Annotated in this window: 50 protein-coding genes; 23 read left to right on the top strand and 27 right to left on the bottom strand. The window is 68.8% G+C overall.

All coding sequences use genetic code 11. The features are described from left to right. Window positions 1-2,371: purple acid phosphatase family protein (locus tag B2869_RS01865; protein ID WP_292762018.1), on the bottom strand; the 2,371-nt coding region annotated here is incomplete at its 3' end. Between the two features lie 285 nt (window positions 2,372-2,656). On the opposite strand from B2869_RS01865, the gene B2869_RS01870 reads away from it, so the two are divergent. Next, complete coding sequence (locus tag B2869_RS01870; RefSeq protein ID WP_292762020.1) at window positions 2,657-4,084, top strand: CCA tRNA nucleotidyltransferase; 1,428 nt, start codon at window positions 2,657-2,659, stop codon at window positions 4,082-4,084. Window positions 4,085-4,090: 6 nt separating this feature from the next. Here the strand turns inward: B2869_RS01870 and B2869_RS01875 are convergent, their stop codons facing one another. From B2869_RS01875 to B2869_RS01885, 3 genes are read right to left on the bottom strand one after another with little or no spacing between them, the layout of a single operon-like run. Continuing rightward, window positions 4,091-4,483: a PIN domain-containing protein gene (locus B2869_RS01875; RefSeq protein WP_046399039.1), complete on the bottom strand. Its 393-nt coding sequence runs from the start codon at window positions 4,481-4,483 to the stop codon at window positions 4,091-4,093. Next, window positions 4,470-4,817, bottom strand: a complete 348-nt coding sequence (locus B2869_RS01880; RefSeq protein WP_292762024.1) for a FitA-like ribbon-helix-helix domain-containing protein — start codon at window positions 4,815-4,817, stop codon at window positions 4,470-4,472. The genes B2869_RS01875 and B2869_RS01880 overlap by 14 nt, the downstream gene beginning before the upstream one ends. A gap of 47 nt (window positions 4,818-4,864) precedes the next feature. Further along, on the bottom strand, window positions 4,865-5,434 hold the full coding sequence (locus B2869_RS01885) for a dihydrofolate reductase family protein (RefSeq protein ID WP_292762026.1): 570 nt from the start codon (window positions 5,432-5,434) through the stop codon (window positions 4,865-4,867). A 69-nt stretch (window positions 5,435-5,503) separates the two neighbouring features. Here B2869_RS01885 and B2869_RS01890 point away from each other — a divergent pair, with 69 nt between their 5' ends. The 4 genes from B2869_RS01890 (at window position 5,504) to B2869_RS01905 (ending at window position 9,604) form a co-directional block, all read left to right on the top strand. After that, entirely contained in the window at window positions 5,504-6,070 is a 567-nt protein-coding gene (locus tag B2869_RS01890) for a TetR/AcrR family transcriptional regulator (protein ID WP_292762028.1), read from the top strand. Between the two features lie 76 nt (window positions 6,071-6,146). After that, a complete protein-coding gene (locus tag B2869_RS01895) occupies window positions 6,147-7,475 on the top strand; it encodes a GAF domain-containing protein (protein WP_292762030.1) in 1,329 nt (442 codons plus the stop codon). Between the two features lie 109 nt (window positions 7,476-7,584). After that, window positions 7,585-9,135 carry an aldehyde dehydrogenase family protein gene (locus B2869_RS01900; protein WP_021201420.1) on the top strand — a complete coding sequence of 517 codons (1,551 nt, stop codon included), beginning with the start codon at window positions 7,585-7,587 and terminating at the stop codon, window positions 9,133-9,135. A gap of 67 nt (window positions 9,136-9,202) precedes the next feature. After that, window positions 9,203-9,604, top strand: a complete 402-nt coding sequence (locus tag B2869_RS01905; RefSeq protein WP_021201421.1) for a DUF779 domain-containing protein — start codon at window positions 9,203-9,205, stop codon at window positions 9,602-9,604. Between the two features lie 359 nt (window positions 9,605-9,963). Here the strand turns inward: B2869_RS01905 and B2869_RS01910 are convergent, their stop codons facing one another. The 7 genes from B2869_RS01910 to B2869_RS01940 form a co-directional block, all read right to left on the bottom strand. Then, the gene (locus B2869_RS01910; RefSeq protein ID WP_292762035.1) at window positions 9,964-10,719 is read right to left on the bottom strand and encodes an ABC transporter ATP-binding protein; all 756 of its coding nucleotides are present in this window, start codon (window positions 10,717-10,719) and stop codon (window positions 9,964-9,966) included. Next, a complete protein-coding gene (locus B2869_RS01915) occupies window positions 10,716-11,513 on the bottom strand; it encodes an ATP-binding cassette domain-containing protein (RefSeq protein ID WP_292762038.1) in 798 nt (265 codons plus the stop codon). The genes B2869_RS01910 and B2869_RS01915 overlap by 4 nt, the downstream gene beginning before the upstream one ends. Next, window positions 11,510-12,370, bottom strand: coding sequence for an ABC transporter permease (locus B2869_RS01920; protein WP_292762040.1), 861 nt, complete (start codon window positions 12,368-12,370; stop codon window positions 11,510-11,512). The genes B2869_RS01915 and B2869_RS01920 overlap by 4 nt, the downstream gene beginning before the upstream one ends. Further along, the gene (locus B2869_RS01925) at window positions 12,367-13,329 is read right to left on the bottom strand and encodes an ABC transporter permease (protein ID WP_021201426.1); all 963 of its coding nucleotides are present in this window, start codon (window positions 13,327-13,329) and stop codon (window positions 12,367-12,369) included. Before B2869_RS01925 ends, B2869_RS01920 begins: the two co-directional genes overlap by 4 nt. A 52-nt stretch (window positions 13,330-13,381) precedes the next feature. Continuing rightward, a complete protein-coding gene (locus B2869_RS01930) occupies window positions 13,382-14,878 on the bottom strand; it encodes an ABC transporter substrate-binding protein (protein WP_292762045.1) in 1,497 nt (498 codons plus the stop codon). Window positions 14,879-14,906: 28 nt separating this feature from the next. Next, window positions 14,907-15,602 carry a DUF1684 domain-containing protein gene (locus tag B2869_RS01935; RefSeq protein WP_136024375.1) on the bottom strand — a complete coding sequence of 232 codons (696 nt, stop codon included), beginning with the start codon at window positions 15,600-15,602 and terminating at the stop codon, window positions 14,907-14,909. Window positions 15,603-15,673: 71 nt separating this feature from the next. Beyond that, window positions 15,674-16,585, bottom strand: coding sequence for a LysR family transcriptional regulator (locus B2869_RS01940; protein WP_292762048.1), 912 nt, complete (start codon window positions 16,583-16,585; stop codon window positions 15,674-15,676). A 106-nt stretch (window positions 16,586-16,691) separates the two neighbouring features. On the opposite strand from B2869_RS01940, the gene B2869_RS01945 reads away from it, so the two are divergent. Continuing rightward, the gene (locus tag B2869_RS01945; protein WP_036271975.1) at window positions 16,692-18,053 is read left to right on the top strand and encodes an MFS transporter; all 1,362 of its coding nucleotides are present in this window, start codon (window positions 16,692-16,694) and stop codon (window positions 18,051-18,053) included. An 18-nt stretch (window positions 18,054-18,071) separates the two neighbouring features. Then, window positions 18,072-18,818 carry a 3-hydroxybutyrate dehydrogenase gene (locus tag B2869_RS01950; protein WP_029260791.1) on the top strand — a complete coding sequence of 249 codons (747 nt, stop codon included), beginning with the start codon at window positions 18,072-18,074 and terminating at the stop codon, window positions 18,816-18,818. 9 nt (window positions 18,819-18,827) lie between these two features. Here the strand turns inward: B2869_RS01950 and B2869_RS01955 are convergent, their stop codons facing one another. Together B2869_RS01955 and B2869_RS01960 are read right to left on the bottom strand one after the other, a co-directional pair. Further along, on the bottom strand, window positions 18,828-19,109 hold the full coding sequence (locus B2869_RS01955; RefSeq protein WP_021201433.1) for a DUF1905 domain-containing protein: 282 nt from the start codon (window positions 19,107-19,109) through the stop codon (window positions 18,828-18,830). Window positions 19,110-19,125: 16 nt separating this feature from the next. Beyond that, window positions 19,126-19,506 carry a DUF1761 domain-containing protein gene (locus B2869_RS01960; protein WP_292762058.1) on the bottom strand — a complete coding sequence of 127 codons (381 nt, stop codon included), beginning with the start codon at window positions 19,504-19,506 and terminating at the stop codon, window positions 19,126-19,128. Window positions 19,507-19,582: 76 nt separating this feature from the next. On the opposite strand from B2869_RS01960, the gene B2869_RS01965 reads away from it, so the two are divergent. Then, window positions 19,583-20,212 carry a TetR/AcrR family transcriptional regulator gene (locus tag B2869_RS01965; RefSeq protein ID WP_021201435.1) on the top strand — a complete coding sequence of 210 codons (630 nt, stop codon included), beginning with the start codon at window positions 19,583-19,585 and terminating at the stop codon, window positions 20,210-20,212. 293 nt (window positions 20,213-20,505) lie between these two features. Here the strand turns inward: B2869_RS01965 and B2869_RS01970 are convergent, their stop codons facing one another. Continuing rightward, window positions 20,506-21,606 carry a hypothetical protein gene (locus B2869_RS01970; RefSeq protein ID WP_292762060.1) on the bottom strand — a complete coding sequence of 367 codons (1,101 nt, stop codon included), beginning with the start codon at window positions 21,604-21,606 and terminating at the stop codon, window positions 20,506-20,508. Further along, a complete protein-coding gene (locus B2869_RS01975; RefSeq protein WP_292762063.1) occupies window positions 21,603-22,574 on the bottom strand; it encodes a hypothetical protein in 972 nt (323 codons plus the stop codon). Before B2869_RS01975 ends, B2869_RS01970 begins: the two co-directional genes overlap by 4 nt. 79 nt (window positions 22,575-22,653) lie before the next feature. Between B2869_RS01975 and B2869_RS01980 the strand changes: the two genes are divergently transcribed. From B2869_RS01980 to B2869_RS01990, 3 genes are all read left to right on the top strand, one after another. Continuing rightward, on the top strand, window positions 22,654-23,331 hold the full coding sequence (locus B2869_RS01980; protein ID WP_292762066.1) for a Pr6Pr family membrane protein: 678 nt from the start codon (window positions 22,654-22,656) through the stop codon (window positions 23,329-23,331). A gap of 85 nt (window positions 23,332-23,416) precedes the next feature. Then, the gene (locus B2869_RS01985) at window positions 23,417-24,430 is read left to right on the top strand and encodes a hypothetical protein (protein ID WP_292762068.1); all 1,014 of its coding nucleotides are present in this window, start codon (window positions 23,417-23,419) and stop codon (window positions 24,428-24,430) included. Then, a complete protein-coding gene (locus B2869_RS01990) occupies window positions 24,427-25,041 on the top strand; it encodes a GNAT family N-acetyltransferase (protein WP_292762070.1) in 615 nt (204 codons plus the stop codon). The genes B2869_RS01985 and B2869_RS01990 overlap by 4 nt, the downstream gene beginning before the upstream one ends. Window positions 25,042-25,116: 75 nt before the next feature. Here the strand turns inward: B2869_RS01990 and B2869_RS01995 are convergent, their stop codons facing one another. Further along, window positions 25,117-27,468 (bottom strand): arylsulfatase, encoded by a 2,352-nt coding sequence (locus B2869_RS01995; RefSeq protein WP_292762073.1) that lies wholly within the window; start codon window positions 27,466-27,468, stop codon window positions 25,117-25,119. Window positions 27,469-27,596: 128 nt separating this feature from the next. Here B2869_RS01995 and B2869_RS02000 point away from each other — a divergent pair, with 128 nt between their 5' ends. Continuing rightward, entirely contained in the window at window positions 27,597-27,953 is a 357-nt protein-coding gene (locus B2869_RS02000; RefSeq protein WP_231479929.1) for a hypothetical protein, read from the top strand. A gap of 24 nt (window positions 27,954-27,977) precedes the next feature. Here B2869_RS02000 and B2869_RS02005 read toward each other — a convergent pair whose 3' ends face one another. Next, window positions 27,978-28,565, bottom strand: a complete 588-nt coding sequence (locus B2869_RS02005; protein ID WP_029260782.1) for an Lrp/AsnC family transcriptional regulator — start codon at window positions 28,563-28,565, stop codon at window positions 27,978-27,980. Between the two features lie 150 nt (window positions 28,566-28,715). Here B2869_RS02005 and B2869_RS02010 point away from each other — a divergent pair, with 150 nt between their 5' ends. From B2869_RS02010 to B2869_RS02030, 5 genes are all read left to right on the top strand, one after another. Then, window positions 28,716-30,299 (top strand): ABC transporter substrate-binding protein, encoded by a 1,584-nt coding sequence (locus tag B2869_RS02010; protein WP_292762080.1) that lies wholly within the window; start codon window positions 28,716-28,718, stop codon window positions 30,297-30,299. Window positions 30,300-30,510: 211 nt separating this feature from the next. Then, entirely contained in the window at window positions 30,511-31,470 is a 960-nt protein-coding gene (locus tag B2869_RS02015) for an ABC transporter permease (RefSeq protein WP_292762083.1), read from the top strand. Beyond that, window positions 31,467-32,378: an ABC transporter permease gene (locus B2869_RS02020; RefSeq protein ID WP_021201446.1), complete on the top strand. Its 912-nt coding sequence runs from the start codon at window positions 31,467-31,469 to the stop codon at window positions 32,376-32,378. The genes B2869_RS02015 and B2869_RS02020 overlap by 4 nt, the downstream gene beginning before the upstream one ends. Continuing rightward, window positions 32,375-33,208 carry an ABC transporter ATP-binding protein gene (locus tag B2869_RS02025; protein WP_021201447.1) on the top strand — a complete coding sequence of 278 codons (834 nt, stop codon included), beginning with the start codon at window positions 32,375-32,377 and terminating at the stop codon, window positions 33,206-33,208. The genes B2869_RS02020 and B2869_RS02025 overlap by 4 nt, the downstream gene beginning before the upstream one ends. Further along, window positions 33,201-34,040 carry an ABC transporter ATP-binding protein gene (locus B2869_RS02030; protein ID WP_029268077.1) on the top strand — a complete coding sequence of 280 codons (840 nt, stop codon included), beginning with the start codon at window positions 33,201-33,203 and terminating at the stop codon, window positions 34,038-34,040. Before B2869_RS02025 ends, B2869_RS02030 begins: the two co-directional genes overlap by 8 nt. Before the next feature lie 113 nt (window positions 34,041-34,153). Here B2869_RS02030 and B2869_RS02035 read toward each other — a convergent pair whose 3' ends face one another. Beyond that, window positions 34,154-34,858 carry a hypothetical protein gene (locus B2869_RS02035; protein ID WP_292762088.1) on the bottom strand — a complete coding sequence of 235 codons (705 nt, stop codon included), beginning with the start codon at window positions 34,856-34,858 and terminating at the stop codon, window positions 34,154-34,156. A 255-nt stretch (window positions 34,859-35,113) separates the two neighbouring features. Here B2869_RS02035 and rpsF point away from each other — a divergent pair, with 255 nt between their 5' ends. From rpsF to rplI, 4 genes are read left to right on the top strand one after another with little or no spacing between them, the layout of a single operon-like run. Beyond that, complete coding sequence (gene rpsF, locus B2869_RS02040; RefSeq protein WP_021201450.1) at window positions 35,114-35,482, top strand: 30S ribosomal protein S6; 369 nt, start codon at window positions 35,114-35,116, stop codon at window positions 35,480-35,482. 5 nt (window positions 35,483-35,487) lie between these two features. Next, window positions 35,488-36,003 (top strand): single-stranded DNA-binding protein, encoded by a 516-nt coding sequence (locus tag B2869_RS02045; protein WP_021201451.1) that lies wholly within the window; start codon window positions 35,488-35,490, stop codon window positions 36,001-36,003. A gap of 56 nt (window positions 36,004-36,059) precedes the next feature. After that, the gene (gene rpsR, locus B2869_RS02050; RefSeq protein ID WP_017829850.1) at window positions 36,060-36,314 is read left to right on the top strand and encodes a 30S ribosomal protein S18; all 255 of its coding nucleotides are present in this window, start codon (window positions 36,060-36,062) and stop codon (window positions 36,312-36,314) included. Between the two features lie 11 nt (window positions 36,315-36,325). Further along, the gene (rplI, locus tag B2869_RS02055; protein WP_021201452.1) at window positions 36,326-36,778 is read left to right on the top strand and encodes a 50S ribosomal protein L9; all 453 of its coding nucleotides are present in this window, start codon (window positions 36,326-36,328) and stop codon (window positions 36,776-36,778) included. A gap of 71 nt (window positions 36,779-36,849) precedes the next feature. Here the strand turns inward: rplI and B2869_RS02060 are convergent, their stop codons facing one another. Continuing rightward, window positions 36,850-37,548: a helix-turn-helix transcriptional regulator gene (locus tag B2869_RS02060; protein ID WP_292762115.1), complete on the bottom strand. Its 699-nt coding sequence runs from the start codon at window positions 37,546-37,548 to the stop codon at window positions 36,850-36,852. Window positions 37,549-37,621: 73 nt separating this feature from the next. Between B2869_RS02060 and B2869_RS02065 the strand changes: the two genes are divergently transcribed. Beyond that, entirely contained in the window at window positions 37,622-38,362 is a 741-nt protein-coding gene (locus B2869_RS02065) for an alpha/beta fold hydrolase (RefSeq protein WP_292762118.1), read from the top strand. 141 nt (window positions 38,363-38,503) lie between these two features. Here the strand turns inward: B2869_RS02065 and B2869_RS02070 are convergent, their stop codons facing one another. Continuing rightward, window positions 38,504-42,190, bottom strand: coding sequence for an efflux RND transporter permease subunit (locus B2869_RS02070; RefSeq protein ID WP_292762121.1), 3,687 nt, complete (start codon window positions 42,188-42,190; stop codon window positions 38,504-38,506). A gap of 372 nt (window positions 42,191-42,562) precedes the next feature. On the opposite strand from B2869_RS02070, the gene B2869_RS02075 reads away from it, so the two are divergent. After that, complete coding sequence (locus tag B2869_RS02075) at window positions 42,563-43,294, top strand: GntR family transcriptional regulator (protein WP_021201456.1); 732 nt, start codon at window positions 42,563-42,565, stop codon at window positions 43,292-43,294. Between the two features lie 124 nt (window positions 43,295-43,418). Here B2869_RS02075 and kynU read toward each other — a convergent pair whose 3' ends face one another. From kynU to B2869_RS02110, 7 genes are read right to left on the bottom strand one after another with little or no spacing between them, the layout of a single operon-like run. Then, window positions 43,419-44,693, bottom strand: coding sequence for a kynureninase (gene kynU / locus B2869_RS02080; protein WP_292762124.1), 1,275 nt, complete (start codon window positions 44,691-44,693; stop codon window positions 43,419-43,421). Window positions 44,694-44,721: 28 nt separating this feature from the next. Further along, the gene (locus B2869_RS02085) at window positions 44,722-45,714 is read right to left on the bottom strand and encodes an amidohydrolase family protein (RefSeq protein WP_292762127.1); all 993 of its coding nucleotides are present in this window, start codon (window positions 45,712-45,714) and stop codon (window positions 44,722-44,724) included. Between the two features lie 6 nt (window positions 45,715-45,720). Continuing rightward, complete coding sequence (locus B2869_RS02090) at window positions 45,721-46,257, bottom strand: 3-hydroxyanthranilate 3,4-dioxygenase (protein ID WP_292762130.1); 537 nt, start codon at window positions 46,255-46,257, stop codon at window positions 45,721-45,723. Next, entirely contained in the window at window positions 46,254-46,748 is a 495-nt protein-coding gene (locus tag B2869_RS02095) for a RidA family protein (RefSeq protein WP_081860221.1), read from the bottom strand. The genes B2869_RS02090 and B2869_RS02095 overlap by 4 nt, the downstream gene beginning before the upstream one ends. After that, complete coding sequence (locus tag B2869_RS02100; RefSeq protein WP_292762135.1) at window positions 46,745-47,548, bottom strand: 2-keto-4-pentenoate hydratase; 804 nt, start codon at window positions 47,546-47,548, stop codon at window positions 46,745-46,747. Before B2869_RS02100 ends, B2869_RS02095 begins: the two co-directional genes overlap by 4 nt. Then, complete coding sequence (gene dmpG / locus B2869_RS02105; RefSeq protein ID WP_292762138.1) at window positions 47,545-48,576, bottom strand: 4-hydroxy-2-oxovalerate aldolase; 1,032 nt, start codon at window positions 48,574-48,576, stop codon at window positions 47,545-47,547. Before dmpG ends, B2869_RS02100 begins: the two co-directional genes overlap by 4 nt. After that, complete coding sequence (locus tag B2869_RS02110) at window positions 48,573-49,511, bottom strand: acetaldehyde dehydrogenase (acetylating) (protein ID WP_292762141.1); 939 nt, start codon at window positions 49,509-49,511, stop codon at window positions 48,573-48,575. Before B2869_RS02110 ends, dmpG begins: the two co-directional genes overlap by 4 nt. Window positions 49,512-49,676 lie beyond the last annotated feature (165 nt).

Genomic DNA, 49,676 nt, shown 5'->3' on the forward strand with positions numbered 1-49,676 from the left:
CACCGGCCGTGGCCGTGACGCTCAGGGCGGCAGTGACCTCGGTGCCGTCGGGCAGGATCACCGCGAGCGTGTGCGCGCCGGCCGGGGTGTTCGCCGGGATCGTGACCGTGCGCTGGAAGGATCCGTCCGCACCGGCGGTGGCCGTGCCCAGCTGCACCGGGTCGGAGCGCAGCTCGAGTCGCAGCTGCGCGCCCTCCGCGAAGCCGCTGCCCGATACCGTGACCGTGCCGCCGGCCTTCACGGATGCCGCGCCGAGCTCGACCTTGGCCGGAACCTCGGGCTCCGGCGTGACCGGAGGCGTGACGCCGGCCTCGGTGACCCACTTCTCCCCGGCATCCGACTTCGTCACGGTGAACGTGTCGTAGACGGCGCCGACGGGGAGTTCGGTCGTGGCGCCCGGCTGCTTCTCGGCGAGGTAGGACCGGTAGACCAGCTGGTTCTTCGAGACGTCGATGACCTGGTAGGTCGTCACGCCCTGCCCGCGCAGCACCTGGGTGGCGCCGTTGTTGGTCCAGACGTTCTTCTCGGGGGTCTCGAGGTCGTAGTGTTTCGCGCCCGAGTTCGACACGACGTAGACCGGGCCGGTGGTGAGGCCGGGGGTCTCGGTGGCATCGGTGTTCACGTAGCCGCGAGCGTAGGTGTGGTCGTGGCCCATGAGCACCAGGTCGATGTCGTTGCGCTGGAAGACCGGGAGCCACTCGGCGCGCAGCACCGGCTCGTCGCGACCCTCGGATGCCGAGAACACCGGCTGGTGGAACGTGACGACGTTCCACTTCGACGGGCTGTTCTGCAGCAGCAGGTCGAGCCAGGCGCCCTGGAAGCGGGTCCACAGCGTGCCGATCTGGGACGACGGGCACTCCGTGCCCGTGCAGGACGGGAGTCCGGCCGGGGTCAGGAAGGTCGTGTCGCGGGTGGCGTTCAGCGTGATGAAACGCACGCCCTGGTAGTCGGTGTAGTACGCGGTCTCGGCGGCGAACGAGCTCCAGTGGTCGAAGAACGCGCGGTACTGCTGCGCCACGGCGGAGTCGCCCTTGGCGAGGTCGGCCAGCTCGCCGATCGAGCTCGTCGACGGGTTGTTGCGCGGGTATTCGAACGCGGCCTTCCACGCCGTGAGCAGCTTGTCGCCCGAGTACTCGTGGTTGCCGGGGGCGGCCATCACGTTGGTGCGGACGGCCGAGTCCTTCATGCCCTTGAACCAGTTGACCCACTCGTTCTCGTTGCTCGACGTGTTGATGAGGTCACCCGCGTGCACCGAGCCGATCGACCGAGGCGCGGCGGCTTCCGCCTGCTTCACGACGCTCGGCCACGTGGTGTCGAGGCCGATCTGCGCGTCGCCGTAGTAGATGAACTGGAAGTCGGTCACGGACGGATCCGCGGTGCGGAAGGTGAACCAGTCGCTCCAGCTGCCCGGGAGGCCGACGCGATAGCGGTACTCGGTGGCGGCGGTGAGGCCGGTCACGGTGGCCGAGAAGTGCTTGTTCGGGTTGCCGTTCACGACACCCGCGTCATACGCGTCGACGGTGCGGGTCTCGCCGCCCGCGGACGGCGCGATCTCGACCTGTCCGACCGTGTGCGAGGCGTCGCCGGCGAGCCAGGAGAACGACTGCGAGACGGCAGGCTGCTCGGTCGGGGTGAGGATGACGCGGGTCGGCGCGGCGACGACCGGGGTGCCGGGAGCGGATGCCTTCACCAGCGTCAGCGACGACATGTCGAAGAAGATGTCGGAGCTGGTCTCCCGGTCCTGGAACAGCGAGACGGCGATCGTGTTGGTGCCGTCGTGCAGCAGGTCGCCTTCGGCGCTGAACGTGCTGGTGAGCGGGTCGCCGTTGCCGTCTCCCGCGTACTCGACGTTGGTGGTGTCGGTGATGCGGCCGTCGACGTAGCGGGCGACCTCTTCGCCGTTGATCCAGACGATGATCGCGTCGTCGTAGGTGATCGTGCTCTGCAGGGCGGCGACCTGCTCGGCGACGCCCGCTTCCAGCTCGAACGTCGTGCGGAAGAAGTAGGTGGGAACGGTCGGGGCTTTCGCGCCGTCGAGGTAGTGGTTCAGAAGGGTCTTCGGCGTCTGCGGCCCGACCGGTGCGAGTTTCCCGCCCTTCGCGCCGAACGAGCCGGTCGCGGTCTTCCATGCGCTGTCGTCATAGGCGGGCAGTGTCCAGTCGCGGAGCGCCGCCGGTGCGGGAGACGGGTCGGAGCCGTCGTCGAGGTAGTGCCAGGAGGTGTCGCCGGTGATCAGCGATCCCGTCGGCACCTCGGGGTCGGGTGCGGCGAGAGCCGCGGGGGCGACGACGGCGCCGCCGAGCAGGGCGAGGAGCGCGACGGACGTCAGTCCGCGACGCCGCCACCGCACCGCAGGGGTGGGGGAGGTCATGTCAGTCCTTCGAGGTGGGGTTTCCGTGCTCAGCCGCACGAGGCCCCTCCACCCCATCGAAGATGGATGACCGGCGTCTGACCCCGAAGGGAAGGGCGGGTGAACTCCGCGACCGACGCTCCTTCGGCCGAAACGGAGACCGACGTCGCGGGGACCGGCGTGTCGAGGGGTGGCGCGCCGGCGCGCGGGCGGATGGTCTGGGTTTCGCAGAACGGCTCGGAGACGAGGAAGGAGGAGCAGCAGACGGCCCCGGCACGAACGGCTCACCCCGGTACGCTGGAACCCATGCTCAATATGGCTGACGGCCTCGCCCGTCTCGGTGCGCTCGCCGAGAATCCGGTCGTCCGCACCCTTGCGACGGCGTTCGAGGAGGCCGGCTTCGATCTGGCCGTCGTCGGTGGTCCGGTGCGCGATGCGCTGCTCGGACGCGCGACCCATGACCTCGACTTCACGACCAACGCCTCGCCCGACGAGATCCTGACCATCGTCACGCCGATCTCGACCGCACAGTGGGACATCGGCCGGGCGTTCGGCACGATCGGCGCGCGCGTGCAGCGCGAACAGGTCGAGATCACGACGTATCGTGCCGACAGCTACGACGGCGTGACCCGCAAGCCCACGGTGGAGTTCGGCGACACGATCGACGGCGACCTCGTGCGCCGCGACTTCACCGTCAACTCCATGGCCCTGCAGGTGCCGTCGGTCAAGCTCGTCGACCCGACCGGTGGGGTGGAAGATCTGATCGCGGGTGTTCTGCGCACCCCGGCGGACCCCCGGATCTCGTTCGGCGACGACCCCCTGCGCATGCTGCGCGCCGCGCGCTTCAGCGCCCAGCTCGGCTTCCGCGTCGAAGAGGCCACGGCCGAGGCGATCGCCGAGCTCCGCGAGACGCTGAAGATCGTGAGTCCGGAGCGCATCCAGTCCGAGCTCGTGCGCCTCATGCAGACCGAAGACCCGGTGCGCGGGATCCGCGTGCTGGTCGACACCGGGCTGATCGACGAGTTCCTGCCCGAGGTCACCGAGCTGCGCCTCGAGGTCGACGAGCACCACCACCACAAGGACGTCTACGAGCACTCGCTCACCGTGCTCGCCCAGGCGATCGAGCTCGAGCACTCCCGGCACCCCGGCGCCGCGCCCGACGTGCCGCTGCGCATCGCGGCACTCCTGCACGACATCGGCAAGCCGCGCACCCGCAAGCTCGAGGCCGGGGGAGTGGTCACGTTCCACCACCACGATGTGGTCGGGGCGCGCATGGCGCGCAAGCGGCTGCAGGCGCTGCGCTTCGACACCGAGACCACGAACGCCGTCGCCACGCTCATCGAGCTGCACCTGCGCTTCTTCGGCTACGCCGAGGGCGCCTGGACGGATGCGGCCGTGCGTCGCTACGTGCGCGATGCCGGCGATCTGCTGGAGCGCCTGCACATCCTCACCCGCGCCGACGTGACCACGCGGAACAAGCGCAAGGCCGGTCGTCTCGCGAGCGCCTACGACGACATCGAGTCGCGCATCGCCGCACTCCGCGAGCAGGAGGAGCTCGACGCGATCCGTCCGGAGCTCGACGGCAACCGCATCCAGCAGGTGCTCGGCATCAGCCCCGGACGCGAGGTCGGCGAGGCGTACCGGTTCCTCCTCGACCTGCGCCTGGACGAGGGCGTGCTCGGCCCCGATGTCGCCGAGCAGCGGCTTCGGGAGTGGTGGGCCGCGCGCGGCTGACCTGTCTCAGCGCAGTTCGGGGACGATGATCTCGACGTCGCCGGACACGAGCTCGAAGTCCTTCGGGTTGAAGGTGAGGAGGGCGGCGCCGAGTGCGTAGGCGTGCCCGGCCAGCATGAGGTCCTTGCTCCGGGCATGTGCGGGACGGGTCAGGATCACCTCCGACGCAAGGCGGGCGTATCCCTCCGCGGCTGCCCGATCGAACGGGAGCCAGTCGGCTTCGAGGAGTGAGGAGAGGCGCATCAGTTCGTTGCGGCGGCTGCGGCGAAGAACCGGATCTGTCGCACGCTCGACTCCGAGCTGAAGTTCGGCGTAGACGATGGCGCTCAGAGCCACGTCGTCCGGGGGCAACTGCACGCTGTCGAGCTGGATCAGCACGTTCGTGTCAAGAAGAATCACGACTCTCCCACGGGTCCCGGAGCGGTTCGAGGAAGAAGTGATTCTGCCTGTCCGCCTCCAGCTCCGCCGCCCATTCCCGACGCATCCTGTCATGTTCCGGGGTCGACGGGTTCGCATCCACCCTCGCCATGATCTCGCTTGATGGGACCGACCACCGGCCCGGACGGGCCATCCGCTGCGCCAGGTCGGCTTCGAGCCCGCTCGCGCTGTTCTTTGCCAATCGCGTGAGCACGTCGCGCACCTCGGCCTCCATCGAGCGGGAGTTCTGTCGGGCACGCTCCTTCAGCGCGTCGACGACATCGTCGCTGAGATTCCGGATGGTCACGGTCGCCATATTCCGCCTCCTGACAGCAGAATGCTAGCAGGAAGATATCTCTCGCATCACCCCTCGCGCCGACGCTCCAGTTCGGTGAACACCACGCCGCTGTCGTAGGCAACGGTCTGCACGGCATCGAACCGCGCGGGGTGGTACGGACGCTCGCCGAACAGCGGGATGCCCGAGCCGAACAGCAGAGGCTGCCGCTTGAGGATGAGCCTGTCGATCTCGTCGGCGAGTGACGCGGCGAGAGCGCCGCCCCCGCAGAGCCAGATGGCGGCGCCGTCCTCCTGCTTCAGTCGCCGCACCACCGAGACGGGGTCTTCGGAAGTGACCTGCAGGTTCTCGGCCTCTGCGCTCTTCGTGCGACTGAACACGATCTGCCGAAGGTGCGCATAGGGGCTGGGCAGGCCGCCCACCCGGTAGGTGTTCCATCCCATCAGCACCGTGTCGAAGACGTCGCGGTTCTGTGCGATCCCGAGCGCTGCGGCCGCGGCGGTCGGGAGGGCGTCGGCGAAGCGCCGATTGATGCCGTCCATGTGGTCGCCCTCGACGAGGAACGCGTCGAACTCGCCGTTCGGGCCGGCGATGTAGCCGTCGAGGGTGACGGCGGCGTAGTACACGAGTTCTCGCATGATGCTCCAATCACTACGTTTGTCGCAGTTACAGTACAACAGGCGTAGTGATTGCGCTAGTCTTCTCCCATGGTCAAGAACGACGCCCGGCGGCGGGCGATCGCGGATGCGGGACTCACGGTGCTCGCACGTGAAGGGTCGAGAGGTCTCACGCACCGCGCGGTCGACGTCGCCGCGCGGGTTCCGACCGGCACCACATCGAACTACTTCCGCAGTCGGAACGCCCTGATCGAGGGACTCGTCGAGCGAATCGGAGAGCGACTCGCTCCTACGACTGAGGATCTCGAGCGCCGCGCGAACGTGCCACCCGGCCCCGCGCTGTTCGCCGACTACATCCGCGACATCGTGCGAAGGCTGACCGAGGATCGAGACGTGACGCTCGCCCTGTTCGAGCTGCGACTCGAAGGCGGCCGACGCCCCGAGGTCGCCGCCGTGCTGGGCGCCTGGCAACGTGCCGGCTTCGACGGCGACATCGCCTTCAACACCGCGGCAGGGCTCCCGGGCGGACGCCGCGAGATCGCGCTTTTCCACTACGCGATCGACGGACTGCTGCTCGACCGGCTCACCACGCCGATCGATCCGGACACCTCGACGGACGAGGTGATCGACGACCTCGTCGCCGGCCTCCTCCGTTGACGCGGTGAGGTGTTCCCTCGGGGCCGCGCTGCTCGTACACTGAGGCAACGCACGCTCTCGACGATCGGAGACCGCTGTGTCTGCGCCGTGGCAGGTATCCCGCGAGTCCCTCCCCCCGACATCGCGACTGCTCATCGAGCGTGCGCACGACGAGCTGCTCGCCGGCAATCTCGACGACCGGCGGCTGCAAGAGGTGCGCCCCCTCGTCCGCGAGTCGTGGGAGAGGTCGTGGCGCGGTCGGGTCGGACCCGAAGGCGCTCCTCCGCTCGAACTGGTCAGCGACGAGCTCGAGGCCTACCGCCTCGCTCACCCTCTCGCCTCGGTGATGGACATGATCCGTGCGCTGCTGCTGCCCGGCGAGGCGGAGGACACCGGAGTGATCATCGCCGTCGGCGACCAGGCCGGACGCCTGCTCTGGATCGAGGGGGATGATCAGCTGCGCTCGCTCACCGACGGCATGGGCTTCGTCGCCGGTGCGAACTGGTCCGAGGATGCCGTCGGCACGAGCGCCCCCGGAACCGCGCTCGCCCTCGGCCAGTCGGTGCAGATCCGCGGAGCGGAGCACTACAACCGCCTCGTGCATCCGTGGTCATGCACGGCTGCACCCGTCCGCGACCCCGAGACGCAGCGTGTGCTCGGAGTCATCGACATCACCGGAGGCCCCGAGGTGGTCTCTCTGCAGGCGCGACTGCTGGTCGATGCGACGGCCCGCGCGGTCGAGTCGGAGTTGATGGTGGCTCGTCTGCGCCGACGGAGCGAGGAGTCCCGGCCGCGAACCAGCGTGACGAAGGGACGGATGCCGGCGACCGCGCGCGCGACGCTGCATGTGCTCGGCCGGGATCGGGCCCGTCTGGAGACCGAGTCCGCACACGACGAGTCCATGATCGAGCTCAGCGCACGCCACGCGGCGATCCTGCTGATGCTGGCCGTGCACCGCCAGGGTCTCTCGGCCGAGCGCCTCTGCGAGCTCGTCTACGGCCCGGGCGTCTCGCCCGACACGCTCCGCCCGGAGATGGTTCGCCTGCGCAAGGTGCTCGAGCGCACGGCCCCCGATCTGGTGCCCGAGTCGCGCCCGTACCGCCTTCCCGTCGCCCTCGATACCGACGCACATGACGTGCTGTCACTGCTCGATCGCGGCGCGCACCGTGTGGCGCTCACCGCCTATCGGGGTCCGGTGCTCCCCGAGTCGACCTCGCCGGGCGTCGAGGAGTTCCGGGAGTCGGTGAGGGGAGCGCTCCGCGAAGCGATGCTGTCCGAGGCGAGTCTCGACGTGCTGCTCTCCTACGCAGAGATCCCCGAGGGGCAGGGAGATGCCGAGGCACTCCGTCTCGCGCTGGAGATGCTCCCCGCCCGGTCGCCGAAGCGCGCAGGGCTCGTCGCGAGGATCGAGCGCCTCGAAGCCTGACCGCGGCCCGCAACCGGGCGCAACGTTGCGCATCGGGGCGCAACCCCGGGCGACCTACCTTCGGAGAAGAGCCGCTGCACCGACGCGCGGCCCCGTCGAAGGAGACCCCATGAGCATCGTCGAAGAAGACGTGTCCCTCGCCTACGCGGCCCCGGGCCAGCCGGGCGCCCTCGCGAACTACCGGCCGCGCTACGGCCACTACATCGGCGGCGAGTTCGTCGAACCCGTGAAGGGCCAGTATTTCGAGAACGTCAGCCCCGTGAACGGCAAGGTCTTCACCGAGGTCGGTCGCGGCACGAGCGAAGACATCGACCGGGCCGTCGAGGTCGCGTGGCAGGCGTTCGCGACCTGGGGCAAGACCAGTCCTGCCGAGCGATCCGTGATCCTCAACAAGATCGCCGACCGGATCGAACAGCACCTCGAGGAGATCGCGGTCGCCGAGACCTGGGAGAACGGCAAGCCGGTGCGCGAGACCCTCGCCGCCGACATCCCGCTCGCCGTCGACCACTTCCGCTACTTCGCCGGCGTCCTGCGGGCGCAGGAAGGCGGCATCAGCCAGCTCGACGAGAACACCGTCGCGTACCACTTCCATGAACCGCTGGGTGTGGTCGGTCAGATCATCCCCTGGAACTTCCCGATCCTGATGGCGGTCTGGAAGCTGGCGCCCGCGCTCGCCGCGGGCAACTGCGTCGTGATCAAGCCCGCCGAGCAGACACCGGCATCCCTGCTGTTCCTGTTCGAGATCATCGGCGACCTGCTGCCGGCCGGCGTCGTGAACATCGTGAACGGGTTCGGTATCGAGGCGGGCGCTCCGCTCGCGCAGCACAAGCGCATCCGCAAGGTCGCCTTCACGGGCGAGACCACGACCGGTCGCCTCATCATGCAGTACGCCTCGCAGAACCTGATCCCGGTGACGCTGGAACTCGGAGGCAAGAGCCCCAACGTGTTCTTCGAAGACGTCGCGCGTTCGACCAGCGATCCGTTCTACGACAAGGCGCTCGAGGGCTTCACGATGTTCGCGCTGAATCAGGGCGAGGTCTGCACCTGCCCCTCGCGCGCACTCATCCAGCGGTCGATCTACGACGGCTTCCTCGCCGACGGGCTGGAACGGGTCGCGAAGGTCGTGCAGGGCAATCCGCTGGATCCGGCGACGATGATCGGCGCGCAGTCGTCGAACGATCAGCTGGAGAAGATCCTCAGCTACATCGACATCGGCAAGCAGGGCGGTGCGCGACTGCTCACCGGTGGCGAGCGGGTCGATCTCGGCGGCGATCTGAGCGAGGGCTTCTACGTCGCGCCGACCGTGTTCGAGGGCACCAATGACATGCGCATCTTCCAGGAGGAGATCTTCGGGCCCGTGCTGTCGGTCACCTCGTTCGACGGCTTCGACGACGCGATCTCGATCGCGAACGACACCCTCTACGGACTCGGTGCCGGCGTGTGGAGCCGCAGCGGGGACACGGCCTATCGTGCAGGGCGGGCGATCGAGGCCGGACGCGTCTGGACGAACACGTATCACCAGTACCCGGCGCATGCGGCGTTCGGCGGGTACAAGCAGTCGGGCGTCGGGCGCGAGAACCACAAGATGATGCTCGACCACTACCAGCAGACGAAGAACCTCCTCGTCTCGTACGCGGAAGGGCCGATGGGCTTCTTCTGAGCTCGATCCCCGGGCGGGCGCTGCTCCCTCAGCGTCCGCCCGGCTCCCTCCCCGGAAGGCGGCAGTCATGGTCAGCATCGGCACCTACCAGCGCGTGGACGTGACGGAGGCGGCGGCCGCACTCGTGCGTGAGCTGACCGCACAGCACGGGCCGCTCATGTTCCACCAGTCCGGCGGCTGCTGCGACGGCTCTTCACCCATGTGCTACCCGATCGGGATGTTCATCACGGGGCCGGGCGACGTGCTGCTCGGTGCCCTCGACGTCGGACTGCCGCAGACGGTGGAGGTGTTCATGTCGGAGTCGCAGTTCGAGTACTGGAAGTACACGCACCTGACCATCGACGTGGTGCCGGGGCGCGGTGCGGGTTTCTCGGTCGAAGGCCCGACCGGGATGCGATTCCTGATCCGGTCCCGGATGCTGAACGATGCGGAGCTGGAGTACTTCGGCTTGTCGACGCGAGCGGTGTGAACGGCGCGACGGAGGCTTCTGGTTACGATGAGCCGATGTGGTGGACGGACGAGCAGTGGTCGGAGCTCATCGATCCCGCGCGGTGTGGCATGTGCGCCGACGCTCACCTGGAGGAGAACGAACACAGCATCCTAAGGCGGTCGGCGCTGCGTTCACGCCCCGAAAGATCGACTACCTCGTGATGGGGCATCGCGCACCGCACCTGCACTGCCATGTGTTCCCGCAGCATCGAGACGATGACCCGCTTCGGAATGTGGATATCGGGGAGGGGCCTGTGTACCTGTCGGCGTCCGAATTGGGTGGTTCCGTCGCCGCTCTTCGCGAGACGTGGCGGGACTTCGCCTGACCCCGCCCGGTGCTCAGCGCGGCAGCCGCGGCACGGCATCGACCAAAGCCCGCGTGTACGGGTCCTGCGGGTCGTGCAGCACGGCCGGGGTGGCCCCCTGCTCGACCACGCGGCCGTTCTGCAGCACGAGCGTGCGATCACAGGCCGAGGCGATCGCGGTCAGATCGTGCGACACCATCACGAGCGACAGGCCGTTCTCGCGGCGCAGCCGGTCGAGCAGCTCGAGCACCTGAACGCGCGTCGTCACGTCGAGGGCGCTGACGGGTTCGTCGGCGAGCAGCACCCGGGGGCGTGAGACCACGGCGCGCGCGATCGCGATGCGCTGGCGCTGCCCACCGGAGAACTCGTGCGGATAGCGGCGCGCGGTGTCGGCGGGAAGCCCGACGGAGTCGAGCGCCTCGGCGATGCGGCGTTGGGCATCGGCGCCGGTTGCCAGACCCAGCGAACGGAGCGGTTCGCCGATGATCCGGTCGATGCGTTGGCGCGGGTCGAGAGACGAGTACGGGTCCTGGAACACCGGCTGCACGCTCGCGCGGAAGCGACGCATCTGCGCCCGGTCGCGCAGTGCGAGCGGGGCATCCTCGAACAGCACCTGTCCATCGCGCGGGGCGGCGAGTCCGAGCAGCAGTCGCAGGATCGTCGACTTGCCGGCACCCGATTCGCCGACCAGGCCGAGGGAGTCGCCCTCGTCGATGCGCAGCGACACGTCGTCGAGCACGCGACGGGACCCGTAGGCGAAGCCGGCACCGCGCAGTTCGAGCAGGCTCATGCGCCGACCTCCCCGGCGTCGAGGAAGGCGTCGAGTGCACGGGCGCTGTCGACCAACATCCGCGTGTAGGGCTCGGCGGGCTCCTGCAGCACCTGCGCGACCGTGCCTGCTTCGACCACGAGTCCGTCGCGCAGCACGACGATGCGATCGACCATGCGCGAGACGACGGCCAGATCGTGGCTGATGAACAGCAGCGCCATGCCTCGTTCATGGACCAGGCGTTCCATCAGCGCGAGCACGCCGTCCTGCACGGTCACGTCCAGCGCAGTCGTCGGCTCGTCGGCGATGAGCAGCTGCGGGCGTGCCGCCAGGGCGATGGCTATGGCCACCCGCTGACGCTGGCCACCCGAGAGCTCATGCGGGTAGGCGCGTGCGATGCGGGCGTCGGACAACGCGACCTCGTCGAGGGCAGCCGCTACCGCAGAACGCAGCTCCGCCCCGCGCAGCCCGAGATGGCGGCGCAGCGGTTCGGCGATCTGGCGGCCGACCTTCATCAGCGGGTCGAGCGCGGTGAGGGGCTCCTGGAACACGATCTGCGCGACGGGTCCGCGCAGCGGGCGGAGGTCGGCGTCTCGGGTGCCGATCACCTGGTGGCCGTCGAGCAGCACCGAGCCCGACGCGCTGAGGGCATCCGGCAGCAGCCCGGTCACGGCCAGGGAGGTCAGCGATTTGCCCGAGCCGGACTCACCGATCAGGCCCAGGCGCTCACCGGGCGCGAGGGAGAAGGAGACATCGCGCACGAGGGTGCCCGCGCCGGAGCGGACCGTGAGGCCGGAGACGTCGAGGATGCTCATCGGCTCCTCCTGCGGGTCGGGTCGGCCAGGTCACGCAGACCGTCGGCGAGGAAGTTCACGCCGAGCACGAGCGCGATGATCGCGACACCGGGAGCGATGGCGCCGACGGGAGCGGTGAGCACGGTGCCCTGCGCCTCCTGCAGCATCCGCCCCCACGATGCGTTGGGCGGCGGTGCTCCCAACCCGAGGTACGACAGGCTCGCCTCGGCCAGCACGGCTGCGCCGAACTGCAGCGCGAGGCTCACGGCGAGGGTAGGGGCGATGTTCGGAAGCACGTGCTGGAACACGATGCCGAGCACGCCGGTGCCGCTCGTGCGCGCGGCGGTGATGTACTGCTCCTGCAGCACGCGACGCGCGAGGATGCGCGTGAGGCGGGCGACGACCGCCGACATCGCGAGTCCGATCGCGAGCACCGCCGACCACAGCGACGCTCCCTGTACGGCGACGACCAGCATCGCGAGCAGGAGGACGGGGAACGCGATCACGACATCCAGTCCGGCGGAGAGGGTGTCGTCGACCCAGGGGCGCGCGAATGCGGCGAGAATCCCGACGACGGTGCCGAGGATCGCCGCGATCGCGACGGCGCAGGTGCCGACGATGAGGGCGATACGTGCGCCCCACATCAGCTGCGAGAACAGGTCGCGTCCGAGTCGGTCGGTGCCGAGCAGGTGCAGGGCGCTGGGCCCCTCGAGACGGCCGCCGCTGGTGTCGGCCAGCGGATAGGGGAGCCAGAACAGGGAGACCAGGGCGATCAGCACGATGATGCCGGTGAGGACGATCCCGATCAGCAGGGTCGCCTTCGGCCGCCGGCGCACGGGCACGGACGCGGTGATCAGCTGTTCGGCGACGCGGCTCATCGGTTCCCCGAGACGCTCGTGCGCAGGCGCGGGTCGATCAGGCGCTGCACGATGTCGGCGGCGAACCCGACCAGCAGCACGAACAGGGTGCTGACGACGAGGACGCCCTGGATGACCTGGAAGTCATGCTGCTCGATGGCCGACAGCAGCAGGCTGCCGAGTCCCGGAAGCGTGAAGACGCTCTCGACGACCACCGCGCCGAGAAGCGTCGTCGACAGTTCGATGCCGAGCACCGCGACGACGGGCACCGCGCCGTTGCGCACCCCATGCCGGAGCAGAGCCTCACCCATGCCGGAACCACCGGCGCGGGCGGTGCGCAGATAGTCGCTGCCGAGCACGTCGAGCGTCGCCGAGCGCACGTAGCGGCTCAGGGAGGCGCTCATGACGATCACGATGGTGAGGATGGGCAGCGCGAGCGAGCGCAGTGCATCCGCCGGATCTTCCCAGTCCTTGCGGGGGAATCCGCCGGACGGCAGAGCACCGAGGCCGAGCGCGAACACCCAGACGAGCACCACGCCGACCCAGAACACGGGGACCGCGACACCGAGCTGCGCGAAGCCCGAGAGGGCGATGCCGTACCAGCGGTCGGATTTCACGGCGGCGGTGATGCCGATGACGAGGGAGACGAGCAGCGCGATCGTGAAGGCGATGAGGGTGAGCGGGAGCGTCACGGCGAGACGGTCGGCGATGTCGGGCCCGACGGGGCGCGAGCTCAGGAATGATTCACCCAGATCGAAGCGGAGCACCTGGCTCGCCCACGTCGTGAACTGCTGCAGCAGCGGCTGGTCGGAGCCGACCTGAGCGCGCGCGGCATCGATCTGCTCCGGGGTGGCGTTCACCGAGAGCAGGGCGTTGGCCGGGTCGCCGGGAAGCAGGCGCAGCAGAACGAAGATCGCGACCATCGCGACGACGAGCGATACCGCGAGGAACGCGAGGCGGCGCAGGAGGTAGGCGAGCATGGCTTCTCAGGATGACGTGGGGGATGCCGACGCGCGGCATCCCCCACGAACGTCAGGACTTGACGATGTCGTAGGCGAAGAACTGCGAGTTCAGGCCGTTGACCGGGTATCCGCTGAGATCGCTGGAGGCGACCACGATCTGCGGGTACAGGTACAACCATACGCTCGCGGCATCCGCGGCGATCTTCTCGTTGACCTGCTTCAGCAGGGCCGTCTGCTCGTCGGTCGTTGCGGCCTGCTCGGCCTGGGCGACCCACTGCTGCACGTCGGTGTCGTTGTAGCCCCAGTAGAAGTCGGGGTTGCCGTACCAGACCACGTCGCGGTCGTTCACGTGCTCCTGCAGAGTGGCCTCGAAGTCCTGCTCCTTGAACACCTTCGTGTACCACTCGTCGGCGCTGATCGTGTTGATCTCGACCGTGATGCCGACCTGGGCGAGCTGCGACTGCAGGAACTCCGCCACGGCGGGGTGCGGGTCGTAGCTCGGGGTGTCGAGCGTGAACGTGAAGCCGTCGGCGTAGCCGGCTTGCGCGAGCAGATCCTTCGAGAGCTCGACGTCGTAGGGATTCACGGAGGTGAGGTCCTCGTACCAGGGGTCGGTCGGCGGCACCATCGACCCGATCAGCGTGCCGTAGTCGCCCCAGATCGACTCGAGGAGCTTCTTCGTGTCGATTGCGGAGTAGACCGCCTTGCGCACGAGCGTGTTGTCGAAGGGGGCGACGCGGTCGTTGAAGGCGAGCAGCTCCTTCGTGGTCGAGGTGCCCTCGCTCACGACGTAGTCGTCGGAGTCGAACTGCGTGAGCGAGTCGGGGTTCTGCACACTGGTGATGACGTCGATCTCACCCGTGAGGAGGGCGTTGTTCTCCGCCGTCGCGTCGGTGAAGTACGTGTAGACGACCTCGCCGTTCTTGGCAGGCTCGCCCCAGTAGTCGTCCCAGCGCTGGAGGGTGAGGGTCGAGCCCTTCTTCCACTCGTCCAGCGTGTACGGGCCGGTGCCGTCTTCGGACGACGTGATGTCGCCGGCCTCGTCGTTCACGATCCAGACGTAGCTGAGGTTGTACAGGAACGAGATCGAGCGCTCCGACAGTGTGAACACGACCGTCTTGTCATCGGGGGTGGCGATGTCGGCGATGGTCGTGAAGCTCGACTTGCGGGCGGACACGGAGTCTTCGGCGGTGACGGCCTCGATGCTCGACTTCACGTCGGCGGAGGTGAGCGGGTCGCCCGAGTGGAAGGTCACGTCGTCGCGCAGCGTGATCGTGTAGGTCAGGCCGTCGTCGGACACCTGGGCGTCTTCGGCGAGGAGCGGTTCGACCTCGCCGTCGTCCGTGAGCCGGTACAGGCCCTCGTAGACGTTGCCGGTCAGCGCCTCGGTCACACCCTGGCCACCGCCCTGCGTGTTGCTGAGGTTGGTGGGCTCGTACAGCGACCCGATGAGGATCGTGGCGTCTTCGCTCGCGGTGGCGTCGTTGCTCGTGCCCGACGCGCAGCCGGCCACGAGGGCGAGCGTGGCGACAGCGCCGAGCGCGCCGAGGATGCGGGTTCTTCTCATGAGTACTCCAGGGTGAGCGAGTGCGGCGTCACGCCGCGTAGATGTCGAAGCCGTCGCGGAACACGACGTTCTTCTCGCCTGCTCGGATAGGCAGGGGGAAGCGGTTGGATGCCGGCGGCAGCGGGCAGTTGTACTGGGCGCTGAATCCGCACGGCGGCACGAAGGCGCGGTTGAAGTCGAGGACGACGGAGCCCTCGTCGTCGCGCAGCTGCACGAACAGGAAGCGACCGGATCCGTAGGTCTCCGAGCCGTTCGTCTCGTCGCCGAACACGAGCAGCAGCGTGCCGCCGTCATCGAACGCGGCGAGGGTGTACTCCTGGCCGTCGAGCTCGAGGCGGATGTCGCCAGGGACGACCAGATCACGGGTGCCGCCGTTGTCGCGGATGTGCTCGAACGACACGCGTCGATCACCGGAGACCGGGGTGAAGTGTCCCTCGAGCACCCACGCCGGGTCGTAATCGTAGGTGTCGATGCGGTCGAAGGCGCGGATGGCGGGGGCGTCCGCATCCCAGACGCGCAGCCCGTGCTCCGCCTGACCCGTCTCGATGTTGGTGCGCTCGATCGGCGTCACGGTCACCGTGTCGGCCGCGGCGCGCTGTTCGGCATCGACATCGGGGCGCTCACCGGTCCAGCGGGTCTCGATCAGGGCGAGGTTGCCGGTCGGCGACGTGACGGCGGCGCGGCGCTCGGTCTGCCAGTGGGTGTGTTCTTCTCGTTCAGACATCGCTTTCAATTCTCTTGCATGCAGAAGGGGGCGGGGTCGGGTTCGTCACCCGGGGTCACACAGGGCGGTGCTCAGTCGCTCGCGCCGTCGAGCATCGTTCTCGACGCGCGCGTCTGCGCGCGCAGAGCTGCGGCAAGAGCGGAGACGGCGGGCAGGCGCAGCGACTCGGGACGAGCGACCAGGTAGTAGGGGAGCTTCTCGGCGAACACCGAGGGCAGCAGCCGCACGAGGTCGTGGTGGCGGTCTGCCGCGAAACAGGGGAGGAGGCCGATGCCGGCGCCTGCTCGCGTGGCCTCGACATGCACGAAGACGTTGGTGGAGGTCAGGCCGTCCTGCATGCGCGGCACGAGTCGGCGAGGCAGGTCGAGGGCATCGACCTGCAGCATCGAATCGACGAAGTACACCAGCTGGTGCTGCTCCAACTCGGCAGTGGTGCTCGGCGTTCCGACCCGATCGAGGTAGTCGCGGGATGCGTACATTCCCAGCGTGTAGGTGCCCAGCTTCACGGCGTGCGCACGACGCGTCTGCGGCACCCCCACCACGACCTCGAGATCGAGACCGGCGCGATGCTCGGCGGCGCGTCGGGTCGCCGCGACGATCTCGACCGTGAGTCTCGGATGGTCCCTGCGCAGCGCGGCGACCGCGGGGGCCGCGATGTAGGCGCTGAACCCGTCTGTCGCCGACATGCGGACGACACCGGAGATCGGGTCCGGTGGTTCGGTGCCGCCGTCGAGCTGCGACAGCGCCGCTTCGATCCGGCCTCCCGTCTCTGCGGCGGACCGGCCGAGGTCGGTCAACTCCCACCCCGTCGCCGACTGTGCGACCACGCGTCCGCCGAGCACGTCCTCGAGGGCGGCGATACGGCGGGCGACGGTCGTGTGATCGAGTCCCAGATGCGCGGCGGCACTCGTGTAGCGTCCGGTGCGCGCGACCGCGAGGAGCACGAGAAGGTCGTCGGCGCGAGGCCGCTTGACAACATCCATTCTGCAATTATGCACAGTCGATGTGCAGCACTGGGCGTTGTTGCAGATACCGCCGTGCTCGACACTGGGACGCGGGTGTCACCGGCGACACCCGAAGGAGACAGACATGACATCCTCAGTGAGCGCGGCCCCCACCGCCCCCTCCGCCCCGAACTCGAAGCTGAAGCGGGTCGTCGCGGCCTCCATGGCCGGCACGGTCGTGGAGTGGTACGAGTTCTTCCTCTACGCCACCGCGGCCAGCCTGGTGTTCGGCACCTACTTCTTCCCCGCAACCGGTTCTCCCCTCGACGGGATCATCGCGGCCTTCGTCACCTACGCGATCGGATTCATCGCGCGTCCGCTCGGCGGCATCGTCTTCGGGCAGATCGGCGACCGGTTCGGCCGCAAGCCCACCCTGCAGGCGACGATCATCATCGTCGGCGCAGCGACGTTCCTGATGGGGTGCCTCCCCGGGTTCCAGAGCATCGGCTACTGGGCGCCCGCCCTGCTGGTGGCGCTGCGCTTCCTCCAGGGCTTCGCCGTGGGCGGGGAGTGGGGCGGCGCCGTGCTGCTGGTCGCCGAGCAGAGTCCCGACCGTTCGCGTTCGTTCTGGTCGAGCTGGCCGCAGGCCGCCGTGCCCGTGGGCAACCTGCTCGCCACCCTCGTGCTGCTCGTGAGCTCATGGGTGATGAGCTCGGCCGCCTTCCTCGAATGGGGCTGGCGCATCGCCTTCTGGCTGTCGGCGGTGATCGTGCTGGTCGGCTTCTACATCCGCCGTCACGTCGAAGAGGCGCCGATCTTCCTCGAGGCCAAGGCGCAGGTCGAGGCGGAGAAGGCCACGTCGTACGGTGTCGTCGAGGTGCTGCGCCGCTATCCGAAGGGCATCCTGCAGGCGATGGGCATCCGCTTCGCCGAGAACATCGTCTACTACATCGTCGTCAGCTTCACGATCGTCTACCTGAAGACGGTGCACGAATACGACACGAGTCAGTTGCTGCTCGCGTTGCTCATCGCGCACGTCGTGCACTTCGCGATCATCCCGCAGCTGGGGCGTCTCGCCGACCGGTGGGGGCGTAAGCCCGTCTACCTCACCGGCGCGATCCTCAGCGCGACCTGGGCGTTCTTCGCCTTCCCGATGTTCGACACCCTCAACCCGGTCCTCATCGTGCTGGCCGTGACCATCGGGCTCTGCTTCCATGCCTTCATGTACGCCCCGCAGCCGGCGGTGATGGCGGAACTGTTCCCCACGCGGATGCGGTACTCGGGCGTCTCCCTCGGCTCCCAGGTCACCGCGATCCTCGCCGGCTCGCTCGCCCCGATCCTCGCGATCCAGTGGCTGCGCGACTTCGGATCCTGGTTGCCGATCGCGATCTACATCGTCATCGCCTGCGTCGTGACCGCCATCGCCGTGGTGTCGTTGCGCGAGACGAAGGGCATCTCGCTGCAGGCCATCGATGACGCCGATGCCGCCCGTGCGGCCGCGGCCTGACATGCGAAGGAGTACGACATGACCGATCTGCACGGACGCAGGGCGCTCGTCACGGGTGGGGCGAGCGGGATCGGGGCGGCCTGCGCCCGTGAGCTCGCTTCGGCGGGCGCCAGGGTCACGGTCGCCGATGTCGACCGTGCGTCCGCGGAGGCGCTCGCGGCGGAGATCGGCGGAGAGGCGTGGCACGTTGACCTCTCCGACCTCGGGGCGCTGGCCGATGCCCGCATCGACGTCGACATCCTCGTCAACAATGCGGGAGTGCAGCACGTGAGCCCGATCGAGGACTTCGCGCCGGAGCGGTTCTCCTTCATCCTGCGGCTCATGCTCGAGGCGCCGTTCCTGCTCATCCGGGCCGCCCTCCCCGGAATGTACGACCGGGGCTTCGGACGGGTGATCAACGTGTCGAGCGTGCACGGCTTGCGCGCCTCCGCCTACAAAGCGGCGTACGTCGCAGCGAAGCACGGCTTGGAGGGGCTGTCGAAGGTGACGGCGCTGGAGGGCGGGCCCCGAGGTGTGACGAGCAACTGTATCGACCCGGGTTACGTGCGCACGCCCCTCGTCGAGAAGCAGATCGCCGATCAGGCCCGCGTGCACGGGATCCCCGAGGAAGAGGTCCTCGCGACCGTGATGCTCACCGAGTCCGCCATCAAGAGGCTCGTCGAGCCGAGCGAGGTCGCCTCGCTCGCGCTGTGGCTCGCGGGTGACTCTGCGGGGATGGTCACCGGGGCGAGCTACACGATCGACGGCGGCTGGTCGGCCCGCTGAGGACGTGCTTCAGCCGTTGAGGCGCTCGGTGAGATGCACGGTCACCTCGTCGCCGTCGCCCTTTCCGATGCGCGTGCGGATGGGGGCGGCGACCGGGAGCTTGTGGGTGCCGTCGCCGAGCGCCATGAAGGCGCCGCGGAAGGGCTCGCCGTCGATGGTGCCCGCGACCTTGACGAGTCCTCGTGTGCCGAAGATGGTCGCGGAGTCATCCAGCTGCACGCAGGTCCAGGTGTCGCCTTCGCGAACCTTTCCGAGGGTGGCCGTGAATGTGATGTCGAGGGGGCTGCTCATGTGCCTCTCCTTTCGGTCAGACGAACGATCCGACGATCGCTCCGATGATGACGAGCTTGAGGATCCAGTCGAGCAGGTGCACGCCCGCTGCCGACAGCGCGGTGTTCTCGTGTACGACGCCGCCCATGAGCAGGACGAGAGGGAGTGTGCACAGCGCCAGTCCGAGGAGCGACCCGGAACCGGCGCCGTGCCAGCCGGCTGCGATCATCAGCCCGGCCACGAGGCAGGAGACGATGAGGCTGCGCAGGACCACCGATGCCATCTGTGCGGCGACGGGGAGGCCGGGTCGGGGAGTGCTCGTCCGAGAGATGAGCGCCGAGACCGGGGGCACGGCGTAGAGCAGAGCGCTCGCGATGAACGATGCCACCGTGGCGAGGACGATTGCCGGAACGATCATGTCGGCCTCCTTTAGTACTTGTTGGTACTCAAAGTATGCCCGACAGGGGAAACTGTCAAGTACTAAACTGAACGACATGACCGCGATGACTCGAACGCCTGGACGTCCGGCCGGTCGCACGGGCGAAGCGCTGCTCGATACCGCCCGTGATGTCTTCCTCGAGTTCGGATACGCGGGGGCATCGATGGACGAGGTCGCCAAGCGCGCCCGCATCTCGAAGGCGTCCCTCTATCGGGAGCATGCGTCGAAGTCGGCGCTGTATGCCGCCGTCGTCCGGCATTGGGCGCTCGCCGGCCGTGATGCCATGAGACCGGCTCTCGAAGCGGTGAGGGCGCATCCCGACCTGAGGGAGGGGCTCGTCGCACTCGGCGAGACGATGCGAGCCGGGATGCTGAGCGCGCCGGTGGTGGCGATGCGTCGTCTGGTCATCGCCGAGGCGGCCGCGCATCCGGAGGTCGCGAGGGACTACCTGGCGCAGAGCTGGGACGCGAATATCCGCAATCTCGCAGACGCGATGATCGATCTCTCCGACGCGCACGGCCTGACCGTCGACGACGCCGACGCACTCGCGAGCGAGTTCACTTGGCTGGTCGTGGGCGCACCTTTGAACGCCGGCCTCTTGGGTGTGGAGACAGGTGAGCCACCGGTGGCCAGAGCCGTCGATCTGTTCTTGGCGGGCTACCTCCCTCGCGAGGACCGCGGGTAAGCGCATTCGCCCGAATGGATGCAACGGGTTGCAACCTCGCCCGGTATACCATTTGGCCATACGCCCAGCAGCGTCAGTCCCCAGCTGACCGTGGGCGGGGCGGCTCAGCCGTCATGCGGAGGGAGAGTGGATCTCTTTTCGATCCCGAGGGGGGATGGGGTGGGAGCTCGGTCCCCAGCCGGCACCCACCCCCACACTCGGCCCTCCGCCTCTCTCAGCCCGTCGGCGCAGCCCCGCTCGTTCCGTCGGCTCTGTTCCGTCGGCCCCGGTTCCGTCGGCTCCGTGGAATGGGTTCAGTACAGTCGGCTGACGATCCAGAAGCCGATGACCGCGATCACGATGACGACCGGCACCCAGGTGCCGCCGCGCTTGAGGCGTCGGCCCTGCGGCGCGACGCCGGGAGGCGGGGTGAGCAGCCCGGCCGGGGGAGCGAACGGCAATGAGGGAGTCGGCGCCGGAGCCGAGGCGAGCGATCCGGTCTCGGCCACGAGCCGCTCATCGCGCCACCGCGTCCATTGATCGAACTTCGTCAGCAGGGCTCCGACGGTGCCGAAGAGCCAGGCCCAGGTGGCGGGATCGAGGGTCGAGACCTTCCGTTGCGTGTAGAGGAACAGCCAGTCGTCGACGATCTCCACGTCGAGCTCGGCGGCGTTGTCGATGAACCTCGCCATGATGTCTGGCGTGAAGAGATAGAGGGCATCGCGTTCGTACCCCTCAGGGCAGTAGAGCGTGAAGTGCCGATCGAAGTCGCCCTCGAGGGACAGGCGCTGGCTTCGCTGGAACGATGCCGGCAGGTTCGAGCCGAAGCCGTTGTTGCCCGTGGCGTCGAGCACGATGTTCGGCAGCGGCACGTCGAGCTTCACGGCCACGTATCCCCACCGGTAGGTCGTGGAGTTCTTTCCCGACTGCACCGTGTACTGGTAGTTGCCGAACTCGACGAAGCGCGGGCGGGTGCCGCGGATCAGATCGGTGGACTGCCGTGCGCGGCCGAGATGGAAGATCATGCCGGGCAGGGGTGGGTCGGCGACCTTCGGCTCGTAGGTCATTCCGTTCGCCTGGGCGAAGCTGTGCAGTCGATATCGCCGGGCCTGCGCGTTGCGCACGCCCGACCAGATCATCACTCCCACCGCGGCGAGGAGGAGCACGATCAGCGCGAGGGGGATCGCCGCGGAGGCAGGCGAGTCGCCGAAGGACGCCAGACTCAGGGTGACGCCGACGAGGAGCGGGAGCATCATGACCGCGAAGATCGCTGCCGCGACGATGCCGATGACCGTGGACGCCGTCACGCCGCCCGTCGGTCGCGAACGGAGTTCGGCGGCGAAGGCGCGCACCGCAGCGGGATCCACCGCATCGGTGAGCGGGCGGGCGTCGAAGGGCGGTTGCGGGGAGGTCACCGGTTCACCGCATCGGCGTCCCACGTGAGGGCGGCCCCCTCGGGAAGAGGGAGCGCCTCCAGCTGCTCGTCCGCGCAGAGCGCCTCGATCAGGGCAGACGAGCCGGCCACGATCGTCGAGTCGAAGTCGACCTCGCTCACCATCACCCAGGCACGATCCTCGGGCCAGAGGATGCTCGGGCTCTGGGCCGATGGCGGGAATCCGTGCTCCTCGGCGGGGACATCGCGCCACGGCACGTGCAGCACCCACTCCGGGTCGGCGAATGCGCGCGGCGGAGCGGAGAACAGCACGTGGTCGCGCCCCGGCAGATCGAGCCGAGGCCCCTCCGAGATCTCCCGCGAGAGGATGCCCTCTTGCCAGGTGGGCCGACGGAAGACGTTGTTGAACGGGTCGTGCGCGCTGCGCTCGAGCATCGCCTGATGGTTCGGATCGTCGGTGAAGGTCAGGAAGGAGCGGGAAGGCGTGACACCGAAGAAGCCCAGCAGCCCCCCTCGCCCCTCCCAGAGTGCGGCGAAACCGGAATCCGGAGTCCGCGTGTGGTCCGCGAGGTGAGCGGCGATGGTCGCCAGAAGGGTCGGATCGAGCTCACCCTCCATCGGGGCGGTGAACTCGCGACCGTCCGGGGCGATCCGCGTGCGCCAGTCGCCGTCGGGCGGGGTGCGCACGATCCGCTGCCATTGCGCGAGCGGATGCAGGACCGTGCCGAACGCCGCGGCGGTCTGCGCCCAGGAGACGGGCTCGTCGACGAACTCGGCCATGAGCGCGCGCTGCTCGGGCTCTGGCATGCGCACCAGCTCGTCAGCCGTCGGGATCGTCCGGCCGGGCAGCGACGACCGGGCGATGGCCGGATGGAAGACGCGCGCGTACGCAGGGAAACCACGGGGCACCACCCCGTGCATGGTCTCGTAGTCTGCGTCGAGCCGCTCGCGCAGCCACGCTCCCGGCGAGGGATCGGACATCCACTCCATGCCCCCACGCTACCCGGCACATCGCTGCGCGCAGGTCGGCGGACACCGGGTGTGCAGAGAGCGGCTCTAGGCTGACGGCGTGGAGACCGGGAGAGGGACCGTCGCACCGCGGTCCTCCGCCGCGCCGCGGCCCGCTCTCGCGTGGGAGCTCACCCGCATTCTGATCGGCATCGCGGTCGTCGGGATCCTCGTGTACGCCTATGCCCTGCGCATCGCCGTCGGAGACGTGAATCCGTTCGACTACTTCGGGTACTTCACGAATCAGACCAGTCTGATCGCGGCGGGCGTCCTGATCGGCACCGGATTCCTCGGTGTGAGCGGCCGACGGTCTCCGTCCTGGCTCACCCTGCTGCGCGGCCTCGTGACCGCGTACCTGATCATCGTCGGCGTGATCTACAACGTGCTCGTCCCGGGCACCGGTTCGGCGCCGCCCTGGGTGAGCGTCGTCCTGCACGTCGTCTTCCCCGTGGTCGTCGTGCTCGACTGGCTGCTGGTCGGCGATCACCCGCGCCTGCCGTGGCGCCTGCTGTGGTTGCTGTTGCCGTACCCCGTGATGTGGCTGATCGTGGTGCTCCTGCGTGGCGTGACGGACGGGTGGGTTCCGTACGGTTTCCTGCTCCCGGAGCGGGGCCCGCTGTCGCTGCTGCTCCACATCGTCGTCCTGCTCGCCGCCGTTCTGCTCGCCGGAGTCCTGGTCTGGTCCGCCAGCCGATTCCGCGGCGTGTGGAGCGCCGGTCGTCGCATCGACCGCACCTGATCCGACCCGGTGCTGTGCTGTCCCGGGCCGGGCACTACGGTAGGAACCGCGTCACGCGAGCCGATGGTGGTGGGGGAGAGTCCGAATGCTGAATCAGGCCGAAGCGGTGTCCGGCGAGAGGGTCTTCCGCAGGCACCCGCTCCGCTCGGCCGTCGGGGCGATCATGCTCTCGGTGGTGCTCTCTGCGGCGACGCTCTTCCTTCTGCCGAGGTTCCTGCCCGCCACCATGAAGATCTCGACCCGCGGCGTCGTGGTGCTCGTGGTCGCGATCGCGCTGACCATCGCCGTGTTCGCCGGCTTCTTCTGGTTCCGCAACATCCGGATCGTGGTGCGTCCCCAGGAGGTCGAGATCGGCAAGGCGGGCAGTCGTGAGACGTTCGCACGGGCGACGACCGCCTTCCGCGCGAAGATCACCGAGCACCGCACGAACGGACTCCCCAGCGGCACCACGCGTGCGTTGATCGTTCACAGCGGCGACCGGGAGATCACGATCGAGCTCCCCGGCTATTCGAGGCCGATGTTCAACGAGCTGATGGCGACGCTCAATCCGATCGCGCAGCCGGTGTTCGACGATCCCGTCGCCGCCGCGCGCGCCGGGGCCCAGCTGCCGACGCAGTTCGCGATCGACGGCGGGGGCGAGCGGCGCCTGGCGACGCGGATCACCATCGCCGCTGTCGGGCTGCTCGTCATCGCTATCGCTGTCGGGCTGCTCGTGGCGGTGCCCGGTTTCGTCGAGAGCGAGCTCTCGGCCCTCATCCTGCTCGCCCCGTTCGCGGCGCTCGCCGCCATCGGGTTCGGGATCGGGGCCGTGCAGCGACGACGCCTGGTGCGGTCGATTCCCGCCCACGTCTCCGTCGACGGTCAGGGCATCCGCATCGACGGCGTCGACACCCCCTACTCGCAGCTCACCCGCATCTGGCTGACTCCGCCCGCGTACCCGGTCAAGCGCCTCCGCCTCGAACGCGCCGGCGGCAAGGCCACGACGCACCTGCTCGCTTCCTCGCGCGTGGGCATCACCCCGGACTACGGCGATCTCCTCCTGGCGGTACGTGCCAGGACGGCGCATCTGCCCGGCCTGCTCTCCCTGGATCTCGAGTGACGGCGCCGGAGCAGGGGCCGGTGCCGGTGCCGGAGCCGGCGAGGTTCGCCCCCGAATACCCGATCCGCACGGAGCGGCTGCTCCTGCGCCCGATCGCCACCGCCGATGCCGTCGCGATGCACCTGTACAAGTCGGATCCGGATGCCGTGCGATACGTGCCGTATCCTCCGCTGGAGCTGGCCGACGTCGAACAGCGCATCGCCACCACCTGGTCGAACACGCGGTTCACGAAGGAGGGCGACGCTGTCTCCCTCGCCGTCGAGGAGCGTGCGTCCGGAGCCCTGGTCGGCGACGTGGTGCTGTTCTGGCGCAGCGAGAACGACCGATCCGGCGAAGTCGGATACATCTTCGACCCGCGGGCCACAGGCCGGGGCTACGCGACCGAGGCGGTCGATGCGCTCCTCGCCCTCGGTTTCGACGGCCTGGGCCTGCATCGCATCGTCGCGCGGCTCGACGAGCGCAACACGTCATCCGCACGGGTCGCCGAAAGGCTCGGCTTCCGACGCGAAGCGCGGTTCGTGGAGAGCGAGTGGTTCAAGGACGAGTGGACGACCCTGCTCGTCTACGCCCTCCTCGGCGACGAATGGCGCGGACGCCGTGGGCGGAGATAGCGGTCGGAGATAGCGGGCGGAGATGACCTGGGCGGCGTGCGATCACTGATCGCACGCCGCCCCGAAGCCCTCCCGCTACTGCTTGAGCATCGCGACGGCGAGCTTGTGCGAGTCGTCGATCAGATGGGAGTGGTCGTCGTCTCCGAGATCGATGCGCACCCACTCGAGCGTGCCGGTGAAGCCGTTGCCTGCTGCCGGATAGTCGGGCGAGACCGGCGAGGCCAGGTCGCAGCCGACATCCACGGTCTCGTCGAAAGTGAACTGGAACGGGATCGTCTTGTGCACGCGCCCTTCGCCGATCTTGTCGTCGCCCGCGTAGAGGGTGACGGTGCCGCCCTTGGCGAGTCCGCCGCCGTCATAGGCGAAGTGCGCCCGCAGCTCCTGCTCGCCGGCAGGGATCGGATCGTCGGAGCGGATGATGTCGACATCGATGCCGAGCAGGTTGTAGGCGAACGCGAGGCGGCCGTCCTTCGTGTAGAACGACCATCCGCCGTAGGCGCCGCCCTGCGCGATGAGCACGCCGTCGACTCCGGATTCGGGCACCGCGACGCGGGCGGTCACGGTCCACGACTTGTTCTTGATGTTGATGGTGGTGTTCTCGCTGAGGCGCTTCATGCCCGGGTAGAACTTCTGGGTGTCGCTCATCGAGAGCACCGGACGACCGGCGAGGTCGGGGTTGAACCGCTCGGCAGTGCGGATGTCGAGGGGAAGCACGTTGAAGCGCGCTGCCTGGATGAGGAAGAGCTGCTGCAGGTGGGCGAGCCGCTCCGGTTCCTGGTCGGCGAGGTCGTGGGACTGGGTCCAGTCCTCGTCGACGTTGTAGAGCTCCCATCGGTCGTCGTCGAGTCCGTGGTCCGATCCGAGCCACGGATCCTTGTGCTTCGCGACCGCCGTCCACCCCTTGTGATAGATCGCGCGGTTGCCGACCATCTCGAAGTACTGCGTGATGTGGCGCTCCTCGGCCTCCGCGTCCGCGAATGTGTAGTTCATCGGGGTCCCCTCGTAGGGGCGCTGCGTCACACCGTTCACGCTCGTCGGTTCGGGGATGCCCGCGGCTTCGAGCACCGTCGGGGCGACATCGATCACGTGCGAGAACTGGTTGCGGATGCCGCCCTTCTCCACGCCTCCGTTCGGCCAGCTGACGATCGTGCCGTTGCGGGTGCCGCCCCAGTGGCTGGCGACCTGCTTGGTCCACTGATACGGGGTGTCCATGGCGTGGGCCCAGCCCACCGCGTAGTGGTTGTACGAGCTCGGGGTGCCGATGTCGTCGATGTGGTCGGCCACATACTGCTCGGTCTCGACATCGTTCATGTGGTTGATCGTGAAGCCCTCGTTGGTCGTGCCGTGCATCGACCCCTCGGCGCTCGCGCCGTTGTCGCCGATGATCACGTAGACGAGCGTGTCGTCGAGGATGCCGAGCTCTTCATAGGCGTCGAGCAGGCGACCGACGTGATGGTCGGCGTAGGCGAGGAAGCCGGCGTACACCTCCATCTGTCGGGCCAGGGCGGGCTTGATCAGGTCGCTCATCTCGTCCCATGCGGGGATGCCGGGGCTGCGGTCGGTGAGCACGGCGTCGGCCGGGATGACACCGAGCTCGAGCTGACGGGCGAAGGTCTCCTTGCGGATCTCGTCCCATCCCTGATCGAACTGCCCCTTGTACTTGTCCGCCCACTCGGCGGGCACATGATGCGGGGCGTGCGTCGCGCCAGGGGCGAAGTAGGTGAACGACGGCACATCGGGGGCCAGCATCTTCTGCTCGCGCGTCCAGCCGATCGCCTTGTCGGTCATGTCGCCCATGAAGTGATAGCCCTGCTCGGGTGTGCCCCACGGCTCGACGGGCGTGGTGTTCTCGTAGATCGCCGGGTACCACTGGTTGGTCTCGCCGCCGATGAAGCCGTAGAAGTACTCGAAGCCGTTGCCCGGGGTGGGCCAGCCGTCGAACGGTCCGATCGCGCTCGCCTGCCACACCGGCACCTCGTGGCACTTGCCGAACTGGGCGGTGTTGTAGCCGTTGAGCTTGAGGGTCTCGGCCAGCGGCGCGCAGCTGTTGGGGCGCAGGGAGTTGTAGCCGGGGGCCGATGTCGCGATCTCGGTGATGCCGCCCATGCCGACGGTGTGGTGATTGCGTCCGCTGAGCAGAGCGGCACGGGTCGGCGAGCACAGGGCCGTGGTGTGGAAGCGGGTGTACTTGAGCCCTGCGGCGGCCACACGCTCGAAGTTCGGGGTGTGGATCGGACCGCCGAAGGCACTGGACGCGCCGAAGCCGACGTCGTCGATGAGCACCACCAGGACGTTCGGGGCATCTTTCGGCGGGCGCACGGGCGTGATCGGCGGGAAGGACGTGTCCGGGTCGGTCGCGTCGTAGGTGACCGTGCCCGTGTAGGCCAGATCGGGGATCGGAAGACTGGAACGCTGGGGTTCGGGCATACTGACTCCTACGGCTCTCGGCGAGCAGAGCAGCCCGCTTCGCGCTCAGCCTAAGCAGGCGGGTCCAGGGTGTCACCACCCGCGACGGGTGACTTTGCGGGTGAGTTTCGGCGGGCATAATCAAGGGTGTGACTGCGACTGCAACCCTTCCCTCCCTCGACGGCCGCCGATTCCGGATGGTGTCGTCCACGACCTCTGCGGTCGACCCGGAATCCCCGAGCATCTTCGAGTACTTCGAACGTGACGGCGCCATCTGGGGCGGGTACGAGGGCGACACGGTCACCTTCGGCAAGTTCGTCGGCACCCGCACAGGTGACACGATCTGGGTGTCGTTCGTGCACGTGCTCAAGGCCGACGGCACGGTCGTCACCGGCGATGGCGAGAGCGAGCTGGAGCTGACCGACGACGGTGGCATCCGTCTCGTGGAGCACTACGAGATGCACGGACTCCCGCAGCTCAGCGTGTGCGAGGAGATCTCCGCCTGAGGCCTGCGCCTGAGTGATGGCGCCTCAGCGCGGCGGGAGGGCGTCGCGACCGGGAGAGGCCGGCGTCCACCGCGTCATCCCGAGCGGGATCTCGGTGTCGCGCTTCGGCAGGTCCGCCGGCAGCAGGTAGGGGCGGCGGATCACCTCGTCGAGCACGACGACGCTCACGACCGTGCGCACCTCGGGCAGCTGGGCGATCACGCCGGTGGAGAACTCGTGCACTCCGCTGACGTCGACGGCGCGGATGAGCAGCATGGCGTCGTGCTCGCCGGTGGTGATGGCGCACCACTCGACGTCGGGCATCTCCAGCACGCGTTCGCGGAACGACGCCCAGGCCTGCGGCATCACCGTGACGAACACGAGCGCGCCGATGGAGAGCCCCGCCTTCGCCTGATCGACGCGGGCGCTGAAGCCCGTGATGACCCCGTCGTGCACGAGCGACTCGACCCGCGTGTACGCATTCGCGCGGGAGATCCCGACCTTGTCGGCGAGTGCCGCGATCGAGACACGACCGTTATCACGCAGGACTTCGAGGATTCTGTACGCCGTCTCGTCCAAAGGGGCAGCACTTCGTCCAGAATGCTTCGGATCTTCCGCATTCTTGCTGGACATATTGTTCCTCACATCCGAGGTTCTGGACAGAGCGTGTCGAGGTGACCCGCTCTTGCTGGACACATCGTCGCATATGATGCGAATCTGATCCACGGTCGTCCACATCGGTGGCGACTCACCCGAATGTACTCCTCGCCTCTGGAGGCCCTCATGTCGTCACGCCGTATCACGCCGGTCATCGCGCTCGGAGCCGTCGCGCTCCTCGCGCTCGCAGGTTGCTCGGGAGGGAACTCGGCGACGGGCGGCGGACAGTCCGGCTCCGACTCCCTCGTCATCGACACCGCGTTCTCGATCGAGACCACCGACCCGGGTCACACCTACGACCCGACCGGCAACATGATCGCGAAGGCCCTGTACGAGACCCTCGTCGACTTCGAGGGCTCTGACGTCTCGACCCCGGTGCCGGGCCTGGCATCGTGGGAGCAGAACGACGAGGCGACCGAGTTCACCTTCACGCTCGAAGGCGACCGTGTCTTCTCCGACGGATCGCCGATCGAGGCGAAGGACGTCGTGTTCTCGCTGCAGCGCATCCAGGGCATGGAAGACGCCAAGCCGAACTTCCTCCTCGGCGGCCTCACGATCACCGAGGTCGACGACAAGACGATCCGGTTCACGTCCGAGACTCCGCTGCTGCAGCTGCCCGCAATCCTCGCGAACCCGGCACTCGGCATCGTCAACTCCGACGTCGTGATCGAGAACGGCGGCGCGATCGACGGCACCGACTCGGCACAGAAGTTCCTCGACGGCGCATCCGCCGGCTCCGGCCCCTTCGTGCTCGACACCCTCGACCTCAGCTCGCAGGTCGTGCTGACCAAGAACGACGAGTACAACGGTGACGAGGCCTCCGACTACAAGCGCGTGGTCGTGCGCAACGTCTCGGAGAGCGCCACCCAGCTCGCCAACCTCAAGGGCGGCGACTCGATGGTCGCGATGGACCTGAACGGCGACCAGGTCGCCGGCCTCGGCGACGACATCACGGTCGACTCCGTTCCGTCCGGCCAGACGATCTTCCTGCTGCTGAACCAGTCCTCGGCCGTCGCCGGCGACCTGGCGAACGTGAAGATCGCCGAGGCGATCCGCTATGCGCTCGACTACGACGCGCTGCTGGAGCTGGCCGGTGCCGGCTCCGTGCAGGCGACCGGCGTCATCCCTCCCGGATTCGAGGGTGCTCTCGACAGCGGCGTGGAGCAGGACCTCGACAAGGCGAAGGCCGCGCTCGCAGAGGCCGGCTACACGGGCCAGACCCTGAAGCTGCAGTTCCCGAACGACTACCCGGTCGGCGGTGTGGAGTTCACCCCGCTCGCCGAGCGCGTGCAGGCACAGCTCGAAGACGCCGGCATCACGGTCGACCTCGCCCCCGCGCCCTTCGCGACCGAGCTCGACGCCTACGTCAACGGCACCGAGGGCTTCGGTCTGTGGTTCTGGGGTCCGGACTACGCGGACTCCGCGAACTTCCTGCCCTTCGCCCCGGGCCTGAAGGTCGGCCTCCGCGCCGGCTGGGCCGCCGAGGCCAACCCGGAGATCGCCGGTATCGCGGCCGGTGCCGCGGCCGCGACCGATCCCGACCAGCGCACCGCCGCCTTCACCGACTTCGCCGAGGCGATGCAGGCCGAGGGTCCGTTCGTCCCGCTGATCGTGCCCGGTCGCAACATCTCCTCCGCGGACAGCGTGAAGGGTGCGGTGTACAACTCCGTCTGGGAGATGGACATCGCCGAGATCACGCCGGCCGGCTGAACGGACATCCCATGACGACAGTGGCGGTGCAGAGGCAGGCGCAACGGCGCCGGTCGCCTCTGATCGGATACCTGCTGCGGCGGGGCGGGGCCCCCCCCCCCCCCTTGGTGGGGGGGGGGGGGGGCGCCCCCTCGCCCCCCCCCCCCCTGCCGGGGGGNNGATCGGATACCTGCTGCGGCGGGCCGGCACCTCCCTGCTCCTGTTGGTGGGCGTGACGATCGTCACGTTCGCGCTCACCAACCTGGTGCCGGGAGACCCGGTCTCGGCCGCGCTCGGTGAGGGTGCGTCGCAGAACCCCGCGACGCGTGATGCGTTCATCAAGGAGCATGGTCTCGACCAGCCACTGTTCGTGCAGTACTTCATCTATATGGGGAACCTGCTGCGCGGGGACCTCGGCACGTCGCTGGTGACCGGACGCCCGGTCACCAGCGACCTCGCCACCGCGGTGCCGGCGACCATCGAGATCGCGATCGGGGCGATCATCGTCAGCCTGGCGGTCAGCATCGTGCTCGGCACGCTCGCCGCCTACCGCCGTGGACTCGTCACCGACCAGGTCATCCGGGTCGTGACGCTGGTGGGCCTCAGCGTGCCGACCTTCTGGCTGGCGCTCGTGAGCTTCTACGTCTTCTTCCTCGAGCTGCGCATCGCACCGGGCTCCGGTCGCATCTCGCCGTCGATCACGCCGCCGCCGCGCGTGACCGGGCTCTACACGGTCGACTATCTCCTGAACGGAGACGCCGTCGGCTTCTTCGACGCCCTCGCGCACCTGGCTCTTCCCGTCATGGTGCTCTCGCTCGTGACCATCGGCCTGCTGACCCGCTTCATCCGCACCTCGGTGCTCGAGGTGCTCGGCAGCGACTATGTGCGCGCCGCACGCGCCAAGGGCCTCCCGGCCATGCGCGTGATCCTCGACTACGTGCTGCGTGGCGCCTCGCTGCCGATCCTCACGGTGGTGGGCGTGGCGTTCGGTGCACTGCTCTCGGGCACGGTGCTCGTCGAGTCGGTGTTCGCCTGGCCGGGCCTCGGCACCTACGCCTACAACTCGGCCGCCAACCTCGACCTGCCCGGCATCATGGGCGTCGGCCTCGTGGTCGGCATCATCTACCTCCTCATCAACTTCATCGTCGACATCCTCTACGGCGTGCTCGACCCGAGAGTGAGGATCGCATGAGCCGCATCGCCGCCGCGTCCCCCGCCGGGCGCTTCCGGTTCCGCTGGCCCCGTGCCTGGCGCACGCCGCTGGGCATCATCGGCACCGTGATCGCCGGAGCGTGGATCATCGTGGCCTTCACGGCGCAGTGGTGGGTCCCGTATCCGCCGAACGCGCAGGTGCTGCCGCGTCTGCAGCCGCCGGGCATCGACACGTTCCTGGGCACCGACGGCAACGGACGCGACATCTTCTCGCGTCTGATGACCGGAGCCACCGTGAGTCTCCCGCTGGCACTCATGCTCGTGATCGCCGCCATGATCATCGGCACGCTCATCGGTGCGCTCGCCGGATACTTCGGTGGCTGGGTCGACGAGACGCTGATGCGCATCACCGACCTGTTCATGGCCTTCCCGACCGTGATCCTCGCCATGGTGGTTGCCGCCTCGCTCGGACCGTCGCTGTTCAACGCGGTGATCGCCGCCATCGTGGTGTCGTGGCCGCAGTACTCCCGCGTCACGCGCAGCATCGTGCTGGGGCTCCGGGGTCAGAACTACGTGATCGCGGGCCGCCTGCTCGGGCACTCGCCGGCACGCACGCTGTTCGTCGACATCCTCCCGAACATCGCCGGCCCCGTCCTGGTGCTCGCGACGCTCGACATCGGTGCGGCGATCCTGCTCCTCTCCGGCCTCTCCTTCCTGGGTCTCGGCGCGCAGCCGCCGACCGCGGAGTGGGGATCGATGATCTCAGGCGCGATGCAGAACTTCGACGCCTGGTGGCTCGGGGTCTTCCCCGGGCTCGCGATCCTGACCGTGGTGCTGGCGTTCAACTTCCTCGGAGACGCGATGCGCGACGTGCTCGACCCCACAGCCGAGATCACGCACGAGAAGGCCGCCGATCACAAGGCTTCCGCGACGGGGGTGGCCGCATGAGCGCGCAGAGCGCTGCCGTGCAGCAGACATCGACGCTCAGCATCCGCGACCTGACGATCGACATCGGACGCCCGCTCGTGAAGGGTGTCTCGCTCGAACTCGAGGCCGGTCGCATCCACGGTCTCGCCGGGGAATCGGGCTCGGGCAAGACGCTCACCTCGCTCGCCGTGCTGGGGCTGCTCCCGCGGCAGGCGCGGACCGGCGGGTCGATCCTGCTCGGCGGTGAAGAGCTGGTGGGACTGCGCCGTCGCGCCCTCAACCGGGTGCGCGGCAAGCGGATCGCCATGGTCTTCCAGGATCCGTCGGCCTCTCTGCACCCGCAGCTGCCGGTCGGACGCCAGCTCACCGACCACATGCGCGTGCACCTCGGACTCAAGGGCGCCGCCGCACGGGCGCGGGCGGTCGAGCTGCTCGAGACCGTGCAGGTGCCGAACCCCGCCGAGGCACTGAAGCGCTATCCGCACCAGTTCTCCGGCGGCCAGCGTCAGCGCATCGCGATCGCATGCGCCCTGGCCTGCGACCCCGAGGTGCTGCTGGCGGACGAGCCCACCACGGCTCTCGACGTCACGGTGCAGGCCGGCATCCTGAAGCTGCTGCGCGACCTGGCGGTCGAACGCAACCTGGCCGTGCTGCTCGTGACGCACGACCTGGGCGTGATGAGCGCGATCGCCGACCGGGTCGCCGTCATGAAGGACGGCCGGATCGTGGAGCTCGCCGATCGCGAGACGCTGTTCCGCGATCCCCAGCACGAATACACGCGCATGCTGCTCGCGGCCCTGCCGGGGTCGCGCATCGACGAGGCACCGGAAGGGCAGGCCGCAGATGAGTGAGGTCTCCGTCCTCGATGCGCAGGACGTGGTCGTGCGCTACCCGGGCAACCCGCCGGTGATCGCCGTGAACGGCGTGTCGATCAGCGTCGCCGCCGGGGAGACCGTGGCCCTGGTGGGCGAGTCCGGCAGCGGCAAGTCCAGTCTCGCCCGTGCCGTCGTCGGCATCGAGAAGACCGCCGCAGGGACCGTGCTGTTCCGCGATGCTCCGGTGTCGCCGCTCGGCATCCGCCGTCGCTCGATCGCCCTCACCGGCATCCAGATGGTGTTCCAGGATCCGGCGACCTCGCTGAACCCGCGGCGCCGGGTCGGCGACCAGATCGCCGACGGCATCGCCACCGCCCGCGCCCGTGGCGCCGAAGGATCGACCGTGGACGAGTGGCTCGAGCGCGTCGGTCTGCCGACCACCGTGAGCAGCCGCTTCCCGCATCAGTTCTCGGGCGGGCAGAAACAGCGCATCGCGATCGCCAGGGCCTTGGCCGCTCGTCCCTCGCTCCTGGTGGCGGATGAGCCGATCTCAGCGCTCGATGCTTCCACGCAGACGAGCGTCGCCGGCCTGATGCGCGACCTGGTGGCGGAGTCGGGAGCGGGCATGCTGTTCATCTCGCACGACCTCGCCGTGGTCCGCCGCATCGCCGACCGCACGTTCGTGATGTTCGGCGGACGCGTGCTCGAGTCGGGTCCGACCGATCAGCTCTGGGCCGCACCGCGGCACCCCTATACACAGGCGCTGCTCGCGGCGATCCCCGAGCCCGACGGCGCGGGTCGCATCCCCGCCGCCCCGTCGGTCGACGACCGCACGGTGTGGGCGGAGATCCCGCCGGTCATGTACTGAGAACACTCCGCGCTCACTCGTGCTCCGCTCGCGCGTGTGCTCCGAGCGCCCGCCGGCCGTGAGAGGACCGTGCGGACCGAGGCTGCAGCCCCGGCCCGCACGGGTCAGCGGCGTCAGAGCGGTGCGACGATGTCCTGCTTCACGTCCCACTCGGTGACTTCCTGAACGCTCTCGATCTTCTGGCCCTCGACCTCAGTGGAGGCGTTGGCCGCGAGCACCACGTAGTCGCTCGTGACCTCGAAGAGCATCGTGACGGTCGATCCCTGCGACTCGGTCGTGCCGCTGAGCAGGTACACGTCCTGGCCCAGGCGCGAGCCCGTGCCGGTGACCGTGTATTCGCCGGAGAGCGTGTCGGCCACGCCCATCGGGTCGGAGGCGTCGACGGCCTTCGCGGCGGTGCTGAGCGTGCTGATCTCCTGGTCGGTGGAGTTCTCGTCGGCGACCTGCCACTCGCCGGTGGTGGATTTCACCCAGGCGTCGTCGCCGATCACGATGACCGAGCCGAAGCTGGTGCTGGTCTCGACGGCCTTGTCGGCCGGGCTGTAGCGGGTGGTCGACTCCATGCCCAGAGTCGTCATCGTCGCCGAGAATCCGGCGGTGTCGGTCATCGCCGCCGTCACGCACTCCGCCAGCGTGGAGCCGTCGACGGTCGCGCCCTCCTTCAGCTCGGGGCAGTCCGTCTTCGGCGCTTCCGCCTCCTGCGATGCCCCGGAGTCGGGCTTCTTCTCGGCGGTCGTGTCCGATCCGCCCCCTGCACATCCCGTGAGCAGCACGGCGGCGGCGAGAATGACGCCGACCCCCCATTTGTTGACGCGCATCGCGTCCCCCCTCAGGTCGAGATGCCCGATGACCGTCATCGGGCACTCGTCCCAGCATGCCAAACGTCGCAGAGGTTCCCGCGACCCGCAGTCGTGGTGTCGGGCGTCATTCGCGGCGGACGCGTGATTCCGCTAGACTGTCGAGGTTGTCTGCCTTGCGGCGTCCATTCGGGATTCCAGAGGCGGGCACGTGCACACACCCTCCTGCTCCCGGGAAAGTCCCGAGAGCCGTTCTAGTCCGAAGGAGGTGGGTAAGTGACGCACCAGTACGAACTCATGGTCATTCTGACCCCCGAGATCGACGAGCGCCAGGTCGCCCCGACGCTCGACAAGTTCCTGAAGGTCATCACCAACGATGGTGGCTCTATCGAGAACGTCGACATCTGGGGAAAGCGCCGTCTCGCATACGAGATCCAGAAGAAGACCGAGGGCATCTACGCCGTCGTCAACTTCACCGCGACCAGCGCCGCCACGCAGGAGCTCGACCGTCAGCTGAAGCTGAACGAGCAGATCATGCGCACCAAGGTTCTCCGCGCTGAAGAGGCTCAGGCGATGATCGCCTCCGAGGCCAAGCGCTCCGAAGAGAAGGCTGCCCGCAAGGCCGCCAAGGCTGCGAAGGCCTAAGTCTCATGGCCGGCGAAACCGTCATCACCGTGGTGGGAAACCTCACGGCCGACCCCGAGCTGCGCTACACGCAGAACGGGCTGCCGGTGGCGAACTTCACCATCGCATCGACGCCTCGGAACTTCGACCGTGCCGCGAATGAGTGGAAGGACGGCGATGCGCTGTTCCTCCGTGCATCCGTCTGGCGCGAGTTCGCCGAGCACGTGGCGGGTTCGTTGACGAAGGGCATGCGCGTCATCGCGCAGGGCCGTCTGCGTCAACGCTCCTACCAGGACCGCGAGGGCAACCAGCGCACCGCGATCGAGCTGGAGGTCGACGAGATCGGCCCCTCGCTCCGGTACGCGACCGCGCAGGTCACCCGTGCGGCCTCGACCGGCGGTGCCGGCGGTGCCGGTGGCGGTGGACAGTCCCGTCCCGCGCAGCAGCAGGTGTCGGAGGAGCCGTGGTCCACGCCCGGTTCGTCGACCAGCGCGGATGCCTGGAGCACTCCCGGCAGCTTCGGCGACGACACCCCGTTCTGAACAACTTCTGGATCCGGCCTGCACGGCCGGCATCCGCTCATCACTAAGGAAAAACTATGGCTGGAAAGTCGAGCGGCGACCGCCGCAAGCCGCGGAAGGGTGGCAAGCCCACCGCTCCCGCGAAGTCCATCCGGGTCGGTGTCATCGATTACAAGGATGTCGCCACCCTTCGCAAGTTCGTCTCGGAGCGCGGCAAGATCCGTGCCCGTCGTATCACCGGTGTCTCGGTGCAGGAGCAGCGTCTGATCGCCACGGCGATCAAGAACGCGCGCGAAATGGCGCTCCTGCCCTACGCTGGCGCCGGCCGGTAAGGGGTATCGAGATGGCAAAGCTGATTCTCACGAACGAGGTCGCCGGGCTCGGTAGCGCCGGTGACGTGGTCGAGGTCAAGAACGGGTACGCCCGCAACTTCCTCATCCCGCAGGGCTTCGCTACGGCGTGGACCCGCGGTGGCGAAAAGCAGGTCGCATCGATCCAGGCCGCGCGTCAGGCACGCGCGATCCACGATCGTGACGACGCTGTCGCACTGAAGAACGCTCTCGAGGGCACGAAGGTGCGCCTCACGGTCAAGGCCGGCAAGGAGGGTCGTCTCTTCGGCTCCGTCAAGACCGACCACGTCGCGGATGCTGTCGCAGCTGCCGGCCTGGGCTCGATCGACAAGCGCAAGGTGCACATCCCGTCGCCCATCAAGGTGACCGGTGAGCACGAGGCGACCGTGCGTCTGCACGACGACGTCACCGCAGTGATCACGCTGCAGGTCGTCGCCGCCAAGTAAGGCACGTCGAGAACGCCCCCTGTCCTTCGGGACAGGGGGCGTTCTGCATTCCGAGGGTGATCGGCGCCGCCTCACCCGCTCCGACCGTGCACCGGTCGGGCGTTCGCCGGGGGTTCGCCGACCTCATCGACGGTGTGGCCGCTGCACGCCGTCGCGGTCACGCTGGCCCTCTCGACACGCGACACGGTGAACCACCGCATGGCGTCGCGCAGTCGGCACCATCCGACCAGATACCACTGGCCGTTCGTGGAGGCGAACAGCACGGGTTCGACATCACGGGTGGTGGTGCTCCCGTCTCCTGCGGTGTAGCGGATGGGTACCACCCGCTGCTCCGCCATGCCCTCCTCCAGTGCCGATCTGATCGCGCGTGAGGGGGTGGGTGACGCGTCGACCCAGACGCGGTGGGCGAGTTCGTCGGCTCGTGCACGGGTGCGGGGATCGAGCACGTCGAGGATCTTCCGCACGCCGGCCGCGGCCAGATCCGCATAGGGCGCATCGGGTGAGGCAGCCGCGGCCGCCATGAGTGCCACGGCCTGCGCAGGGGAGAGGGAGACGGGCGGCAGCGATGCCCCCACCGCCAGTCCATAGCCGCCACCCGGACCGGGGCGTGACCACAGCGGTGCTCCACCGCGCTCGAGGGCCGCCAGGTCGCGCTTGACCGTGCGCACGGACACCTCGAACTCGCGGGCCAGGCGCTCGGCCGACGTCCCCCGCGACCCGCTGCGGCGCAGCATCTCGGAGAGGGCATGCAGACGCTCTGCGCGCTTCATCGTTCGATCCGTGGGGAATTCATGACATGAATAGTGACACACACCTGTCCACAGTGCGGAGCAGCATGGGGGTATGACACACACGACGAGCACTCCGACCATCCTTCTCATCGCGGGCCATTGGCTGGGTGCCTGGGCGTGGGACGAGGCCCTCGAAAGCCTCGGCGCCGACAGGTCTCGCGCCGTCGCGATGACGCTGCCGGGTCTCGACGCGACCGACCCCGCGCGGGCGGCGAAGACGCTCGATGACCAGGCCGACGCGATTCTCGACGAGGTCGGCCGGCTCGGCGTCTCGGAGCAGCAGCCCGCGATCATCGTCGCGCACAGCGGGGCGAACGCCCCCGTGAGCCTCGTGCTCGACCGACACCCCGCCCTGATCGCGCGCGTGGTGTGGGTCGACTCCGGCCCGGTGGCCGCCGGGAGCGTGTTCGCGCCCGACCTTCCGGACGACGTGGAGGAGCTTCCGCTTCCGCCCTTCGAGGTGCTGGGACAGCAGGCGAGCCTCGAAGGCCTGAGTACAGAGGTGCTCGAGCGTTTTCGCGAGCGGGCCGTTCCCGAGCCCGGGCCCGTGCTGCGTCAGCCCGTCGAGCTCACGAACGACGAGCGACGCGCGATCCCGACCACCCTGATCTGCTGCTCCATCCCGAGTGCACAGCTGCTCGAACTCGCGCGCGCCGGTCATCACATGTTCGCCGAGGTCGCGATGCTCGACCACCTCGACGTCGTCGACCTGCCCACGGGGCACTGGCCGATGTGGAGCCGTCCCGGTGACCTCGCCGAGCTGATCCAGGCGGCCGCGTCGCGCGGCCGCTGAACCCACCCCTGAGCCAGCGCCCCGATCCCGTACCCCGGCACGGATGCCTGGAGAAAGCGCGGAGGTCGGGAGAATCGGGTGGGTCCGCAGGGGATCCGCCCGATTCTCCCGACATGTGCCGCACGTCGCCGTGCCTCGTGGCTACGGCTTCTCGGACGTGACCTCGAAGATGTCCGTCGACGTCTCGGCCGAAGCGGCACGACGCTCCTCGCGCCGGGCTCGTCGCTCGGCGCGCTTGGCGATCCGGCGTTCCCGACTGCGCTCCACGAGCGTGTAGAGAACCGGGACCAGAACCAGAGTCAGCAGCGTCGACGACACCAGGCCGCCGATCACGACGATCGCCAGCGGCTTCGAGATGAACACTCCGCCGCCGGTCAGCCCGAGAGACATCGGGACGAGCGCGAACACGGTCGCGGCCGCCGTCATCAGGATCGGTCGCAGGCGCAGGCGGGTTCCATGCTCCACCGCCTCGTCGAGACTCGCTCCCGCACCACGAAGGCGGTTCACGAGATCCATGAGCACGATGGCGTTCGTCACGACGATGCCGATGAGCATCAGGAGTCCGATCAGGGCGGGAAGACCCATCGGGGTTCCGGTGAGGAGCAGGCCGAGGATCGCGCCGGTCGCTGCGAACGGGATCGAGATGAGCAGCACGAGGGGTCCGCGGAAGTTGCGGAAGGTCGCCACCATCACCAGCAGCACGAGAACGATGGCGGCCAGCATCGCCAGTCCGAGCTGGCTGAAGGCCTCATCCTGCTGCGCGGACGCACCGCCCTGCTGGAAGGTGACTCCCGCCGGCAGATCGGTGTCGGCGATCGCCTTGTCGATCGCCCGACCGGCAGCCGCGAGGCCGCCCTTCTCCGGGGTCACGGTCAGCGTGACCTGACGCTCGCCCTCGGCGCGCGTGATGGTCGGCGCCGTGAGCTCCTCCTCGACGGTCGCGATCGCGGCGAGCGGGATCGCCGTGCCGGTGACCTCGGCAGCCGCCTTCTGCTCGCCCTCGGCGGCATCGGCCTCGGCCTGCTGGGCCGCGGCGTCGCTGCGGCTCTGGCGCAGGGCCTTGATCTGCTCGTCCGCCGCTGCGACGCCGGACTGGGCCCCCTCGATCGCACCCTGCAGCGCCGCGAGCTGCTCGGCGCGTTCGGCCTGCGCTTTGAGCACGGCCTCCTCATCCGGGCTCAGCGGGTCTTCGGGGACGATCGGTGCCGCCGAAAGCTCGGCGAGCTGCCTGTTCAGGGCCCCGATCTGGCCGGCGAGCTCGGCGCGCTGCTTCGTGGCGGTGTTGATCTGCGAGTTCAGTTCGTTCTCGGCCTTGGTCTTCGCCTCTGCGGCCTTCGCCTCCGCCTTGGCCTGGAGCGCATCCGCTGCCGCCTTCTGCGCCTCGGCGGTCTGCTGAGGGGTGACCGGGAGCATGATCTCACCGATCTTGTCGGCGGTGCGCGCCGCACCAGGGGTGCGCACGACGATGTCGCGCTCCCGGCCCTCGTACATGAGCGTGCCGACCGTGGTGCCGGAGAGTGCCTCCTGCACGGCCTTCGCGATCGTGGCGCGGTCGAAGCCGAGGCGCGCGGCCAACGGTTCGTCGACCTTCACCCGCAGCACCGGCTGCTCGCCCGCGAGCTCGCTCTTCACGGAGCGCACGCCGTCGGCGTCGGCGAGCTGCTTCTCGAGCAGGTCGCTCGCCGTGCGCAATGCTGCCGGATCGTTGCCCTGGATCTGCAGGTCGATGCCGTCACCGGCACCTGCCAGCGAGGCGTCCTGCGACGCGAGGTCGATTTCACCGCTGTCGGGAAGCCCGTCGAGCGCCTTCTGCACCTCGGATTCGACCTCGGCGACGTCGGAGCCGTCCTTCAGACGGAGGTCGTACGTGATCGACGCCGGGGTGCCGGGAGTGGGGACCGGGATCGAGGTGGTGATGTCGGCGATGCCCGGAACCTTCCCGAGAGTCTTCTCCACCGGCTCGGCCGCGGCGACCAGGTCGGCGGTGGCTTCCTTCGGGGGCGTCTGGACGACCTGCAGGGTGGCCTGGCCGGAGGAACCGAGGAAGTCGGTCTGGATGAACGGCGTCATCCCCAGCGTGGCGACGAGCAGCAGCGCGGAGGCGACGAGGGTGATCACGGGGTGACGACGGGTCGCGTTCAACGCCGGCATGAACGTGCGCTGCAGCCGGTCGGGGGCGGTGTGGATCTCGTCGAGCTCGGACGGGACGTCGCTCTCGGCAGACGGCGACGGCGAGACGGTCGCCGCGGCAGGAGCCGCGACCTCGGCCGCCACCGCGGTGGCTGCGGCGGCAGGAGCCGCGTCGGTCGTCATGCCCTCGGCCGCGGGCTGAGCCGTGTCTGCGTCGGCGGCGCGGTGCTTCGGAGCCTTGTTGAGGAACCAGGATGCGAGCACCGGCACGATCGTGAGCGAGACGACGAGCGAGGCGAGAAGCGCGATCGAGACGGTCACCGCGAACGGTCGGAACAGCTGGCCGGCGATGCCCGAGACGAATGCGATCGGCAGGAAGACCGCCACCGTGGTGAGTGTCGAGGCGGTGATGGCCCCGGCGACCTGACGCACAGAGGCGACGATGCCGTCGATCGTGAGCGGGCCGTCACCACGGCGTCTGGAGATGTTCTCGATCACCACGATGGAGTCGTCGACGACACGTCCGATGGCGATGGTGAGGGCGCCGAGGGTGAGGATGTTGAGGGTGTTGCCGCTCCACCACAGGCCCACCAGGGTGATCAGCAGCGACAGCGGGATCGACACGGCCGCGATGACCGTCGAGCGCCACGAGCGCAGGAACGCGAGGATCACGAGCACCGCGAAGAGCAGACCGAGCCCGCCCTCGACGGAGAGGTCGTGGATCGACTGCTCGATGTAGGGGGCCTGGTCGAAGATCGTGACGAACTCGGCGTCGAGGATCGGCGCGAGCCGGTCGAGCTCGGCGTTGACGCCGTGGGAGATGTCGACGACGTTGGCACCCTGTGCCGGCATCACCTGCAGCGTGAGCGACGGCTTGCCGTTGACGCGCGAGATGGTCTCCGCCGGCACGGTCTCGACCGTGACGTCGGCGAACTCCGCGACCGTGACGGCCCCCTCGCTCGTGGGCACCGGGAGCGCCTGGATGTCTTCCGGCGTCGCGAGACGCGACCCCACCGTGATCGAGAGGGGGCCTTCGGCGGAATCCGCCTGTCCAGCCGGGAGGGCGGCGCCATGCGCTTCGAGGATCGGTCCGAGCGTCGAGGGCTCGACCTTCAGGCGGGTGACGTCGGCAGGGCGGAGGTCGATCGTGATGCGCTGCGTCTCCTGGCCGGCGAGTGTGACGTCGCGCACACCCGGCACGCCCTTCAGCGCCGGGACGACGGTCTGCTGGAGCGCATCGCCGAACGCCTCCTGGTCGCCGCTGGTGCCGGCGCTCAGTGCCATGGCCGGCAGGTCGCCCGCACCGCCGGACGCGACGCTGACCTCCGTGTCCGAGGGGAAGCTCGGCTTCAGCGACTCGGCCGCGCTGCGGATGGTGCGCAGCGTCTCCTCGTCGTCTTCGCCGAAGGTCCACTCGACGAGCACCTGCGCGTTGCCGCTCGATGTCGTCGAGGTCACGCTCGTCACGCCGGGAACCGCTCGCACCGCCTGTTCGAGCGGCTCGGTCACGCTGCTCGCCATCTCCTCGGGTGCCAGGCCCTGCGACTGTGCGGAGATGAACGCCATCGGAGCCTGCAGCGAGGGCATCAGCTCCTGCTTGAGGGAACCCATCGATATCAGGCCGAGGACGACGACGGCGAGCGTCGCGAGAGAGAGGATCAGGCGGTTCTTGAGACTGCTGCGTGTGAGGAACGACATGGAGCGATGAGGTGCTTTCGGCTGGGTCGCTGCGGCAGGCTGAGAAGCACGCGCGCGACGCGGAAGCCGCCTGTGGTCACCCGACGCTCGTCACTCTGAACCGGATCCTGTGGCTCCGGCTCAGCGCGACGAGAGGCGACTGAGCTTCGGCGACACGATCGACAGTTCGAGCCTGCCGGGTCGAGGGTGCCGGGGCATCCTCCCGCGGGGTGATCCTCGTCCCCCCGCGGGTGGACTCGGCGTGCCCGGCCCGACATGCGTCCCGGGCGCCCTGGCGTGCGCACGCCGAGGCGCGGCAGTGGTCCCGCGACGCGAGGTGATTTTGGATCCAGAATGCAGAGTTGGCCGGGATCATCCGATACTCTCGCTCCCATGGTGCAATCAGGGAACGCCGCGTCGCCCAAGGAACGGGCCGAGGCTCTGCAGAAGCTCGCGCAGCGACATGGAGCCGGATACCGGTCCGTCGGAGCGATGGCCTACGACATCATCCGCGATGCGATCCTCGACGGCACCCTGCCTCCGGGGATGAAGCTGCGACAGGAGACCCTGGCCGAGTCCATCGGCATCTCGCGACTGCCGATCCGCTCCGCCCTGATCCAGTTGGAGGCCGACGGCCTCGTGGTCTTCCATGCCCGCCGCGGCGCGATGGTGCGGGCACTCTCGGTGCAGGAGGCGACCGAGGTCTACCACCTGCGCACGCTGCTCGAGAAGGACGCACTGCGCCTGGCGATGGAGGAGATCACCCCGGAGCGGGTCAGCCGGCTGCGGGAGCTCGCGAAGACGGCGGACGACATCTCGGAGGGCGGCGAGTTCGTCGAGGCCCGCACCGAGTTCTACGCGACGCTCTACGACGCCGAGGCCCGGCCGGTGATGTGGGAGATGATCGAGCAGCTGCGGCTCAAGCTCGGACGCTACGTGCTCGGCTGGCGTCTGGTCTCTCCCGGCGCACATGACCACTCCCACGGTGAGCTGATCGACGTCGTGGCAGCTGGAGATGTGGACGAGGCGCTGCGCGTGCTCGAGTCGCACCTGAACCACGTGCGCGACGGGGTCATCGCACTGCTCGACGCGGCGGCGACCGAGGCTGCCGGCGACGGAGCCTGACGCCTGGGGCGAATGCATGACTCCTACACGGATGCATGACTCGGCACATCAGTCCGTTCATCCATCCGGGCAGGAGTCATGCAGGTGTGCGACTAGGTGACCGTGCTCTCAGGTGACGGTGCTCTCAGGTGACGGTGCCGCGACGTGCGAAGCGAGGTTCACGCCAGATCTCGCTGTGCAGCACGTCTTCCAGCGCGTCGATCGCATCCCACACGTCGGTGTAGGAGGTGTAGAGCGGTGTGAACCCGAAGCGGATGAGGTCGGGGGCGCGGAAGTCGCCGATCACTCCGCGCTCGATCAGCGCCTGCATCACCGCATAGCCGTCTTCGTGTCGGAGGGAGACCTGGCTGCCACGGCGGGCGGACTCGCGAGGCGTGACCGGCTCGATGCCCCAGCGCGGTGTGAGGCGGGTGTCGACGAGCGACATGAAGAGCTCGGTCAGCCGCAGACTCTTCTCGCGGAGGAGCTCCAGGTCGACGTCGTCCCAGATGTCGAGGCTCGCCTCGAGTCCGGCCACCGAGAGCAGCTGCGGGGTGCCGACGCGGAACCGCTCGATGCCCGGGGCCGGGGTGTAGTCCACGGTGAAGTCGAACGGCCGCGCGTGGCCGTGCCAGCCGGTGAGGGCGGGGTGGGCAGCATTGTGATGCCGAGCGGCCGCCCAGATGAACGAGGGCGAACCGGGGCCGCCGTTGAGGTACTTGTAGGTGCAGCCGACCGCGAAGTCGGCGTCGGCGGCGTTCAGGTCGATCGGCACGGCACCGACGCTGTGGCACAGATCCCAGACCACGAGGGCGCCGGCGGCGTGGACCTTGCGCGTGACCTCGGCGATGTCGTGCATGCGTCCCGTGCGGTAGTCGACCTGGGTGAGCACGACGACGGCGACGTGGTCGTCGAGCACGTCGTCGAGCGTGGGGCCGTCGTCGGAGATCAGCCGGCGCTCCAGGGGCGTTCCGCTGCCGAGCAGCTCCTGCACCGCTTCGAGCATGTAGAGGTCGGTGGGGAAGTTGCCCCGCTCTGCGACGATCACGCGTCGTCCCGGTCGGAGTCTGACCGCAGCGACCACGGCTTGGAACAGGCTCGCCGACGTGGAGTCGCCGAGCACGACCTCTCCGGCATCCGCTCCGACGAGCGGCGCGATGCGATCGCCGATCGTGCGCGGCTTGGCGAACCACCCGGCATCGTTCCAGCTGCGGATGAGGCCGGTGCCCCACTCCTCGGTGATCACGCGCTGCAGGTGCGCCGCGGTGTGGCGGGGCAGCGCTCCGAGCGAGTTGCCGTCGAGGTAGATCACACCGTCGGGCAGCACGAAGCGCTCGCGCATCGAGGCGAGCGGATCGGCATCGTCGAGGGCCGTGCAGGTCGCGCGGTCGATGGCGGGGCGGGTGGAGGTGGTGCTCATGCGGCGGGTCCGTTCGAGGTCATGCGGGTCAGCGCCCGAGGAATCGCAGGGCGTTGTCGCGGCGGATGGCGCTCTTCTGCGCCTCGTCGAGGAAGTCGGCCCGGTCGATGACGCCGCCGACGGGTCGCTCGCCCAGGGGGTAGGGGTAATCGCTGCCCACCATCACCCGGGAGGCGCCGAGGGTCTCGACCAGCACGCGCAGGGCCACGGGGTCGAACACGACGCTGTCGACGCTGAAACGGTCCAGGTAGGCCGAGGGCGGCCGCTCGCTGACGCCGATGAGGTCGGGGCGTTGCCGCCAGGCGTTCTCGAACCGGCCCAGCCAGAAGGCGAACGAACCACCGCCGTGCGCGAACGCCAGGCGGAGGGTGGGCGGGACGCGATCGAAGACCCCGCCCAGGATCATCGCGATGATCGACAGGTGCGTCTCTGCGGGCATGCCGGTGAGCCACCGGGCCATCCAGCGGTCGAGACGAGGGGAGCCCGGCATGTCCCACGGATGCACGAAGACCGGGATGCCGCTGTCGGCGCAGTGCTGCAGGAAGGTCACCGTGCCCTCGTCGTCGAGGTCGCGGTCGCCCACGTGGTTGCCGATCTCGACACCGGCGTGGCCCGAGGCGATCGCGCGGTCGGCCTCCGCGCACGCGGCATCCGGATCCTGCAGGGGGACCTGTGCGAACGGGATCAGCCGGCCGGGGGCCGGAGCGCAGATCTCCAGAGCGAGGTCGTTGAAGATGCGCGCGACCTTGACGGCCTCGTCACCCGACTTGTCGTAGGAGAAGAACAGCGGCGTGGGGGAGACCACCTGCATCTCGACGCCGTCGGCGTCCATGTCGGCCAGGCGCACGGACGCGTCCCAGCAGTCGTCGCCGACGCGCCGGAACTCGGTCTCGCCGAGCATGATCATCGCCTCGCGCTCGGAATCCACCCGCAGGGTCGGCCAGAGACCCGGCCCGACCTGTGTCGACAGGTCGGGCCAGGAACTCGGCACGAAGTGCGTGTGGACGTCGATCGTGCCCAAGGGGCTTCAGCCCTTGCCGGGGTGGACGGCGCCGCACTCGGGGCAGGTGCGCCCCTCTTCGCTCTCGTAGAAGTCGCGGAACACCGGCGGCAGGTCCTCGACGATGTCGCGCACCTGCAGCTCGACCTCGTGCACCTTGGCGTTGCAGTTCGGGCAGAACCAGGCGAACTTCTCGAGCGTGCCCTCTTCGCGGATGCGCTCGATCACGATGCCGATGGAGCCCTCTTCGGGGCGCTGCGGGGAGTGGAAGACGTTACCGGGGAGCAGCCACATCTCGCCCTCGCGGATGTCGATGCGCTGCAGGCCGTCGGGGGTCTGGATGTTCACGTGCATGTTGCCGCGGTACTGGTAGAACCACTCCTCGTACGGGTCGAAGTGGAAGTCGGTGCGCTGGTTCGGGCCGCCGACGACCTGCACGATGAAGTCGCCCATGGGGGTCCAGGCGGCCTTGTTGTTGACCGGCGGCTTCAGGAGATGCTCGTTCTCCTTGATCCATGCGGCGAAATCGATCACGGGTGGGATGACGGGTGGGATGGTGCTCATTTCTCCTCCTCGAGAGTGGCAGCGGTGTTGTGGTCGGCGGTGTTGTGGTCAGCGGTGTTGCGATCGGTGGTGGTTTCGGGGCGGCGGGCGACCGCCTGGATCTCGATGCGCAGATGCGGATGCGGCAGGGCGTGCACGGCGACCGTTGTGCGGGCGGGTCCCTGCTCGTCGAAGTACTCGGCCCAGACCGCGTTGTAGGGAGCGAAGTCGTTCATGTCGACCAGGAAGCTCGTCGCCTGCACCAGGTCGTCGAGTGTGCAGCCGGCGGCGGCCAGCACCTCGCGGATGTTCTCGATGACCGCGCGGGTCTGCACCGCGACATCGAGCCGGGTCGCGCCGAACTCGTCGACCTCCGCTCCGGCGATGGAGTTGTCGGGGCGTCGGCTGGACGTGCCCGAGACGAAGACCAGGTCGCCGGAGACCTTGGCATGCGGGAAGCGACCTCGGGGCGTCGCCTTGCCCTCGACGAGGATGCCGCGTGATGTTGTCATCGTGATCCCTTCTCGAGGCTGTCGGATCCGTCGTGGGTGTGGATGGAGACGCGTCCGAGGCCGGTGATCGTCGCCTCGACCGTGCCCTGGTCGGGCAGGGGGACGGCGGCGGTCGCGGCACCAGCGAGGAGGACCATGCCGGCGCGGAGGGTGAAGCCGTGGCGCGAGGCGAGGCGTGCGGCTGCGGCGATGGCACGGCCGGGGTCGCCGAGGATCGCGGAGGTGGAGCCTGTGGCAGCGACCCTGCCGTCGACCTCGAGCCGCACGGCCCGGTTGTCGAGAGCGCCGGCTCGGTCGAACGGGGTCCAGGGGCCGATCACGTACGCGGCGGCTGACGTGTTGTCGGCCACGACGTCGGAGAGGCGGAAGCGGAAGTCCCGGTACCGCGAGTCGATGATCTCCAGCGCGGAGGCGACCGCGGCGATGACCTCCGACAGCGGACGCCCGGGCCCGGACCCGTCGATGTCGGCCGACAGAAGGTACGCGACCTCCGGCTCGATGCGCGGGTGGATGGCGGACCGCCGGTCGAACAGCGCGCCGTCGTCGAGGCGCATCGCATCGGTGAGACTGCCGATGATGACGTCATGCACGCCCATCTGCTGCGCCTTGGCCTGGCTCGTGAACCCGAGCTTGAGTCCCGTGAGGCGCTCGCCGCGGGCGAGCCGACGGGCGATCAGCGCATGCTGCGTGGCGTAGGCGGTGTCGAGATCGACCTCTGCGGATGCGGAGAGCTGGCTGATCGCGGTCGCGGTGCGCTGCGCGGTGTCGAGCGCGGCGGCGAACACCGCGTCCGCGGTCATGCGGTCACCCCCGAACGGGCGGCGACAAGGTCGAGCGCGACGTCGACGATCATGTCCTCCTGGCCGCCCACCATGCGGCGGCGGCCCAGCTCCACGAGGATGTCGCGGGCGTCGAGGCCGTGCTTCTCGGCCGCGCGCTCGGCGTGCAGCAGGAAGCTCGAGTACACACCCGCGTAGCCGAGAGTAAGGGTCTCGCGGTCGACGCGGACGGGGCGGCGCTGCAGCGGACGCACCAGTTCCTCCGCCGCATCCTGCAGTGCGAACAGATCGCAGCCGTGCTCCCAGCCGAGCAGGTCGGCCACCGCGATGAACGCCTCGATCGGACAGTTGCCCGCTCCGGCGCCCTGCCCTGCGAGCGAGGCGTCGACCCGGTACACGCCGTGTTCGACGGCCGTGACGCTGTTGGCCACGCTCAGCGAGAGGTTCTCGTGTGCGTGGATGCCGATCTGCGTGCCGGGGTCGAGCACCTCGCGGTAGGCGTCGACGCGGTCGGCGACGTCGCGCATCGTGAGGCGCCCGCCCGAGTCGGTGACGTACACGCAGTGCGCGCCGGCCGCTTCCATGATCTTGGCCTGCTCGGCGAGCCCGTGCGGGTCGTTGAGGTGGCTCATCATCAGGAAGCCCGAGACGTCCATGTCGTGCTCGCGCGCCCAGGTGATGTGCTGGATGGCGACGTCGGCCTCGGTGCAGTGCGTCGCGACCCGCACGCTCGCGACGCCGAGGTCGCGGGCCCGGGCGAGGTCGTCGATCGTGCCGATGCCGGGAAGGATCAGGGTGGTCAGGACGGCGCGGTCGAGCACCTCGGCCGCCGCCTCGATCCACTGCCAGTCGGTGTGCGCTCCCTGCCCGTAGGCCACACTCGAACCGCCGAGGCCGTCGCCGTGCGCGACCTCGATGGCATCAACGCCCGCCACCTCGAGAGCACGGGCGATATCGCGCACCTGGTCGGTCGTGTAGCCGTGGCCGATGGCGTGCATGCCGTCGCGGAGGGTGACGTCCTGCACGTAGACGCGGGGAGTGGTGGTCATGCGGGAACCCCTGTCCGTTCGGCGACGAGTCGTTCGGCCGTGCGCAGGGCGGCCGAGGTCATGATGTCGAGATTGCCCGCGTACTCCGGAAGATAGTGGCCGGCGCCGGCGACTTCCAGCAGGACGGTCACGCGCGTCCCGCGGAACGGTCGGTCGAGTGCGGGCACGTAGGGCTCGTCGACCGCATCGAACTGCACCTGCTGCTTGAGCCGGTAGCCGCCGACGTAGGCCTGCACGTCGGCGACCATGTCGGTGACCGAGGCGCTGACGGCATCCTGGTCCAAGGATTCAGGGTCGCCTTCGACCAGGCAGAAGACGGTGTCGCGCATGATGAGCGGCGGGTCGGCGGGGTTCAGCACGATGATGGCCTTGCCGTGATCGGCGCCGCCGATCACTTCCAGCGCCCGGGCCGTGGTCTCGGTGAACTCGTCGATGTTCGCCCTGGTGCCGGGGCCGGCCGACTTCGAGGCGATCGACGCGACGATCTCGGTATACGCGACCGGGGCGACGCGCGACACGGCGGCCACCATCGGCACGGTGGCCTGGCCGCCGCACGTGACCATGTTGACGTTGGTCGCACCGAGGTGCGCGTCGAGGTTCACGACCGGCACGACGTACGGCCCGATCGCCGCGGGGGTCAGATCGACCATGACCCGTCCGGCGTTGCGCACGAGGGCGTCGTTGCGGGCGTGGGCGCCGGCCGAGGTGGCGTCGAACACGAGCTCGACGTCGGCGAACTCGGGCATCGCGATCAGTCCGTCCACGCCCTCGTGGGTGGTGGCGACTCCGAGCCGTCGCGCACGGGCGAGGCCGTCGGAGTGCTCGTCGATGCCGGCCATCGCGACCACATGCAGCGTGGTCGAGAGCCGCTTCACCTTGATGAGCAGGTCGGTGCCGATGTTGCCCGATCCGATGATGGCGATGCCGACGGTCATGCCGCTGCCCCTTCCGATGACGTGCGCGATGCTGTTCCGGATGCGGCGCCGAAGAAGTCGGCACGCACCTCGCCGAGACCGTCGAGTCGGGCGCGGTACACCCCGGCGGTCGCGTCGACCATGGGGCCGAGGGCTCCGGAGAGGATCACCTCGCCGGCGCGCAGC

Origin of the sequence: Microbacterium sp. UBA3486 (assembly GCF_002377845.1) — a bacterium.
Lineage (GTDB): Bacteria > Actinomycetota > Actinomycetes > Actinomycetales > Microbacteriaceae > Microbacterium > Microbacterium maritypicum_A.

Excerpts from the sequence above, each read along its gene's own strand:
- B2869_RS01870 (WP_292762020.1), top strand. The coding sequence starts at position 2,657 with ATGCTCAATATGGCTGACGGCCTCGCCCGTCTCGGTGCGCTCGCCGAG.
- B2869_RS01880 (WP_292762024.1), bottom strand. The coding sequence starts at position 4,817 with ATGGCGACCGTGACCATCCGGAATCTCAGCGACGATGTCGTCGACGCG.
- B2869_RS01885 (WP_292762026.1), bottom strand. The coding sequence starts at position 5,434 with ATGCGAGAACTCGTGTACTACGCCGCCGTCACCCTCGACGGCTACATC.
- B2869_RS01890 (WP_292762028.1), top strand. The coding sequence starts at position 5,504 with ATGGTCAAGAACGACGCCCGGCGGCGGGCGATCGCGGATGCGGGACTC.
- B2869_RS01900 (WP_021201420.1), top strand. The coding sequence starts at position 7,585 with ATGAGCATCGTCGAAGAAGACGTGTCCCTCGCCTACGCGGCCCCGGGC.
- B2869_RS01905 (WP_021201421.1), top strand. The coding sequence starts at position 9,203 with ATGGTCAGCATCGGCACCTACCAGCGCGTGGACGTGACGGAGGCGGCG.
- B2869_RS01910 (WP_292762035.1), bottom strand. The coding sequence starts at position 10,719 with ATGAGCCTGCTCGAACTGCGCGGTGCCGGCTTCGCCTACGGGTCCCGT.
- B2869_RS01915 (WP_292762038.1), bottom strand. The coding sequence starts at position 11,513 with ATGAGCATCCTCGACGTCTCCGGCCTCACGGTCCGCTCCGGCGCGGGC.
- B2869_RS01920 (WP_292762040.1), bottom strand. The coding sequence starts at position 12,370 with ATGAGCCGCGTCGCCGAACAGCTGATCACCGCGTCCGTGCCCGTGCGC.
- B2869_RS01925 (WP_021201426.1), bottom strand. The coding sequence starts at position 13,329 with ATGCTCGCCTACCTCCTGCGCCGCCTCGCGTTCCTCGCGGTATCGCTC.
- B2869_RS01930 (WP_292762045.1), bottom strand. The coding sequence starts at position 14,878 with ATGAGAAGAACCCGCATCCTCGGCGCGCTCGGCGCTGTCGCCACGCTC.
- B2869_RS01935 (WP_136024375.1), bottom strand. The coding sequence starts at position 15,602 with ATGTCTGAACGAGAAGAACACACCCACTGGCAGACCGAGCGCCGCGCC.
- B2869_RS01940 (WP_292762048.1), bottom strand. The coding sequence starts at position 16,585 with ATGGATGTTGTCAAGCGGCCTCGCGCCGACGACCTTCTCGTGCTCCTC.
- B2869_RS01945 (WP_036271975.1), top strand. The coding sequence starts at position 16,692 with ATGACATCCTCAGTGAGCGCGGCCCCCACCGCCCCCTCCGCCCCGAAC.
- B2869_RS01950 (WP_029260791.1), top strand. The coding sequence starts at position 18,072 with ATGACCGATCTGCACGGACGCAGGGCGCTCGTCACGGGTGGGGCGAGC.
- B2869_RS01955 (WP_021201433.1), bottom strand. The coding sequence starts at position 19,109 with ATGAGCAGCCCCCTCGACATCACATTCACGGCCACCCTCGGAAAGGTT.
- B2869_RS01960 (WP_292762058.1), bottom strand. The coding sequence starts at position 19,506 with ATGATCGTTCCGGCAATCGTCCTCGCCACGGTGGCATCGTTCATCGCG.
- B2869_RS01965 (WP_021201435.1), top strand. The coding sequence starts at position 19,583 with ATGACCGCGATGACTCGAACGCCTGGACGTCCGGCCGGTCGCACGGGC.
- B2869_RS01975 (WP_292762063.1), bottom strand. The coding sequence starts at position 22,574 with ATGGAGTGGATGTCCGATCCCTCGCCGGGAGCGTGGCTGCGCGAGCGG.
- B2869_RS01985 (WP_292762068.1), top strand. The coding sequence starts at position 23,417 with ATGCTGAATCAGGCCGAAGCGGTGTCCGGCGAGAGGGTCTTCCGCAGG.
- B2869_RS01995 (WP_292762073.1), bottom strand. The coding sequence starts at position 27,468 with ATGCCCGAACCCCAGCGTTCCAGTCTTCCGATCCCCGATCTGGCCTAC.
- B2869_RS02005 (WP_029260782.1), bottom strand. The coding sequence starts at position 28,565 with ATGTCCAGCAAGAATGCGGAAGATCCGAAGCATTCTGGACGAAGTGCT.
- B2869_RS02010 (WP_292762080.1), top strand. The coding sequence starts at position 28,716 with ATGTCGTCACGCCGTATCACGCCGGTCATCGCGCTCGGAGCCGTCGCG.
- B2869_RS02020 (WP_021201446.1), top strand. The coding sequence starts at position 31,467 with ATGAGCCGCATCGCCGCCGCGTCCCCCGCCGGGCGCTTCCGGTTCCGC.
- B2869_RS02025 (WP_021201447.1), top strand. The coding sequence starts at position 32,375 with ATGAGCGCGCAGAGCGCTGCCGTGCAGCAGACATCGACGCTCAGCATC.
- B2869_RS02030 (WP_029268077.1), top strand. The coding sequence starts at position 33,201 with ATGAGTGAGGTCTCCGTCCTCGATGCGCAGGACGTGGTCGTGCGCTAC.
- B2869_RS02035 (WP_292762088.1), bottom strand. The coding sequence starts at position 34,858 with ATGCGCGTCAACAAATGGGGGGTCGGCGTCATTCTCGCCGCCGCCGTG.
- B2869_RS02045 (WP_021201451.1), top strand. The coding sequence starts at position 35,488 with ATGGCCGGCGAAACCGTCATCACCGTGGTGGGAAACCTCACGGCCGAC.
- rpsR (WP_017829850.1), top strand. The coding sequence starts at position 36,060 with ATGGCTGGAAAGTCGAGCGGCGACCGCCGCAAGCCGCGGAAGGGTGGC.
- rplI (WP_021201452.1), top strand. The coding sequence starts at position 36,326 with ATGGCAAAGCTGATTCTCACGAACGAGGTCGCCGGGCTCGGTAGCGCC.
- B2869_RS02060 (WP_292762115.1), bottom strand. The coding sequence starts at position 37,548 with ATGAAGCGCGCAGAGCGTCTGCATGCCCTCTCCGAGATGCTGCGCCGC.
- B2869_RS02065 (WP_292762118.1), top strand. The coding sequence starts at position 37,622 with ATGACACACACGACGAGCACTCCGACCATCCTTCTCATCGCGGGCCAT.
- B2869_RS02070 (WP_292762121.1), bottom strand. The coding sequence starts at position 42,190 with ATGTCGTTCCTCACACGCAGCAGTCTCAAGAACCGCCTGATCCTCTCT.
- B2869_RS02075 (WP_021201456.1), top strand. The coding sequence starts at position 42,563 with ATGGTGCAATCAGGGAACGCCGCGTCGCCCAAGGAACGGGCCGAGGCT.
- kynU (WP_292762124.1), bottom strand. The coding sequence starts at position 44,693 with ATGAGCACCACCTCCACCCGCCCCGCCATCGACCGCGCGACCTGCACG.
- B2869_RS02090 (WP_292762130.1), bottom strand. The coding sequence starts at position 46,257 with ATGAGCACCATCCCACCCGTCATCCCACCCGTGATCGATTTCGCCGCA.
- B2869_RS02095 (WP_081860221.1), bottom strand. The coding sequence starts at position 46,748 with ATGACAACATCACGCGGCATCCTCGTCGAGGGCAAGGCGACGCCCCGA.
- B2869_RS02100 (WP_292762135.1), bottom strand. The coding sequence starts at position 47,548 with ATGACCGCGGACGCGGTGTTCGCCGCCGCGCTCGACACCGCGCAGCGC.
- dmpG (WP_292762138.1), bottom strand. The coding sequence starts at position 48,576 with ATGACCACCACTCCCCGCGTCTACGTGCAGGACGTCACCCTCCGCGAC.
- B2869_RS02110 (WP_292762141.1), bottom strand. The coding sequence starts at position 49,511 with ATGACCGTCGGCATCGCCATCATCGGATCGGGCAACATCGGCACCGAC.